This window comes from Celeribacter sp., assembly GCF_048259695.1.
GTDB lineage: Bacteria > Pseudomonadota > Alphaproteobacteria > Rhodobacterales > Rhodobacteraceae > Celeribacter.
The window spans coordinates 564,222-621,552 of sequence record NZ_JBLXHL010000001.1 but is presented as its reverse complement, the minus strand read 5'-3'; the positions used below and the strand labels follow the sequence as shown (position 1 = coordinate 621,552).

The 57,331-nt window shown below is 57.3% G+C and carries 50 protein-coding genes and 1 tRNA gene (2 of these 51 only partly in view); 19 read left to right on the top strand and 32 right to left on the bottom strand.

What is annotated here, in order from left to right; translation table 11 throughout:
• Positions 1-623 carry the 3' portion of a hypothetical protein gene (locus ACN0Q0_RS02975; protein WP_417241860.1) on the top strand. The gene continues 544 nt to the left of window position 1, outside the view, so 623 of the gene's 1,167 nt are visible here — the last part of the coding sequence; the start codon falls outside the window, past its left edge; it ends in the stop codon at positions 621-623.
• A gap of 29 nt (positions 624-652) precedes the next feature.
• On the opposite strand, the gene ACN0Q0_RS02970 is transcribed toward ACN0Q0_RS02975, so the two are convergent.
• Complete coding sequence (locus ACN0Q0_RS02970; protein ID WP_417241859.1) at positions 653-865, bottom strand: SlyX family protein; 213 nt, start codon at positions 863-865, stop codon at positions 653-655.
• Between the two features lie 99 nt (positions 866-964).
• Between ACN0Q0_RS02970 and hisS the strand changes: the two genes are divergently transcribed.
• The 3 genes from hisS to hisG are packed head-to-tail and all read left to right on the top strand — an operon-like array spanning position 965 to position 4,256.
• On the top strand, positions 965-2,461 hold the full coding sequence (gene hisS, locus ACN0Q0_RS02965; RefSeq protein ID WP_417241858.1) for a histidine--tRNA ligase: 1,497 nt from the start codon (positions 965-967) through the stop codon (positions 2,459-2,461).
• Entirely contained in the window at positions 2,461-3,558 is a 1,098-nt protein-coding gene (locus ACN0Q0_RS02960) for an ATP phosphoribosyltransferase regulatory subunit (RefSeq protein ID WP_417241857.1), read from the top strand. Before hisS ends, ACN0Q0_RS02960 begins: the two co-directional genes overlap by 1 nt.
• Positions 3,558-4,256: an ATP phosphoribosyltransferase gene (gene hisG, locus ACN0Q0_RS02955; RefSeq protein WP_417241856.1), complete on the top strand. Its 699-nt coding sequence runs from the start codon at positions 3,558-3,560 to the stop codon at positions 4,254-4,256. The genes ACN0Q0_RS02960 and hisG overlap by 1 nt, the downstream gene beginning before the upstream one ends.
• Before the next feature lie 27 nt (positions 4,257-4,283).
• Here the strand turns inward: hisG and ACN0Q0_RS02950 are convergent, their stop codons facing one another.
• On the bottom strand, positions 4,284-4,703 hold the full coding sequence (locus ACN0Q0_RS02950) for a DUF1489 family protein (protein ID WP_417241855.1): 420 nt from the start codon (positions 4,701-4,703) through the stop codon (positions 4,284-4,286).
• 127 nt (positions 4,704-4,830) lie between these two features.
• On the opposite strand from ACN0Q0_RS02950, the gene ACN0Q0_RS02945 reads away from it, so the two are divergent.
• The 3 genes from ACN0Q0_RS02945 to dacB are packed head-to-tail and all read left to right on the top strand — an operon-like array spanning position 4,831 to position 9,326.
• A complete protein-coding gene (locus ACN0Q0_RS02945; RefSeq protein WP_417241854.1) occupies positions 4,831-7,098 on the top strand; it encodes an adenosylcobalamin-dependent ribonucleoside-diphosphate reductase in 2,268 nt (755 codons plus the stop codon).
• Between the two features lie 49 nt (positions 7,099-7,147).
• Positions 7,148-7,756: a nicotinate-nucleotide adenylyltransferase gene (locus tag ACN0Q0_RS02940; RefSeq protein ID WP_417241974.1), complete on the top strand. Its 609-nt coding sequence runs from the start codon at positions 7,148-7,150 to the stop codon at positions 7,754-7,756.
• Positions 7,757-7,802: 46 nt separating this feature from the next.
• Positions 7,803-9,326: a D-alanyl-D-alanine carboxypeptidase/D-alanyl-D-alanine-endopeptidase gene (dacB, locus tag ACN0Q0_RS02935; RefSeq protein ID WP_417241853.1), complete on the top strand. Its 1,524-nt coding sequence runs from the start codon at positions 7,803-7,805 to the stop codon at positions 9,324-9,326.
• A 12-nt stretch (positions 9,327-9,338) separates the two neighbouring features.
• On the opposite strand, the gene ACN0Q0_RS02930 is transcribed toward dacB, so the two are convergent.
• Positions 9,339-9,770, bottom strand: coding sequence for a tellurite resistance TerB family protein (locus ACN0Q0_RS02930; protein WP_417241852.1), 432 nt, complete (start codon positions 9,768-9,770; stop codon positions 9,339-9,341).
• Between the two features lie 114 nt (positions 9,771-9,884).
• On the opposite strand from ACN0Q0_RS02930, the gene ACN0Q0_RS02925 reads away from it, so the two are divergent.
• The 3 genes from ACN0Q0_RS02925 to ACN0Q0_RS02915 all read left to right on the top strand — a co-directional run bounded on the left by ACN0Q0_RS02925 (position 9,885) and on the right by ACN0Q0_RS02915 (position 14,473).
• Positions 9,885-11,528 (top strand): lysine--tRNA ligase, encoded by a 1,644-nt coding sequence (locus ACN0Q0_RS02925; protein WP_417241851.1) that lies wholly within the window; start codon positions 9,885-9,887, stop codon positions 11,526-11,528.
• Positions 11,529-11,614: 86 nt separating this feature from the next.
• Entirely contained in the window at positions 11,615-12,013 is a 399-nt protein-coding gene (locus ACN0Q0_RS02920; RefSeq protein WP_417241850.1) for a DUF4864 domain-containing protein, read from the top strand.
• A 168-nt stretch (positions 12,014-12,181) separates the two neighbouring features.
• Positions 12,182-14,473, top strand: a complete 2,292-nt coding sequence (locus tag ACN0Q0_RS02915) for a right-handed parallel beta-helix repeat-containing protein (RefSeq protein WP_417241849.1) — start codon at positions 12,182-12,184, stop codon at positions 14,471-14,473.
• A 62-nt stretch (positions 14,474-14,535) separates the two neighbouring features.
• Here ACN0Q0_RS02915 and ACN0Q0_RS02910 read toward each other — a convergent pair whose 3' ends face one another.
• Complete coding sequence (locus ACN0Q0_RS02910; RefSeq protein ID WP_417241848.1) at positions 14,536-15,018, bottom strand: HugZ family protein; 483 nt, start codon at positions 15,016-15,018, stop codon at positions 14,536-14,538.
• Between the two features lie 56 nt (positions 15,019-15,074).
• Positions 15,075-15,770 carry a response regulator transcription factor gene (locus ACN0Q0_RS02905; RefSeq protein ID WP_417241847.1) on the bottom strand — a complete coding sequence of 232 codons (696 nt, stop codon included), beginning with the start codon at positions 15,768-15,770 and terminating at the stop codon, positions 15,075-15,077.
• Here ACN0Q0_RS02905 and ACN0Q0_RS02900 point away from each other — a divergent pair.
• The 3 genes from ACN0Q0_RS02900 (at position 15,769) to ACN0Q0_RS02890 (ending at position 17,114) form a co-directional block, all read left to right on the top strand.
• On the top strand, positions 15,769-15,945 hold the full coding sequence (locus tag ACN0Q0_RS02900; RefSeq protein ID WP_417241846.1) for a hypothetical protein: 177 nt from the start codon (positions 15,769-15,771) through the stop codon (positions 15,943-15,945). The two genes, ACN0Q0_RS02905 and ACN0Q0_RS02900, sit on opposite strands and share 2 nt — an antisense overlap.
• Positions 15,946-16,215: 270 nt before the next feature.
• Positions 16,216-16,533: an antibiotic biosynthesis monooxygenase family protein gene (locus tag ACN0Q0_RS02895; protein WP_417241845.1), complete on the top strand. Its 318-nt coding sequence runs from the start codon at positions 16,216-16,218 to the stop codon at positions 16,531-16,533.
• Positions 16,533-17,114 (top strand): rhodanese-like domain-containing protein, encoded by a 582-nt coding sequence (locus ACN0Q0_RS02890; RefSeq protein ID WP_417241844.1) that lies wholly within the window; start codon positions 16,533-16,535, stop codon positions 17,112-17,114. The genes ACN0Q0_RS02895 and ACN0Q0_RS02890 overlap by 1 nt, the downstream gene beginning before the upstream one ends.
• Before the next feature lie 96 nt (positions 17,115-17,210).
• On the opposite strand, the gene ACN0Q0_RS02885 is transcribed toward ACN0Q0_RS02890, so the two are convergent.
• The 3 genes from ACN0Q0_RS02885 to ACN0Q0_RS02875 all read right to left on the bottom strand — a co-directional run bounded on the left by ACN0Q0_RS02885 (position 17,211) and on the right by ACN0Q0_RS02875 (position 20,284).
• Positions 17,211-18,752 (bottom strand): tripartite tricarboxylate transporter permease, encoded by a 1,542-nt coding sequence (locus ACN0Q0_RS02885; protein WP_417241843.1) that lies wholly within the window; start codon positions 18,750-18,752, stop codon positions 17,211-17,213.
• Positions 18,753-18,764: 12 nt separating this feature from the next.
• Positions 18,765-19,196 carry a tripartite tricarboxylate transporter TctB family protein gene (locus tag ACN0Q0_RS02880; RefSeq protein ID WP_417241842.1) on the bottom strand — a complete coding sequence of 144 codons (432 nt, stop codon included), beginning with the start codon at positions 19,194-19,196 and terminating at the stop codon, positions 18,765-18,767.
• A gap of 98 nt (positions 19,197-19,294) precedes the next feature.
• Positions 19,295-20,284, bottom strand: coding sequence for a Bug family tripartite tricarboxylate transporter substrate binding protein (locus ACN0Q0_RS02875; RefSeq protein WP_417241841.1), 990 nt, complete (start codon positions 20,282-20,284; stop codon positions 19,295-19,297).
• A gap of 171 nt (positions 20,285-20,455) precedes the next feature.
• Between ACN0Q0_RS02875 and ACN0Q0_RS02870 the strand changes: the two genes are divergently transcribed.
• The 3 genes from ACN0Q0_RS02870 to ACN0Q0_RS02860 are packed head-to-tail and all read left to right on the top strand — an operon-like array spanning position 20,456 to position 23,596.
• A complete protein-coding gene (locus ACN0Q0_RS02870; protein WP_417241840.1) occupies positions 20,456-21,127 on the top strand; it encodes a response regulator in 672 nt (223 codons plus the stop codon).
• Positions 21,120-22,535 carry a sensor histidine kinase gene (locus ACN0Q0_RS02865; protein WP_417241839.1) on the top strand — a complete coding sequence of 472 codons (1,416 nt, stop codon included), beginning with the start codon at positions 21,120-21,122 and terminating at the stop codon, positions 22,533-22,535. Before ACN0Q0_RS02870 ends, ACN0Q0_RS02865 begins: the two co-directional genes overlap by 8 nt.
• Positions 22,532-23,596: an ABC transporter substrate-binding protein gene (locus ACN0Q0_RS02860; RefSeq protein WP_417241838.1), complete on the top strand. Its 1,065-nt coding sequence runs from the start codon at positions 22,532-22,534 to the stop codon at positions 23,594-23,596. Before ACN0Q0_RS02865 ends, ACN0Q0_RS02860 begins: the two co-directional genes overlap by 4 nt.
• A 10-nt stretch (positions 23,597-23,606) precedes the next feature.
• On the opposite strand, the gene ACN0Q0_RS02855 is transcribed toward ACN0Q0_RS02860, so the two are convergent.
• The 9 genes from ACN0Q0_RS02855 to ACN0Q0_RS02815 form a co-directional block, all read right to left on the bottom strand.
• Positions 23,607-24,386 (bottom strand): lysophospholipid acyltransferase family protein, encoded by a 780-nt coding sequence (locus ACN0Q0_RS02855; protein ID WP_417241837.1) that lies wholly within the window; start codon positions 24,384-24,386, stop codon positions 23,607-23,609.
• Between the two features lie 450 nt (positions 24,387-24,836).
• Entirely contained in the window at positions 24,837-25,802 is a 966-nt protein-coding gene (locus ACN0Q0_RS02850; protein WP_417241836.1) for an ATP-binding protein, read from the bottom strand.
• Positions 25,799-28,027, bottom strand: a complete 2,229-nt coding sequence (locus ACN0Q0_RS02845) for a Mu transposase C-terminal domain-containing protein (RefSeq protein ID WP_417241835.1) — start codon at positions 28,025-28,027, stop codon at positions 25,799-25,801. Before ACN0Q0_RS02845 ends, ACN0Q0_RS02850 begins: the two co-directional genes overlap by 4 nt.
• On the bottom strand, positions 28,015-28,746 hold the full coding sequence (locus tag ACN0Q0_RS02840) for a hypothetical protein (RefSeq protein ID WP_417241834.1): 732 nt from the start codon (positions 28,744-28,746) through the stop codon (positions 28,015-28,017). Before ACN0Q0_RS02840 ends, ACN0Q0_RS02845 begins: the two co-directional genes overlap by 13 nt.
• A gap of 440 nt (positions 28,747-29,186) precedes the next feature.
• On the bottom strand, positions 29,187-29,759 hold the full coding sequence (locus ACN0Q0_RS02835) for a transposase (protein WP_417241833.1): 573 nt from the start codon (positions 29,757-29,759) through the stop codon (positions 29,187-29,189).
• A 76-nt stretch (positions 29,760-29,835) separates the two neighbouring features.
• On the bottom strand, positions 29,836-30,549 hold the full coding sequence (locus tag ACN0Q0_RS02830) for a M48 family metallopeptidase (protein ID WP_417241832.1): 714 nt from the start codon (positions 30,547-30,549) through the stop codon (positions 29,836-29,838).
• Positions 30,539-33,619: a type I restriction endonuclease subunit R gene (locus tag ACN0Q0_RS02825; RefSeq protein WP_417241831.1), complete on the bottom strand. Its 3,081-nt coding sequence runs from the start codon at positions 33,617-33,619 to the stop codon at positions 30,539-30,541. Before ACN0Q0_RS02825 ends, ACN0Q0_RS02830 begins: the two co-directional genes overlap by 11 nt.
• 43 nt (positions 33,620-33,662) lie before the next feature.
• Positions 33,663-34,862 carry a restriction endonuclease subunit S gene (locus ACN0Q0_RS02820; RefSeq protein WP_417241830.1) on the bottom strand — a complete coding sequence of 400 codons (1,200 nt, stop codon included), beginning with the start codon at positions 34,860-34,862 and terminating at the stop codon, positions 33,663-33,665.
• Positions 34,859-37,294: an N-6 DNA methylase gene (locus ACN0Q0_RS02815; RefSeq protein WP_417241829.1), complete on the bottom strand. Its 2,436-nt coding sequence runs from the start codon at positions 37,292-37,294 to the stop codon at positions 34,859-34,861. The genes ACN0Q0_RS02820 and ACN0Q0_RS02815 overlap by 4 nt, the downstream gene beginning before the upstream one ends.
• Before the next feature lie 212 nt (positions 37,295-37,506).
• Here ACN0Q0_RS02815 and ACN0Q0_RS02810 point away from each other — a divergent pair, with 212 nt between their 5' ends.
• On the top strand, positions 37,507-39,321 hold the full coding sequence (locus ACN0Q0_RS02810) for a TniQ family protein (RefSeq protein ID WP_417241828.1): 1,815 nt from the start codon (positions 37,507-37,509) through the stop codon (positions 39,319-39,321).
• A 187-nt stretch (positions 39,322-39,508) separates the two neighbouring features.
• Here the strand turns inward: ACN0Q0_RS02810 and ACN0Q0_RS02805 are convergent, their stop codons facing one another.
• The 12 genes from ACN0Q0_RS02805 to ACN0Q0_RS02750 all read right to left on the bottom strand — a co-directional run bounded on the left by ACN0Q0_RS02805 (position 39,509) and on the right by ACN0Q0_RS02750 (position 51,366).
• The gene (locus ACN0Q0_RS02805) at positions 39,509-41,518 is read right to left on the bottom strand and encodes an ATP-dependent nuclease (protein WP_417241827.1); all 2,010 of its coding nucleotides are present in this window, start codon (positions 41,516-41,518) and stop codon (positions 39,509-39,511) included.
• A gap of 517 nt (positions 41,519-42,035) precedes the next feature.
• Positions 42,036-42,245, bottom strand: coding sequence for a hypothetical protein (locus ACN0Q0_RS02800; protein ID WP_417241826.1), 210 nt, complete (start codon positions 42,243-42,245; stop codon positions 42,036-42,038).
• Positions 42,246-42,458: 213 nt separating this feature from the next.
• Entirely contained in the window at positions 42,459-42,656 is a 198-nt protein-coding gene (locus ACN0Q0_RS02795) for a hypothetical protein (RefSeq protein ID WP_417241825.1), read from the bottom strand.
• Between the two features lie 9 nt (positions 42,657-42,665).
• The gene (locus ACN0Q0_RS02790) at positions 42,666-43,766 is read right to left on the bottom strand and encodes an AAA family ATPase (RefSeq protein WP_417241824.1); all 1,101 of its coding nucleotides are present in this window, start codon (positions 43,764-43,766) and stop codon (positions 42,666-42,668) included.
• 316 nt (positions 43,767-44,082) lie between these two features.
• Positions 44,083-44,159 (bottom strand) — tRNA-Arg (locus ACN0Q0_RS02785).
• Between the two features lie 66 nt (positions 44,160-44,225).
• Positions 44,226-45,608 (bottom strand): FGGY-family carbohydrate kinase, encoded by a 1,383-nt coding sequence (locus tag ACN0Q0_RS02780; RefSeq protein ID WP_417241823.1) that lies wholly within the window; start codon positions 45,606-45,608, stop codon positions 44,226-44,228.
• Entirely contained in the window at positions 45,605-45,919 is a 315-nt protein-coding gene (gene rhaM / locus ACN0Q0_RS02775; RefSeq protein ID WP_417241822.1) for an L-rhamnose mutarotase, read from the bottom strand. The genes ACN0Q0_RS02780 and rhaM overlap by 4 nt, the downstream gene beginning before the upstream one ends.
• Positions 45,919-46,920 (bottom strand): ABC transporter permease, encoded by a 1,002-nt coding sequence (locus tag ACN0Q0_RS02770; protein ID WP_417241821.1) that lies wholly within the window; start codon positions 46,918-46,920, stop codon positions 45,919-45,921. The genes rhaM and ACN0Q0_RS02770 overlap by 1 nt, the downstream gene beginning before the upstream one ends.
• Entirely contained in the window at positions 46,917-47,894 is a 978-nt protein-coding gene (locus tag ACN0Q0_RS02765; protein ID WP_417241820.1) for an ABC transporter permease, read from the bottom strand. The genes ACN0Q0_RS02770 and ACN0Q0_RS02765 overlap by 4 nt, the downstream gene beginning before the upstream one ends.
• Positions 47,891-49,438: a sugar ABC transporter ATP-binding protein gene (locus ACN0Q0_RS02760; protein WP_417241819.1), complete on the bottom strand. Its 1,548-nt coding sequence runs from the start codon at positions 49,436-49,438 to the stop codon at positions 47,891-47,893. Before ACN0Q0_RS02760 ends, ACN0Q0_RS02765 begins: the two co-directional genes overlap by 4 nt.
• A gap of 85 nt (positions 49,439-49,523) precedes the next feature.
• Positions 49,524-50,513, bottom strand: a complete 990-nt coding sequence (rhaS, locus tag ACN0Q0_RS02755) for a rhamnose ABC transporter substrate-binding protein (RefSeq protein WP_417241818.1) — start codon at positions 50,511-50,513, stop codon at positions 49,524-49,526.
• Between the two features lie 52 nt (positions 50,514-50,565).
• Positions 50,566-51,366: a DeoR/GlpR family DNA-binding transcription regulator gene (locus ACN0Q0_RS02750; RefSeq protein ID WP_417241817.1), complete on the bottom strand. Its 801-nt coding sequence runs from the start codon at positions 51,364-51,366 to the stop codon at positions 50,566-50,568.
• Positions 51,367-51,556: 190 nt separating this feature from the next.
• On the opposite strand from ACN0Q0_RS02750, the gene ACN0Q0_RS02745 reads away from it, so the two are divergent.
• Together ACN0Q0_RS02745 and rhaI are read left to right on the top strand one after the other, a co-directional pair.
• On the top strand, positions 51,557-53,653 hold the full coding sequence (locus ACN0Q0_RS02745; protein ID WP_417241816.1) for a bifunctional rhamnulose-1-phosphate aldolase/short-chain dehydrogenase: 2,097 nt from the start codon (positions 51,557-51,559) through the stop codon (positions 53,651-53,653).
• Between the two features lie 13 nt (positions 53,654-53,666).
• Entirely contained in the window at positions 53,667-54,941 is a 1,275-nt protein-coding gene (rhaI, locus tag ACN0Q0_RS02740; RefSeq protein ID WP_417241815.1) for an L-rhamnose catabolism isomerase, read from the top strand.
• Between the two features lie 197 nt (positions 54,942-55,138).
• On the opposite strand, the gene ACN0Q0_RS02735 is transcribed toward rhaI, so the two are convergent.
• From ACN0Q0_RS02735 to ACN0Q0_RS02725, 3 genes are all read right to left on the bottom strand, one after another.
• Positions 55,139-55,327 (bottom strand): hypothetical protein, encoded by a 189-nt coding sequence (locus tag ACN0Q0_RS02735; protein ID WP_417241814.1) that lies wholly within the window; start codon positions 55,325-55,327, stop codon positions 55,139-55,141.
• Positions 55,328-55,393: 66 nt separating this feature from the next.
• A complete protein-coding gene (locus ACN0Q0_RS02730) occupies positions 55,394-56,611 on the bottom strand; it encodes a TCR/Tet family MFS transporter (RefSeq protein ID WP_417241813.1) in 1,218 nt (405 codons plus the stop codon).
• Positions 56,608-57,331, bottom strand: the 3' portion of a protein-coding gene (locus tag ACN0Q0_RS02725; protein WP_417241812.1) for an alpha/beta fold hydrolase. It continues 32 nt past the right edge of the window; only the last 724 of its 756 coding nucleotides appear in the window; the start codon falls outside the window, past its right edge — the gene reads right to left on this strand; its stop codon occupies positions 56,608-56,610. The genes ACN0Q0_RS02730 and ACN0Q0_RS02725 overlap by 4 nt, the downstream gene beginning before the upstream one ends.

The following is a 57,331-nucleotide window of genomic DNA, read 5'->3' as shown; positions in this document are numbered from 1 at the left end:
CCACGGAACCCGCGCCCATCGCGCAACCCGTCGCGCAACCCGCCGCGCCCGCGAGAAAAGGTCTGTTCGCGGGTCTGTTCGCCAATACGGGGGCGCGTGCCGCCGGATCGAAACATGCAGGGGCGCACAAAACACAGTCCACTGTACAACCGGGCGAGGTGCTTCCCTTTGGTGTGGTCGGCATTGCCTGTGAGGCCAAACCCGCCGCACAGGGTGAACTTGTCGACAAATTCCCGCGAGAGGGCCGCGCGGTTTGGAAACTCTATGACACCGACCCTGCTTCGACAGGGGCCCGCACACAGTTCATCACCGGATTTGACGACAAGTGTCCGCGCCAAATCACCGCCTCGTTGGTGATGTTCGGCTCGGCGGCCTTGCACGAGGTCCATCGCTACGCCAAGGCCCGTAAAGACGTGTCATGGTCGGAGGCGGACGCGGCCTATGAGGTCATCAAGGCCAAGTCGTGCGGCGTGGGCAAAGGTGTCGGTTGCCCTGCGGCCAGGTTGCCGGCCCTGGAGCATAGCATGGCCTTTGTGTCGGTTTACAAAACCTTTGGCGGCTCCGGAGACTGGTTGGAGCTTTTGCTCGCGGACGGGGCTTTGGTCACGGACCAGATCCGTTAAGCGCGCCGTCGATCCGCGCATTTGTGGCCTTACCAGTGGGGGGGGCGTTGATCGGTGAGGGCAATCGACCCTTCGCCATCGGCCTGACGTGACACTTCGGCGTCCATCAGCATCCCGAGGCGGCGCTGCATTTTGTCGAGGTCGTTCTCCTGACGTGCGATGACATCGGACAGCTCGTCCACCGTTTTCATCAGGTGGGAAATTTGCTCTTCGAGCGCGGTAATGCGGTCGGTGTCTGACATGTTCTTTGTTCTCCATTCGCCTCTTTGCGGCTCATCCGCTTGCCCCAAGCGCCCCCTTCGGCTATGCCGCGAGCGACAAAGCGTCAAGGAACCAACCCGATGGCCAAGCCCAAGAAAACCCCGCGCCCCAAGGCAATCGCGCCCAAAGGCTTTCGTGATTATTTCGGCACCGAAGTGACCGAGCGCAAGGCTATGCTTGATCGCATTGCCGAAGTCTATCACCTTTACGGGTTCGAGGCTTTGGAAACATCGGCGGTCGAGACGGTCGAGGCGCTTGGAAAATTCCTGCCCGATGTGGACCGGCCCAACGAGGGCGTGTTCGCATGGCAGGAAGATGATTCTGCCGACAAAGGCGATTGGGTCGCGTTGCGCTATGACATGACCGCGCCGCTTGCGCGTGTGGCGGCGCAATACCGCCAGGATTTGCCGGTGCCGTACCGCCGTTTTGCGATGGGGCCGGTGTGGCGCAATGAGAAACCCGGACCGGGGCGGTTCCGTCAGTTTTACCAATGTGACGCCGACACGGTTGGTGCGCCCTCTGTGGCCGCCGACGCCGAAATTTGTGCGATGCTGTCCGATACGTTGGAGGCCGTTGGCATCGCGCGGGGCGATTACATTATCCGCGTCAACAACCGCAAGGTGCTCGACGGGGTGTTGGAGGCCGCGGGCCTGCCTGACACCGATGAGTTCGCGGCAACGCGCGGCATCGTTTTGCGCACCATCGACAAGCACGACAAATTTGGTGACGCGGGCGTTATGGCGTTGTTGACCGAGGGGCGCAAAGACGACAGTGGCGATTTCACAGATGGGGCAGGGCTCGCCGCCGCACAGGTCGAATTGATCCTCGGGTTCGTCAACGGTCGCCAAACCGACAATGCCGCCACGCTTGTGCGGTTGGGCGAGTTGGTGGGCGATGTGCAAACGGGGATCGAGGGGGTGAACGAGCTGCGCGAGATTGCCGATCTGCTTGCGGGTCAAGGCTATGGCGCGGACCGCATCGTGATCGACCCCGCCGTTGTACGCGGGCTTGGCTATTATACCGGCCCTGTTTACGAGGCGGAGTTGACCTTTGAGGTTACCGACGAAAAAGGCCGCGTGCGCGAGTTCGGCTCGGTCGCGGGTGGCGGGCGCTATGACGATCTGGTCAAACGCTTCACCGGTCAGGCCGTGCCTGCGACGGGCATGTCGATCGGCGTTGACCGCCTTTTGGCCGCCTTGCGGGCGACGGGGCGCATCGGGTCCGAGGAAGCGGGGCCTGTGGTTGTGACCGTCATGGATAAGGCGCGCATGGGCGACTACATGCAGATGGTCACCGAGCTGCGCCAAGCGGGCATTCGCGCCGAGGTCTATCTGGGCAACCCCAAGAATTTCGGCAACCAGTTGAAGTATGCCGACAAACGCAATTCCCCTGTGGCCGTGATTCAGGGGGGGGACGAGCATGAGAGGGGCGTTATCCAGATCAAGGATCTCGTCCTTGGGGCGAAGATCGCGCAAGATGCGACACTCGAAGAGTGGAAAGACCGCCCGAACCAGTTTGAAGTGCCGCGTGATCAGTTGATCGCAAAGGTGCGCGAGATCATCGAGAGCTATGCCTGATGCGCAAAATGACGTCTGAAAAACACCTTGTGCGGGCCGAGGCCGAAGCGCTTTGCAACCAGTTCGTTGCGGGGGGTGCGGCGCGGTTCGAGACGGATATCTTGCTACCCGCCGAGGTGCTACTTGATCTGTACGGCGAGGATATTCGGGCGCGGGCCTACGTGACGTCTGACCCCGAGCGTGGCGAAATGATGCTGCGCCCCGATTTTACGGTGCCGGTTGTGCAATGCCATATGGCGGGCGACGGGTTGCCCGCGAGCTACACCTATCTGGGCGAAGTGTTCCGCAAACAGGACGATAACCCGCAGCGCAGCAGCGAATATATGCAGGTGGGCTATGAGGTGTTTGGTGGCGCGGATGCCGCGGCGGCGGATGCGGATGTGTTTGCGAATTTTTCCGAACAGTTGAAAGAGTATGATCTGCGTGCGGCAACGGGTGATATCGGGATTCTGGTCGATGCGGTGCGTGGGTTGAACACGACCGAACGCCGCCGTGGGGCCTTGTTGCGCCACATCTGGCGCCCGCGCCGGTTCCGCGCCTTGTTGAACCGCTTTTCTGCGGGCGGCACGGCGCTGCGCGAGGCCAATATCGCGCGGGTGCGTGCCAATCTGGCTGACGAGGCTGCGCCGTTTACGGGGCTGCGCACCCAAAGCGAGATCAACGCACGGATCAAGGCCCTCGAAGAGGACGCGGAACAGCCGCCGGTTTCCGAGGGCGAGGTTGAATTGCTCGACGATATTTTGTCGCTCAAGGAAACGGTGCCGAATGTGTTGTCGGCCCTGCGCGATATCGCCGTGGATATGCCCGCCATTTCGGGCGCGGTGACGCGTCTGGACCGGCGCAGTGAGGCGTTGTCAAAACGCGGTGTGGATGTGGACCACCTTGATTTCGAGGCCTCCTACGGGCGCACGTCGATGGAATATTATGACGGATTCGTGTTCGGGTTCTATGCCGAGGCGCGGCCCGATTTGCCGCCTGTGGCCACGGGCGGGCGCTATGATGCGCTCACGGCCGTGCTTGGCCAAGGGGCGGGTGTGCCGGCTGTGGGTGGTGTGATGCGGCCCGATCTGATGCTTGCCCTCAAGGGAGCCATGTGATGACGATTAAACTGGGCGTGCCTTCAAAAGGCCGGTTGATGGACAAGACGTTTGAATGGTTCGCGAACCACGGGATTACGTTGCGCCAAACCGGTGCCGAGCGCGAATACTCGGGCGCGGTCGATGGCATCGAGGGCGTGGAGTTGGTGTTGTTGTCGGCGTCCGAAATTCCGCGCGAGCTGGCGGCGGGGCGTATTCACCTCGGTGTGACGGGGTCGGATCTGGTGCGCGACAAGTTGAGCCAGTGGGATGCGAAAGTGGTTGAAATGGCGCCCATGGGGTTTGGCCATGCCGATCTGATTATTGCGGTGCCAAAGGCGTGGGTGGACGTTGATACGCTTGACGATCTCGATGCGGCCGCGGCGGCGTTCCGGGCGCGCCACGGGTTTCGTTTGCGGATCGCGACCAAGTATCACCACCTCGTGCGCGAGTTCCTGAAGGCGCATGGCGTGGCGGATTATCAGCTTGTGGATAGCCAAGGCGCCACTGAGGGCACCGTGAAAAATCTCACGGCCGAGGCCGTGGCCGATATCACGTCGACGGGCGAGACATTGCGGGCGAACCACCTCAAAATCCTGAGCTGTGAACCTGTGCATAAATCACAGGCGACACTGTTCAAAAGCCGGACGGCGCATTGGGATGACACGGACCGTGCGGCGATGTCCGTGCTCAAGAATATGTTGCAGGCGGGCGACTAAGCGCCCGCGCAATGCCGCCCTGACGGTTTAAAGCAGGCCGATGTCGGCGAGGGTTTGCGCCAATTCGGCGGGCAGTTCGGGTTCGCTTTCGCGCCCTTTGGGCAGATCGGCGGGGGCGTCGTCGGGTTTGAGGTAACGCCATCCCTGAAACGGGCGGCGCTGCGCACTTGTGGTGCGGATCAATTCGGCGTCGAGCATGATGGCACAGCGCCGCACGCCATCGGCCCCGCGATATTCCTCTAACGCGACAATGCGTTGGCGGGCCTGAATGACGCCTTTTATCACCCAATAGAGCGAGCCGCCCGCGAGAAGGGCCTCCTCTTGTTTGGGCCACATGCGGGTTACGTGCGACGTGGTTCGGGTGCCGCGATGTGCGATGCGTGCGGCCAGGTCGTCGACGCTCTCCACGCCGACGCAAAGCTTCACAAGATTGACGTGATCTGCCACTATGCCCTCCTCAGGTCGAGCGTGACAGGATATGGCAATTGCGCCCGAGTTCAAGTTGCCTTTCGATCCCAAGCACGCTAAATCCCGCGACCCACACCCCATGATGACAAAAGATCGGACCTGCTCAATGACCCGTTTCGCTGCCCCTATCGCTGAACAAATCTGGGACATGAAATACCGTTTCAAGGAAGCGGGCGGTGCGCCGCTTGATCTGACGGTCGAGGACAGTTGGCGGCGTGTGGCGCGGTCTTTGGCCTCGGTCGAGACGGATGCGGCGGCATGGGAAGACAAATTCTATGCCGCCCTTGAGGATTTCAAATTCCTGCCTGCGGGCCGTATTCTGGCGGGCGCAGGGACAGAGCGGTCTGTGACGCTGTTCAACTGCTTTGTCATGGGCACGATCCCCGACAGCATGGGCGGCATTTTCGACATGCTCAAAGAGGCCGCATTGACCATGCAGCAGGGCGGCGGCATCGGGTATGATTTCTCTACGATCCGCCCCAAGGGCGCGGATGTGATGGGGGTGGCGGCGGATGCCTCCGGCCCGCTGTCGTTTATGGATGTGTGGGATTCGATGTGCCGCACGATCATGTCGGCAGGTTCGCGGCGCGGGGCGATGATGGCCACGATGCGCTGTGACCATCCCGACATCGAGGATTTCATTTCCGCCAAACAGGACGCCGCGCGGTTGCGGATGTTCAACCTCTCCGTTCTGATCACCGATCCGTTCATGGAGGCGGTCAAGGCCGATGGCCCGTGGGAGTTGGTATTCGGTGGCAAGGTGTATCACACCGTTCAGGCCCGTGATCTTTGGAACAAGATCATGAAGGGGACGTATGATTACGCCGAGCCCGGTGTGATTTTTATCGACCGCATCAACAAGCTCAACAACCTCGCCTATGTCGAGGATATCGCGGCGACCAACCCGTGTGGTGAGCAACCGTTGCCGCCCTACGGGGCCTGTCTGCTTGGCTCCATCAACCTTGCGCGACTGGTCGAGGCGCCGTTTGAGGATGGTGCGCATCTTGACATCGACAAGCTCACCGATCTGGTCGCCACCGCGGTGCGGATGATGGACAACGTGGTGGATGCCTCGCGTTTCCCATTGGAGCAGCAACGCCAAGAGGCGCAGGCCAAACGCCGCATCGGTCTGGGTGTGACGGGTCTGGCCGATGCGCTGTTGATGGTCGGGCAACGCTACGGCTCCGAAGAGGGCGCCGCGACCACCGAGGCGTGGCTCAAGGCCATCGCCCGCGCCTCCTATCTCGCGTCGAGTGATCTGGCCAAGGAGAAGGGTGCATTCCCGCTGTTCGACGCCGATAAATATCTCGCCAGTGGGTCGCTCACCCATATGGATCAGGACGTCAAAGACGCGATTGCCACCAACGGGATCCGCAACGCGCTGTTGACCTCTATTGCGCCGACGGGGACGATCTCGCTCTATGCGGGCAACGTGTCCTCGGGCATCGAACCTGTGTTTGCCTATGCCTACACCCGCAAGGTGTTGCAAAAGGACGGGTCGCGCACCGAAGAGGAAGTGGTGGACTACGCCGTGAAACTCTACCGCGACAAATTCGGCGCGGATGCTGCATTGCCCGACTATTTCGTCAACGCGCAAACCCTTGCCCCGCTCGATCACGTGCGGATGCAGGCGGCGGCGCAAAAATGGGTCGACAGCTCGATTTCCAAAACCATCAACTGCCCCGAAGACATCAGCTTTGACGATTTTAAAGAGGTCTATATGGAGGCGTGGGATACGGGCTGCAAAGGCTGCACGACCTATCGCCCGAACGATGTGACGGGATCGGTTTTGTCGGTCAGTGAAACCTCCGACGATGTCCCCGAGATCCAAGAGGGCGCGGATGTCGTCTATCTGTCCGAGCCGCTTGACCGGCCGCAGACCCTTGAGGGTGCGACGTATAAGGTCAAATGGCCCGACAGCGAGCACGCGATATACATCACCATCAATGACACCGTGCATGGCGGCCATCGCCGTCCGTTCGAGATTTTCATCAATTCCAAAAACATGGAGCATTTCGCGTGGACCGTGGCGCTGACGCGGATGATCTCGGCGGTGTTCCGTCGTGGGGGCGATGTGTCGTTCGTGGTCGAAGAGCTCAAGGCCGTGTTCGATCCGCGCGGTGGTGCGTGGATGCAGGGCAAATATATCCCCTCCATTCTGGCGGCGATCGGCGGTGTGATCGAGCGCCACCTGATCGAGACGGGGTTCATCGCGGGTGAGGGCATGGGCCTCAAGGCCGACCCCCAGGCACAAGCGGTCGCCATGGGTGATAAATCACGGGGCAAGGCCTGTCCGTCCTGTGGTCAATACGACCTGCGCATGGTTGAGGGCTGTATGACCTGTGGGTCGTGCGGGCATTCCAAATGCGGATGACGACGGTCGGAAGGCCACATAAGGCGCGTGTGGAGTGTTACGATACATGATGCGCCATCGCCTTCCATATGCGCGGCGCGGTCAGGTGATCGGCTTGCTCGGAGGGTCGTTTGATCCTGCGCATGAGGGGCATGTGCATATCACCCGTGCGGCGCTCAAACGGTTCGGCCTTGATGCGGTGTGGTGGCTTGTCACGCCGGGCAATCCGCTCAAATCCGCGGGACCGGCGCCTCTTGATCAACGTCTGGAGCGGGCGCGTGCCGTGATGGACCATCCGCGTGTGCAGGTCACGGACATCGAGGCCCACACCGGGACGCGGTACACCGCCGCCACACTTGATGCGCTGCGTGATCTGTATCCGGATGTGACGTTCGTGTGGTTGATGGGCGCGGACAATCTGGCGCAATTCCACCACTGGCAGGACTGGCGCGGTATCATGGCGACAACACCCGTTGGGGTGATCGCGCGACCGGGGACGCGAGGGGCGGCGCGCAATTCCGTGGCGGCAAAAACCTTTGCCTACGCCAAGTTGCCTGCGCGGTCTGCGCGGCTGTTGGGGCGGCGTGGCGTGCCGTCATGGTGCTTTATCAATGTTCCGATGAGTGATGCGTCCTCGACACGGATTCGCAACGCAGGCGCATGGCCGCATGATGTGTGACAAATGGGCCTTGCTCTTGGCGTGGTGGCTCGCTTAACTCGGCGTCATGTATGAAAAAACGTCCAGATCGGTGAGCCGCCGTGCGGCCTTGGGGTTGCTTTTGGGCGGCGTTGCGGGCGCGGCCTTTGGTCAGGAGGGCGGGACGGTGGCGCCACGGATCACCTCGCCGTTTCCTGTGCCGCGCCCCGCTGATCTCTTCAAACGTGCCATCCCGAGTGCGGAGGATCTGGTCGCCGCCTCGGGGCTGTCGGGGCAACTGTCCTTTGCGGTGGCCGATGCGGTCACGGGGGAGATATTGGAGACGCGCAATCCGGTGTTGCGTCTGCCGCCGGCGTCGGTGGCCAAGGCCGTAACGTCGATCTATGCGCTTGAAATTCTGGGGGCGGGGTTCACATTCCAGACGCGGGTCTTTGCGACAGGACCCGTGGTCGAGGGCAAGGTTCAGGGCGATCTGATACTGGCGGGCGGTGGAGATCCCACACTCGACACCGATGGGCTTGGCGCGTTGGCCGCACAGGTGAAGGCGGCGGGAATTGCGGGCGTAACGGGACGGTTCTTGATTTGGGACGGGGCCTTGCCACGGATCAACCAGATCGACGATCAACAGACAGAATACGCGGGCTATAACCCGACCATCACGGGGCTAAACGTGAATTACAACCGCGTGCATTTCGAATGGCGCCGCGCGGGTGGGGATTACACGGTCAAAATGGATGCGCGGGCCGAACGCTATGCCCCGGATGTCAAGATTGCCTCCATGCGCATTGCACCGCGGGATCTACCGGTTTTTGATTGGGAGGCCGGTCAGGACCGTGACGATTGGACTGTGGCGCGTTCGGCGCTTGGCAATGGCGGGGCGCGGTGGTTGCCCGTGCGTTTGCCGACGCTTTATGCGGGCGAGGTGTTTCAGGCGGTCGCGCGACAAAACGGGGTTTCGTTGCCCAAAGCGGTGCGGGCGCAGGCCGCGCCCGATGGTGATGTCGTGGCGGTTCACGACAGCCTGCCGCTGACCGTCATGGTGCGCGACATGTTATTGTATTCGACCAACCTGACGGCGGAGGTTTTGGGGCTTCGTGCGACACTGGCACGCGGTGGCGATGCGACATCGCTAAGAGGCTCGGCGCAGGCGATGACGACATGGGCGCGCGCACGCCTTGGTACGCGGCATCTGGCCTTTGTCGACCATTCCGGTTTGGGGGGAGAGAGCCATGTGTCGACCTCCGATATGGTGCGTCTGTTTGCGTCAAACGGGGTGGAGGCTCTGGTCGGGCCGCTGTTGAAAACCATCGGGATGCCCGACGCGAGCGGCAAGACGATCGACCCGAACCACCCTGTGCGGGTGGTGGCCAAAACGGGGACGCTTGATTTCGTGTCGACCTTGGCGGGGTATGCCACGGGGCCAGACGGGCGTCGTATGGCGTTCGCAATTTTTGCGGCTGATTTACCGGCGCGGACCGAGGCAAAGGCCACGGGCGCCGAGGTGCCACGCGGGGCCAAGACATTCAATTCAGAGGCCAAAAAGCTGCAAAAGCAACTTCTGGACCGTTGGGGGACGCTTTACGCCAGTTGAGCGGCGATTGTGTTATTCGCTTGGCAAAGTGGCGTAGCGGGCGCGCGCCCCACGTTCAATCGCGGCGGCGTGCAAACGGTCAATCGACAACTCGTAGCGGATTTCGGCCAACATCTGTAGCTCGGCCTCATAGGTGTGGCCATCGGCGGCGGCCACATCACAGGCCAGCGCATAAGCGGTCTCGAACAGGGGCTGCGGCAGGTTTTCGCGGATCAGGCCGAACAGGGCGTCCAGTCCATCCTCCTCGCCAAACAGATCGAACACCACCGAGGACACCGTTTTGATGCGGTCGGGGTCGAAATCGGCAAAGATCGGCAAGTGGTTGACGATGGTTTCAATCGTCACAAGTTCCGAGGTGCGCATATTCTCGTCGGACAAGGAAACGGCGATCATGGTGGCCACAAGACAGTCTTGTGGCGTGAGGGAATAGGGAAGATCGGCCATTTTCGGTCCTTTACAGGTTGTTTGAACCTCAGACATTATTGACCTAGCCGCCCATGAGCAATAGGAGACGAAGGCTGCGGGGTGGTCCCGTGCGAGAAACAAGGATTGCTTGATATGTCTGACCTGCGTGACGCTGGTATGAACTCGAAAGCGTGGCCCTTTGACGAGGCGCGTAAAGTTCTCAAACGGTATGAGCAATCCAAGGACAAGAAGGGCTATGTGCTCTTCGAGACGGGCTATGGCCCCTCTGGTTTGCCGCACCTTGGCACCTTTGGCGAGGTTTTGCGCACAACGATGATCCGCCGCGCGTTCGAGGTGATTTCGGATGTGCCGACGCGCCTCATTTGTTTTTCCGATGACATGGACGGGATGCGCAAAGTCCCCTCCAACGTTCCCAATCAGGAGATGTTGGCCGAGCATGCGCAAAAGCCGCTGACCTCCGTACCCGACCCCTTTGGCACGCATGACAGCTTTGGCGATCATAACAATGATATGCTCAAACGGTTCCTCGACACGTTCGGGTTCGATTACGAATTCTATTCCGCGACCGACTATTACAAATCGGGCAAGTTCGACGAGGTGCTTAAACGCGCCGTCGACAAATACGATGACGTGATGAAGGTGATGTTGAAATCCCTGCGCGAAGAGCGCGCGGCGACCTATTCCATCTTTCTGCCGATCCATCCCGAAACCGGTCGCGTGTTGTACGTGCCGATGAAATCGGTCAATCGCGAGGACTACACCATCACGTTTGACGACGAGGATGGCCGCGAATGGACCCTGCCCGTGACGGGCGGCAATGTGAAATTGCAGTGGAAGCCCGATTTCGGCGCACGTTGGGCCGCGCTTGGTGTGGATTTCGAGATGTTCGGCAAAGACCACTCGACCAACGCGCCGATTTATGGCCGCATCTGTGACATCTTGGGCGGTCAGCGTCCCGAGAACTACACCTATGAGCTGTTTCTCGATGCGCAAGGCGAGAAAATTTCGAAGACCAAGGGCAACGGTCTGTCGATTGACGAGTGGCTGTCCTATGCCTCGACCGAGAGCCTGAGCTATTTCATGTTCCAAAAGCCCAAGACCGCAAAGCGGATGCATTTCGATGTGATCCCGCGGGCGATGGACGAGTACCACCAACAGTTGCGCGCCTATGCGACACAAGACGTGGCGCAACAGGTGGCCAACCCCGTGTACCACATCCACGGTTCGGATGTGCCTGTGTCCGATATGGTGGTGCCGTTCTCGATGCTGCTCAACCTTGCGTCTGTCGCAGGGGCGGCGCAGAAAGAGCAGCTTTGGGGCTATATCCAACGCTATGCGCCCGAGGCCTCGCCCGAGACCAACCCGCAACTGGATGCGGCGGCGGGGTATGCGGTGCGCTACTACACGGATTTCGTGAAGCCCGAAAAGACATTTCGTGCCGCGACCGACGCCGAACGTGCGGCGATGGCGGATCTGGCCGCAGCGCTCAAATCCCCCGAGGCCGCTTTGGCCGAGATCGCGAAAAAGAACGCAGCCGCAGGATCGGACGAGGCCCTTCCAGAGGTTGATTTCACGGATGGTGATTTCTTGCAAACGGTGGTCTTCGCGGTTGGCACAAACCACGGTTTCGCGAACCTGCGCGAGTGGTTCAAGGCACTTTACGAAGTGCTCTTGGGGCAATCCCAAGGCCCACGGTTCGGGTCGTTCATGGCGCTTTACGGCGTTGAAGACAGTATTGTCCTGATCGAAAAAGGGCTTGCGGGCGAGCTTTCCTGAGGCGCGACACGCCGTCCGAGCCAAGCCTGTTTGATCCAACCCTTCGTGGCGCTACGTATATTCCGTAGCACACGGAGGGTTTTTTAATGTTCAAACGCATGACAATTGCTGCCGCCATGATGGGGCTTGCGCCATTGGTCGCATCCGCCGATGCGGTGACCGATGTGATCGAGCGACAACTCGACGCCTTTGCCATCCGCGATATGATCACGGCATGGGATCAGGCCAGTCCGATGATTCACGAACAGTTTTTCGACCCGCGCAATTTTGCCGCGATGGTCGAGATGGGGTATCCGCCCATATGGAACAACGCGGGCGTGCGCTTTGCGGGGCGCATCGAGCGTGACGGGAGGGTGCGCCAAACCGTGGTGGTCACCGATGTCGATGGTGCGACGCAAGCCTTTGAATACGATATGATCCGGGCCGGTGACGGATGGAAAATCAACGGGGTGCGCCCCGTGGAGATGCCCGATGCGGCGGTCTGATTTTTCCGTGGTGTTGCGTCCGTTCGGGGTGGGGCGCTCGCCCCTATAAGGGCCGCGTAAACCCGATCAGCTATCTCTTTCGCATCTTGGGACATGTGCCCCGAGTCTCGTGGGTAAACCGTGAAACTTGGGCGCCCATGGCATCTAATGGAGTCGAAAGGGGTTCGGATGAACAAGGCCATTACAGACGGGCTGGCGCTAATGCCGCCGGCATTTTCAAGCGGATTGGACGTATGGTCCAGTGAGAACGGGACGCCGGGATCGGCAACCTACGATGGCGCGGGAAACGCGGCCTTTGTCCCTGCGGATGGTGATTTCGGCGGCGCGCTTGAGATCGTCAAACAGTCCACCACAACCAAGCTGCGTTACATGGGCGAGACGCCTTTGTTGCCCGGAATGTATTTGCGCATCACCGCGCGGATCAAGGCCGTCTCGGGCAACCTTCCCAATGTGCGCATTGCGGGGTGGGCCGGAAACAGTTCCGATAGCCATGTCACGGGCCTGACCGAAGAGGGAAGCGAAGTGGCGTTGACGGCCTATGGCGAGGTCGTCGAGGTGTCCGCTATCGTCGGCTCCGGATCGCGAAACGGTGTGGATATGCCGTGGGGGCTGGAGGCTGTTTACGGGCATTTCGGTCTTGATTTGACGGGGGCCAATGGCGGCACGGTGCGCATTGACGATCTGCGGATCGAGGATGTTTCGTCGTTCTTCTTTGCCGACAGCACGGGGTCGATTGACGTGCGCGATTATGGTGCGGTTGGCGATGGTGTTACGGATTGTTCCGCTGCATTCGAGGCCGCAGACAATGCGGCGAACGGGCGCAAGGTTTTGGTTCCGGTTGGCACCTATCACCTCACACAGAACCTCAGCCTTGTGCATGAGCCGGTCTTTGAGGGTTTTGTGACACAGCCGGACGACAAGTTTCTGGCGCTGCGCCGTGGCTACGACCTTAACTCCTATATCGATGCGTTCGGGGATGAGGTCTTGGCGTTCAAGAAGGCGTTCCAGGCCCTGTTGAACTTCACCGACCACGAGGCGCTTGATCTGTGTGGACGGCGTATCGAAATCGATGCTCCGATTGATATGCATGCGGTGGTTGGCAATAAAGACACCTTTGCCACCCGTCGCAAAATCTACAACGGCCAGTTCAACGTTCAATCCTCGAGCAATTGGGACGCCGAGACGGTCACATCGCAGGCAAGCTATAATACGGCCAACGAGTTCGAGCTGACCAATGTGGCCAATATCGCCAATATTCAGGTCGGCAGCCTCGTCACGGGCAATGGCGTGGGCCGTGAGGTCTATGTCAAATCGGTCAATGTGGGTGCGCAAAAACTGGAGTTGAGCCTGCCGCTTTGGGATGCCAACGCCAACCAGACCTATACCTTTACGCGCAACAAATACGTGCTCGATTTCTCCGGATTCACCAAGCTGTCGCAGCTTGAAATCATTGAGGTGGAATTCCTGTGCAATGGCCATGCCTCAGGCATTATGTTGGCACCGGAAGGCATTTCGTTCGCCTTTAAAGACAGCCATATCAAATCGCCCCTACAACGCGGGATCACCTCGATCGGGCGGGCCTGTCAGAACCTGACGATCGATGGCTGTCAGTTCGTGTCCAACGAGGGCGGTGTCGACGCCGATCAACGCACCTCGATTGCGTTCAACGTCAACGCCAACGACCCCAAAGTGCGCAACAACCGCTTTGTGTTGTTCGGGCATACGGCGGTGCTTGCGGGGACGGGGAACCTGTTTGTTGGCAACCACTGGTTCCAGGGCGACTACAACACGGATAGCCCTCGCGTGGCGGGTCTGGTGTTCACCGCGATGAACGTCAAATCTATCATCACGGGCAACTATATCGATAACTGTTTTATCGAGATGACGAACGAACATGACATTGATCCGGATTTCAATTCCGAGTTCTCGTTCGGTGGCTTGACGATTACCGGCAACATCTTTGTGGCGACGGATGCCGCATCGTGGTTCTCGTTTATCGTGTTCACGCCGCGCGGTGACGGCCACTTTATCAATGGCATGTCGGTGCAGGGCAACACGTTCAAGGCGATCAACGGCTTTCTGGACCGTATTGACCGCGTGGACACCACCTTTGCCGATCTTGATTACGGCCGGATGCGTAACATCGTGTTCGAGGGCAATACGTTTAACGGTATTTCGGAGCTTACGTTCAACCCTGTGTCGCTCGACTTCACGCAGGCTACGGCGTCGAGCAACTGGGTGCTTGATCCGTCCGAATACCTGCCGTTTGGCGGTTGGGCCCGCACAGTCGAGAGCATCGTGTTTAATGGTGAGTTGACCGATAGTGGCGGACAGACGGCCTCTGCGATGCCCTATGTCACGCCGAACTATGGCTCGAACTCGAACCAGATCCGGTTGACCTTTCCGCAAGCGACACGCGGCACGGTCCAGATGTCGGTCCGGATGGATCGTCCGATCTGATCAAGGGGTCTGAAACCTGTTTGCCAAGGGCCGGATCGCGTAAGCGGTTCGGCCTTTGTGCATCACGGTGTGAGATCGTCGGCGCTCAGGGTGTAGGCCTTGCCAAACCCGCCGTTGAGATCGGCGGAGAGGGGCGTGAACCGAACGAAATTGAAATCTGCAAAGTCGATATAGAGTTGGGATTTCGGGTGATGGCTTAGCCATGCGGCGCGCGTGGCGGCCTCCTTTGGGACGACCTGTGCCGTGGCCGCAAGTGTCAGGCGTGTAAAGGCGAGCGGGTCGCCCTTGGCGGGGGCTTCCCCGATCAGGAGCGAACACACGGGAGATGCCTTGAGCCGGATGGCGTGTGCGGACAGATCAGAGATCAAGGTGAGCAAGGAGCCGTCATCGCCGCGTCCAAAGGCGATGCGGGTCACATGGGGTGCGCCGGTGTCGGGGTCGACCACCCCGAGGGCGGCAATGCGGGCGCCCGCAATGAGGTCGCGTGCCACCGCGCGGGCGGTGTCATCTGTCGGGCGGATCGGGGATGGTCGGGCCTGTGTCATGGCCGCACCTTACGCCATTCGCCGCCCGGTTCAAGCCCGCGAGGCCTCCTCCTGTGTTAGGCTGCAACGCCTTGTGGGCGGGCCTGCGCGGAAATGCGATAGCCAAGGCCCCAGACGGTTTCCAACATATTGGCGTCCCCGCCACAGACCTCGATTTGTTGCCGGATGCGCGACAGGTAGACGTTGATAATCCGCGCATCGGGTTCGTCGTCCCAGGCATAAAGATGCGCCATAAAGGCCTCGCGTGTGACCAGACGTTCGCGGTTCAGGACCAGCATTTCGAGGATTTCGTATTCCTTGCGCGTCAGGTGCAGGGTTGCCCCGTCGATGCTTGCGCGGTTGAGGTCGGTGTCGAGAACCATCGGCCCCACCTGAAGCAGTGCGGATGAATAGCCCGAAGTGCGGCGCACGGCCGCTTTGATTTGGGCCGCAAGGTAATCGGGGTCGACCTTGCCCGTCATGACGACGTCCGCGCCCAATGCGTAGGCGCGGCTGCGCGCGTCCCATTCTTCGCTCTGCGACAGGACATAGATCGGCATCAACGGGTGGCGTTCGCGTAAATCGGACAGCAATTTGTGACCGTCCATGTCCGGAACGTCGAGGTCGAACACAATGGCGCTTTGCTCGCCAAACTTGGCAAACTCAAGCAGTTCGGTGCCGTTGTTGACACGGGTGACAAGCAGCCCCGCTTCACAAAGGCCCGCACCGGCGGTCATAGCATTCCAGTTTGTTTCTGCGAGGAGCACGCGCATGATCAATATCCTTTTCAGGTGGGCCGCAACGGCGGTGGTGATCCGTTCTGGACATATCAAGCGGCATTTTGCACGCGAAAGAGGGGATGGCGGCGCCGGTCAACAGGCCGTTCCATCGGTCGGAACAATTTTAAGCATCTCCGTTTGTCTTCGCGCAAGTCATTGTTATGGTTAATGAAAAATATAGCGTCAATTGTGGCAACAGGCGGGGCGAGTCGGGGTGGAATGTGGCGGAAGTGTGGCGGCGGTGCGGTGGGTTCGCGGAGCATATCCGGATTTTTTTGGTAAATGCCCTTGGCCGCAACCGTGGGGCGGTCGGCGGAGAACCGCGTTTGACGCGACATTAGGGAATCACATTTGTCGGCACACGGCATCGCGCCCGCTGACAGGTGCCGTTGTGCGTGCTACGCTTTGAGGACCGCGCGACAGTTTTAGGGAGGGCCACATGCCACACATTACCCAAGACGCTAACATTCAAACCGTTCTGACCACGTTCGAGACATCACCTGCATCGGCGCTTGATCTGATGGAGGCGCTTCAGGCCGCCTATGCGGCATGCATTTCAAAGCAGCCGGGATTTATTTCTGCGGCGTTGCATATGAATGACGCGCAAACGCGGATTGCCAATTATTCACAGTGGCAAAAGCGCGAAGACTACCAAGCCATGTTGCGCACCGACGAGATGCGCACCCGCAATCGCGAGATCAACAATATGTGCAAGACCTTTGAACCGGTCATGTACGATGTACAGGGAATTTTCTGATGCGCGTATTTGCTGTTCTTATGATTGTGGCCGCAGGCACGGCAAGCGCCGATCCGGTGGGCATCACAAAAGATATGATGAGCGTAACGGTTGAAACCGCCACAGGTCCGGTGGAGATCTCGCGCGTTCAGGATAATGCGGCGGTGATCGAGGGCGATTTCGCCCAAATCGCCCGCCCGTGTCCAAGCTTTTGCATCCAGCCGATGGTGCCGGCCGAGGGTGTGACCCCCGTGGGCGAATTGGAGATGCTCGGCTTTTTGAACGATCCGGATGTGGTTGTGGTTGATGGTCGTGTGCGCTCGAACTTTGCCGCGGGGGCCATCCCGGGCGCGATCAATATTCCCTATACAGAAGCCGCCGACAGGTTGGGCGAATTGGGCTGTGAACCTGATTTCGAGGGCTACATTTGCGATGGCGACGACGTGAAATCCGTCGCGCTGTATTGCAATGGTCCGTGGTGTGGCCAGTCGCCCACCGCCGCCCGCCGCATGATCGAAGCGGGCTATCCTGCGGAGAAAATCTATTATTATCGTGCGGGGATGCAGGGGTGGACCATGTTGGGTCTGACGGTCTCCAAATAAACCACCGCGCCTGTGTGTGAGGGGTGGCGCATACAAAAGGGCGCGATGGTCGGGAAGTGTCCCGCGCCACCGCGCCCTCATTTCGTTTTGGCGGCCTTAGTCGCGCAACGCGCCTTCGTCGTCGGCACGGGCCTGCATTTGGGCTTTCACTTTGCGGCCGATGATGAGTGGCAAGATGAACCCGACAATGGCAATGACCCACAGCGTGATCGACAGCGGGCTGTCGATTAGGGTCATCCAGTCGCCGTTGTCGATGGTAATCGCACGACGCAGGTTGTTCTCCATCGAATTGCCCAACAAGGTGCCGAGAATGATCGGAACCAGTGGCACATCGAATTTGCGTAGAACCCACCCCATGACGCCAAAGCCGATCATAACGAGCAGGTCAAACGACGACCCCGAGATGCCGTAGATGCCGACAAAGGACACCATGGCAACGACAGGCATCAAGATGCGCGGCGGCACCATCAGCACGCGGGTGAACAGGCCGACCATCGGGATGTTCATGGCCAGAAGCATAAAGTTGGCAATGAACAGCGCGGCGATCAGCCCCCAAACCACATCGGGGTTCTGGCTGAACAGCAGCGGACCGGGTGTGATGTTGAGCGACAGTAGCACGGCCAAAAGAACGGCCGTGGTGCCAGAGCCCGGAACACCGAGCGCCAACATCGGCACCAAGGCCCCGCCTGCTGCGGCGTTGTTGCCCGCTTCGGGGGCGGCGACACCACGCGGGTCGCCCTTGCCAAAGGTTTTGCCGTCTTTGTCGACAAGCCGTTTTTCGAACGAGTAGGCGATAAAGGAGCCAAGGGACGCACCCGCGCCGGGCAGAACACCCGCGAGAAAGCCGAGGACCGTGGAACGGATCATGGTTGGTGTGGTTTTCTTGAGCATCGATACCGGTGGGGTCAGGCGACCCACCTTGATCTTGTCCGCCGAACCATCCGCATCGCCGTGGCGGTGCTCCAGAAAGATGAACACTTCGGAGAGGGCAAACAGGCCGACGATTGCCACAAGGAAATCGAGACCGTCATAGAGATGCACTTCGCCAAAGGTAAAGCGCGGTACACCCGTCTGGGTGTCGACGCCAATCATCGCAAGCCCAAGCCCGAGAGCGGCGGCAAAGGCCGATTTGGCCTGGTTGGTGGAGGACACGCCGCCAAGGGTCATAAAGGCCAAGGCGAAGAGCGCAAAATATTCCGCAGGGCCGAACAACAGCGCGATTTTCACGAGTTGCGGCGCGAGGAAAATCAGACCCCATGTGGCGAAAAACGCGCCCACGAAAGAGGCAATGCCGGAGAGGGACAGCGCTTGGCCTGCCATGCCTTTTTGCGCCATCGGGTAGCCGTCGAGACAGGTCATCATCGCGGGCTCATCGCCCGGAATATTGAGCAGGATCGACGAAATCCGCCCCCCGTACATCGCACCATAGTAGACCGAGGTGAGCAAGATCAGCGAGGGTGTCGCGCCAAGCCCGAGTGTAAAGGCGAGCGGGATCAGGATTGCCACGCCGTTTGACGGGCCAAGGCCGGGCAGGGCGCCCATGATGGTCCCCAGAAAACAGCCCAACAGGGCGAGAAGGATGTTTTGCCATGTCAGTGCGATGGCAAACCCGTCCGCAAGAGACGATAAAGTGTCCATGGGTGTTCTCCTTTAAAACCCGAGTGGGCCGCGCGCGAGCGACAGGCCGAGCACGAGGTGGAAGATGACGTAAATGCCGACGGAGGTGCCGATGCCCGTGAGGACGGTTGCGACCAATCCCGAGCCCAAACGCCACGTGAGGTAGGCGGCGGCAAACGCGGTGGCAAAGACGAACCCGAGGACGGGCAAAAGTTCGGCGTAGAGTACCATAACCACGACCGCCGCGAGCAGTTCGGCAAGGCGGCCAAGATTTGGCCATTCGGGGGCGCTATCGGGTTTAAGTGCGATAGCTATGGAGCTGAGGCCGAGAACGGCCGCAATGATTATCGGGAAGGCTTTGGGACCTACCGCATCGGAGAGAAAGCTTTCCTCGATTGCGAGGGCGGCAAAGGCAAAGCCGATCGCGATAAGGAGGCCAACAACACCAAAAATACGATCACTCATGGGAAAATCCTTTTTAGGGAACAGTGCGAGGCGTGGCCCTTAAAATTCGGGCGCTGCACATACATGCAGCGCCCTCATTCAAGCGACGTTCACACCGCTTACTTGATGATGCCGATCTCTTTCGAGATGTTCTGGATCTGGGCAACGCTGTTGGCCACAAAGGCTTCGAATTCCGCGCCTTGCAGGTCGAGAGGGGCCATGCCGTTGTTTGCCATGGTTTCTTTCCACTCGGGTGTCGCATAGAGGTCGCCGATTTTGCCAACCCATGCATCATAGGCCTCGTCGCTCATGCCGCCGGGTGCGTAGAACCCGCGCCAGTTTGCGCCGATGGCGTCAACGCCTTGCTCTTTGGCCGTCGGGAAGTTCGCAAACTCACCGTCAAGACGCTCGGGCGAAAGGACGGCCAGAACGCGAATGTCGCCGCTGTCCACGAAGCCTTTGGCCTCGGAAATATCGCCGGTGAAGGCCTGAACCGAGCCTGCGAGAAGCTGTGTGACAGCCTCGCCACCACCGTCAAACGCGATGTATTTCACGGAGCGCACATCGTCGATGCCGTATGCATTTGCCGCGATAAGGACTTTGAGGTGATCCCAACCGCCAACGGCAGATCCGCCTGCGACGGAGACTGTGGTCGGATCGGCTTTGATGATGTCGAGCAGCGCGGGCAAATCCGCAATCTCGCTATCGGCGGCCACAGCGATCACGCCGTAGTCCGCACCGATGGAGGCGAGCCAACGCACTTCGTCCATAGAGTTGCCAGGATAGGCACCTTGCGCCAAACGGGTCGCGGTGGCCGCAGAGGCGGCGACGATCAGGTCGTTGTCATCGCTACGCTTGTTCACAACTTCGGCAAAGGCCACACCACCGCCGCCACCGGCGAGGTTCACGACCTGCACGGTCTTGTCGAGCAGACCGAGGTCTTGCAACGATTTGCCAACCTGACGGCAAGTGAAGTCCCAACCGCCACCGGGGTTTGCGGGTGCGATGCACTCGGGGTTCTCGGGGGTGAAACCCTCGGCGAGCGCGCCAAAGGTGGATGCGCCAAGCAAAGCTGCGGCGACAGTGAGGCGGGTTGCCTTGATGATCATGTGTATTTTCCTCCACATATGTTTTTACCTCGGGCTGTATGGCCGCCCGATGTCCGAAGCTTTCGCACCACAGGTTTGCGGTCTCCTCGCGAATTGCTATGAGAGAAGTGTAAACGGCAAAGCTGTCGTGAACCTGTCACGGTTGAAACGCCGACAGGGGGAGGAGGGACCATGCGTATTCTGATCGTCGAGGACGCCGCCGATGTGGCCGAGGCCGTGGCCATTCGGTTGGGCAAAACGGGTATGGCCTGTGATCTCGCGGAAAGCTGTGACGCGGCGGAGGATTTTCTCGCCGTGCAGCGCTATGATGCGATTGTGCTCGACATCAATCTCCCCGATCGCAACGGCACCGAATTGCTCCACGATATGCGCCAGCGCGGGGACCGCACGCCGGTCTTGATGCTCACCGCGTTGTTCTCGGTGGATGACCGCGTGTCGGCACTTGATCTCGGGGCGGATGATTACCTCGTGAAGCCGTTCGATCAGCGGGAACTCGAGGCACGGCTGCGCGCCCTTGTGCGCCGCGAATCCGATCAGAAATCCGATGCTATCTCCTTTGGTCCATTGACGTTTTCGCCTGCGGTGTTGACCGCGACACTGGGCGGGGAGCCGCTTGACCTGACCCGTCGCGAGGCCACGCTTCTGGGGCTTTTGCTGCGCAGTCAGGGCGCGTTATTGAGCAAGCAACGTCTGTACGACGGGCTCTTTGCCTTTGAGGATGCGGATGTCGGATTGAATGCAATCGAGCTCTATATTGCGCGGCTGCGCAAAAAACTGATGGCCTCCACCGTGGGCATTGAAACGCAGCGCGGCCTTGGCTACCGGATCACCAACGATGGCTGAATCACCCGCTGTTCCCGCGTCCGAATTTACGCCGCAACGCACGCTGTTGTCGCGGGTTATGGGCGGTGTTTTGTCCCTGCTTGCGATGGGCGGCGTCGTGGTGATGCTTGCGTCGTTTGCCTACGGAAAAAACGCAGCCCGCCAATCGTTCGACCGCCTTTTGGTCGGGGCGGCGAGCGACATTGCCGAATCGGTTAATGTGGTCGAGGGCGTGCCTGTTGCGGATATTCCGGTCTCCGCCTTTGGTCTTTTGGCCTTTGCCGATGAGGATCGCGTGTCCTATTCCGTGCGCGGTCCCGAGGGGGTGTTGCTAACGGGGCATGAGGAGGCGAAAGAGCGTATTGGCGATGCGCGTTCACTGATGCAGCCCTTTTTCTTCGATACGAAAATCCACGGCGAGGCGGCCCGGTTTGTGACCGTTGTGCGGCGGTTTTCGGAGCGTGATTTTTCGGGCAATGTGTTTGTCACGGTGGGGCAAACGCTCCGCGCCCGTAACGCGATGGCGGTCAGCCTGACCAAAGGGGCCGCGATCGTGACGGGGTTCGGGGGGCTTGCGCTTATTCTCAGCGCCTTCTTTGTGATCCGTTCCGCCATGCGCCCGCTTGAACGGATGACACAGGACCTATTGGACCGCGACCCCTATGATCTGACGCCGATGCCTGCCGATGGGCCGGCGGAGGTGGCGGTGATGGTCCATGCGATGAACCGTTTTATGCAGCGGCTCGACCGACAGGTGGGGGCGATGCGACATCTGATTTCCGACACGGCGCACCAATTGCGCACGCCCGTTGCGGCGATCTGTGCGCAGGCCGAACTGGCGATCGAGGATGACAGGGACCACTTGCCGCAACGGTTGGACCGTCTGGTGCGGCGCACGCGCTCGCTCGGGACGCTGCTCGATCAAATGCTGTCGCGGGCTTTGGTTATTCACCGCGCCGACAATGCGCCGCCTGCATCCGTGGATTTACGCGACATCGCGCTTAAGGTGTTGGAGGATCGCGACCACGAGGTCCTGGCACCGGACGCGGTGGTGGAGCTGCGCATCGGCAATGCGCCGGTGATGGTGATGGCCGATGACATTTCATTGAGCGAGGCGGTGAAAAACATGCTCGCCAATGCGCTGCGCCACGGGATTTCGCCCGTGGTTATCGGCACCTCCTGCGTACAGGGTCGCAGCGCGATATGGGTCGAGGACGCGGGCAGTGGTCCGCCGCCTGATATTCTGGATAAAATCGGGGAACGGTTTGAACGCTCTGCGGCCTCCACCGGCAATAGCGCGGGGTTGGGCCTGTCGATTGTGCGCGCGGTGGCACAGGCCTTTGCGGGTGAGGTCCAGATGGGCCAAACGGATGCGGGGTTTCGTGTGACCTTGAGTTTGCCGCAACAAAAAGAGGTGGTGACGGCATGATCCGGTCACGATTTTCCCACTTTATACAGGGCGCATTCGCGTCGCTGTGCCTTTGGACGGCGCCCGTCGCAGCGCAAGAGGCGATTGCACAATTCGCATTTCCGAATACGCTAACAAGCACGGAATTGCTCGTGCGTTCGACCACGGATATTGCCATTCTGGCACCCGCGCTGAACGCCTTTGTCGCGGCCAACCCGCGTGTGGCCATTACCTATGAACAATGGGGATCCAATGCGCTTTACCGTGATAGCCGTACCGCCTGTGATGGTGGTGCGCCCGCTGCGGATGTGGTGATTTCCTCGGGCGTCCACCAGATGGTCGATCTGGTCAACCGCGCGTGCGCAAGCCCGTATGTGTCGGCCCACACCACCGCTCTTCCATCGGCGCGACAGTGGCGCGACGAGCTATGGGGCATCACGCAAGAGGCGGCTGTGATCATCTACAACACGGCCCTGGTCCCGGATGCGGAGGCGCCGCGCACGCGGTTTGCCCTGTTGGATCTGATGCGCCGAGAGTCATCGCGATACCGCGGGCGTATCGCGACATATGATGTTGAACGCTCGGGCCTCGGGTTTTTGTTCGCCTTTATGGACAGTCAGGAAGCCACAACATTTGGCGGGCTACTGGAAGGGTTTTCGCGGGTCGATGCCGTTGCGACCTGTTGTTCGGCGGAGATTATCAAGAGTGTGGAGCGCGGTGAGTATCTCATTGCCTACAATGTGTTGGGCTCCTACGTCGCCTCTGTGCCGCATAAGAACCTCGGTGTCATTTACCCCAAAGATTACACGCTGTTTTTATCGCGGGCCCTGATGATCCCAAGGGCGGCCAAACATAAGGAACAGGCCGCGCAATTTCTGGATTTTCTGTTGTCACCCGCGGGACAAGGCATTCTGGCGAAAAGCAATCTGGTGCAACATCACGGCGGGGTCACCTCGGCTTTGCCGCAAAGCGCCCAACGTTTTATCCCGATTGATCTGACCTTGCTTGTGGCGATGGATCAGCACCGCCGCGCAAGCTTTGTTGAAAAATGGCGGGCCACATTCGGGAAGGGGGCGCGGTAGACCCGCCTCGTCAGGTCTGGTCGAACACCGCCATCATCGTTGCACGCAAACGGGCGACATCCTCATCCACCGAGGCGTTCAAATCGCACACAAACGGCTCCATCACGTCGATCCGTATTGTCCCGCTTTTGGGGCTGAATTTGCGACGCGGCAGGAGGCGGTCGGAGTCACGGATCACAATCGGGCGGATGGTCCGGCCTGTCTCGCGGGCCACGACAACAGCGCCGGCTTTGAATTCGCCCAACGATTGTGTGCCTGTTCGTGTGCCTTCGGGAAACAGAACCACCGATTGGCGGCGCGGCATGTCACGCACCGCTGCCGTCAGCGTTTCCATCGCCACCTTACCGCTTTTGCGGTCGATCTGGACCAGACCCGCGCCGTGAAACCCCGTGCGCAACAACGGGCTTTCAAACAGCTCTTTCTTGGCGGCAAAGGTGAACCATTTCGTGTCAGGGATCGCATCCATCAATGTGAACCCGTCCAGATGGCTGCGGTGGTTGATCACGATAATGCTGTCGGTGTCGGACCCGAGTGCGCGTTTGTCCGCATCGGAGATGTCGGCGCGGATGCTCAATAGCCACAATAGGCGCGAACAGGCGCGTTTGACAAGGCGCCAGTACCACCCGCGAAACCCGCGCCGCCGCGCACATAGCAACGGCGCAAAGGCGATCACCAGAAAATAGGGCGGTCCCAACAGGATCAACACCGTCCGTTTGACAATCCGGACGGGTCGCGGATCAGGAGCTGTGTCGCGTGTGCTCGTGGATTTTGTCTCTGGCTCTTTGTGCATCGTGTCCCTCGAATACGTGATCGGGGCGCGACACACACGATTATCTGCGGTCGCAAACAAGAGGTATGACAGGCGCCGGATGGGTGGCGTCACCCGAAGTGATGGTCCTGCATCGGACAAATGCCACAAAACTTCAACGACAAACACGCGATAATGCGTTGAAACGGGTGAACAGCGGCCAAACCGCCGCCGTGCGCAGTCATATTGCCAACGAAACCAGAAGTGCGCGCAAGAAGAACAAAACGTGATTCGTGAGGCACATAAAAACGCAATACTTTCAGTGTGATACGTGATTCTATGAATCGGCAAAAAACCAATAGTGGGCGCAAGAAACCAATAACACGCGCAAAAAATTTTAGAAGTTTTTTTGATCAAAGCCATTAGGATGAAACACGAAGAGGCCCGCGTTAGAAACGCGGGCCTCTTCGTGTACTCCAAGTGATTTTGGATCTAGTCGTTCAGGGCTTCTAAGTAAGGGTGGTCCTTCCGGAACATGGTGTCATACCCAGAGTGGGTAAATGGTGTTGCCGCTGGATTTGACTCTGTCTTATTTACCCACGCGTCAATGAAGTGGCCAATGTTCAGTGCGCTAGCGCCTTTAACGCGTGCAACCCCAATTGCTTTAATGGTTAATTTGATAACTAATCCCCACCGATATGCACCGGCAACGACGAGGCGGTGATAGAAGTCCTCGGTCGGGATGCCAGCGTCCAATTCGAGTTTGGAGCTTAAAGCATAGCTGCCGACGATTTCATGGACCGTATCAAAGTCGTCAGGCAGTGAGACGTCATTAAACTTAATACGGTTGAGCAACCGATAGAGCTGAGGCTCCTCCCGCAGATACCCGTCAAGCTCTGGCACGCCGGAAAAGATGAGCATGAGCGGCCAGTCATGCGACTTCATGAGGGTCTTGAACGAATCGAGAATGGCGAGGCGATCGGTTTCATTCTTCTTGCGGAAGATATGCTGAGCTTCATCATAATGAATGCCCACGACCCCGGCCAATTTTGCTTCTGTTACGACGCGCTCCCAGATCTCTATTTGTGTAAGACGTGCCCTATCGGACAAGGGAAACCCGATGGCCCGCATAGAGTTTCGACCCAGGTCCTTCCAGCCCAGCGTTCCTTTGAGCATGCATTCGGCAAACCTTGCCGGCTGTCCCGTCGGTAGCCGAATATTACCGGCATTGAACCGCTTCAAAAGCTCCTCGATTTCCTTAGTCTTTCCGCTGCCAGACTGCCCAGTAACCAGGAGACTTTCGGTCTCAAACCGAGATCCGCTTTCAAGACAGCCAAGGTGATGGCTGAAAACGCGAGCGAACTCACTCTTGAGCCGTACGGCCCTCTCAAACGGGAAGACCCGATCAATGGTGCCTGTTGCTGTCGCGCGAACGGATGGAATGACGAATTCGTTCATAATTTGCTCTTTGTGATCGGTTTGAAAGTGCGGGTAGTCTCAGTTGACGTCGCCTGTGCTTGCTCTTTGTCGATAGGGCTTTCTGAAGCCAGCTCTTGTGAAACTTGGGTGGAGGGGCTCGGAACTTGCCCGATCGGAGACCTCACAGTCTTAGCTGACCCATCAGTGTCACGGTGCATAATGTTTCCGGGAGCCGTGGTTGGGCCTGTGCGAGACATCGGAATATACTCGACATGCGCCATCTGATCAGCCTGCTTACGAAGTTCGTCGATCCTTGTGTATGACGAAGGCAAATTGGAATCTGGAAAGAAGCCAGATTCTCTGATGCGGCGGGCGCGCGCTTTGCGCAGGTGCTCTTCATGCAAGGCACGCTTTTCTGGATTATCCTCGATAGCGGAGCGCATATCCGTAATCGCTTCTTCAAGCGTTAGGTCAGCGAATGTGGTCATCCTCAAATCTGCAGTGATCACGTCCGCGTTTTCTTGGTTTAGAATGCTCACAAACCGGAGATCATCCGGGTTCAGGAATACGGTGACCTTTTTAGGCGCACCTCCTGCAAATTCTTGCAGCTCCGTCGAGTTGTAGGGAATGTTGAAGATTTTGACGCCTTCTGATGTCGTCGTGGCGACCGCCTTCTCGCCGAGATGTAAGCGAAGCATTTCAGAGTCAGGAGGTTCAATACCGTTATAAGCTTCAATGATTTGATCAAGCTTCTGCTGCGGCGTAGCCGTGTTCATTCCAGTGCCTTGATGAGAGCTGTGGGGATATTCATCAATCCAAAAACGTGTAATGAATTCCATAAGTTTTTCAGGCGTTATTGTTGCGTTCTTTTGTCCGTCGTAGCCGTTAAGTTCGCCAGGGCGGCTACCAACGTACCCAGACAAGAAATTCAGAACCTTCCACTGAAGGGTGCCAAAAGGCCGTTCTGCGTAACTATTGTCCACGGAGTTATATGCGCGTCCGGTTAAGACGACTGTTCCCATACCCAATTGGCTACCATAGATGTCAGCGTTGCGCGCTGCGGTGCCATTGTCGGATTTCACAAGTGCGAGTTTGACGGGCGGTGCTGGGTCATGTTCACATCCGTAGCGGACCTTTTCGCGCGTCTTATCCCGCATTGCCATTCGAAGCAGCTTTTTCTGATGATCACCATCCGCTGTTTCTGAAAGCAGCCAAGCAAGCGGCATCCGAGTCGCAACATCGATCATGAAGTAGAGCCACAGCCGACGGATCTCTCCCTTTGCCTCGTCGATTGGGGTGCCCTCCAATTTCGGATCGATCTCCTGTACGCGTATCGCACCCTTCGCGTCCGTAAAGATGGAAAGGTAGGCTTGATCGGTCGCGCATGTCTCACCGTATTTTACAGCACGAATGTTTGTGGAGCCGGCGCCATATTTATTCTGACTATACCGAGGACCGTTCCGCCCGATCTCAGTGATAACTTTACTGATTGCCGCAGCCCGGTTTTTCACAGTCGTCAAAGAGGGGAACTTAAACCCGAATAGCCGTGCATCTTCCGGAACTTTGAACTCCGAGCATGCGCCTTCATAAATTAATGACAGTTTAGCTTGAGTCTCTCTCAGAAACAGATTCAGCACATAATCGATGAAGCGCTCACCAACCAAGCAGAGACGGCCCCGACCTTTTTCCCATCCTTTTTTGTGGTGCCTACGCATGAGGACCACTGGATTTCGATCAAATGAAAGAAACGTTTTCCACATTTCTTGGAGCTTCCGCCCTTGGGGCAAGACATGTGGCTGAGACGCGCTCCCAATATGAACATCATGGAATAAGTGCTTGTCTTCAGCAAGATCGATAGCCAATTGGCGCAGACGCTGTCGCACTGAGCCGCGGCTGAGATACCTGTGCGTGAGTTTGGTGCCTTCAGTTTCGAGTTCTTCCATGGCGCGGATTAATGCAAGGCGCGCGCGGATGTCCCTCTGCTCAGCCTCCGGAAGCTGTTCGACCCGCTCGAAGCCACCTGTGAACTCAAGAAGCCGCCGCTTGTTTTCGGCCATTTTCGGTGTGATGAGCTGCGCATCGTTCGCGGCTAACGCTGCATCAACGCGTTCGAACGTTAGTGTCAAACACTCACCGTCATCAATCCCTTCAACAGCATAGCCGTCGCGGTCTTTTCCGATCACACGCCAGCGGTGCTGATCTAGGATAAGTTCCGAACCCAGAGGGACCTTATAGACCGGCTTCGAAGGCATTAGGTTAGCCAAATCCGGGAGTTTTTGCAGATGACAGTGTGACGATTGACACCAAGGCGACCCTGGCCAATCAGCCTGAAGATCGCGTCAGTCGTTTCACCTTGAAGATGGTCGCACTGTGAGATCAGATCTTGCATAAGCCAAAAAGACGTATTGCGCGCACGATCCAGAACATAGGCGTCGAGATCAGGGTTCTCGGACTCCGTTGCCGACCAAATCCGAAGCAGATTATCCCGATAACCTTGCGTGTAGTCGTCTCCATTTACGACGATTTTATCATCGGCGAAGGACTTCGGAGTCGCTGCAAAGATCGCTTCAATTTCGTCTAGGGTCCTCTGTTTCTTTAAGCTTGTCCCATTTCGCACAAATACCGCCCGGCGAAATTTGTCGCGGAAAGTGATACGAAGATCGAAGCTATGCTTCCTCAACCTGCCATTCCAGCCACGGTACTCGACCGGTGGCAGCTGAACTTCCAGATGGTGCAGCTCAGGTGAAAGGAGCGCCTCGAGCGCTACCGCCATCTCGCGCTCGCCATCAAAATGAAAGATCTTACGCTGCCCTCGTGTGGCCGGCGTGCCAATGGTCATCGAAATTCGGTGAGTTGTCGAACTGCGGGTTAACGGGTTGCGGTATCCATTGTAGGGCAGGACACCATAAACTGGACCCACCTGTAAGGCAGGCCGTTTCTCTTGCTCACCGAGCGATGTGTCCCAATCCAGTGGATAAGACATATTTCCTCCCGTCTCGAAAGTGCTGACTTTCGAGTTATTGATTTCCGTTGATGAGGTGATGATCGCGCTTGCCGGGCCGAAATGCGGCCTTTATCGTGGCAAGTGTGTTTGAGCGATCAGCCCCATTTCCATTCGAGCCGTCCTTGATGGAACCGGCACTGTTTTCTGTCGCGGGCCTAGGAACACTATGACCGCTAGCCGCTGACCGTTTGGAAACGATCACGCTAATGCGATATGAGTCAATTCCTATTTTATTTCATAAGCTTAGACTTCTTTTCCGTTATCGAAATTCGCATCCAGAGAACGCCATTAGCGGTCGATTTTGGCTGGCAATTTTCTTCGTTCGTTAGGCATTGGTGCCCGTTGTGAAGAAGATATAGATCTCGAAATTCGCAACCGGAAGTGTCTGGCAGAGAAGACTTGTGGATCGACTGTCTACTTTATTCAAAACCGAGAGATCGTTGACGCCGGCGCCGATCTTCGGCGTCAAGCCAAATTAAGTGAACTTCGGAACCAGGATCAATATGTTGCGGAAGGTCTATTTCATCAACGCAGATGCAGCGTCCCAGGAGTCCCCCGTCGACCTCAGTCAATGATCTAGTGAGGTTTTTCTTCAACCGGTAAGCTGTTGCGTACGCAAGCCCAAGACTATCTTTAGTCACGTGGGCACTAGGGATCGTTCCTATTTTCTGATGTAATACGATGTCGGCGGAAAACTGGAAATAAACTCGCAAATCAAGCATGCGACCATGCAAAATCGTGCCTGACGTATCAGAGAATTGCTTCTTGCAACTTTTGCAAGGATAGAAATTTTCGCTAGTTAAATTGCCGATATCTTTTTTTGAGCATTTAGGACAAGTCAGACCTTCTGGCCATCGAATTTCCCTAAGGCGCTCCTCGCAAGCTGATTCTGTCGGGAACTTTTCATCAACTCCCCCTGCAGGAAGTCGCAAGTAAAGAGTCAGCCAGTGGATCCGCTCCAGAGTAGTATTTGCAAAACCATTCTCAGTCATGACCGCGCGGCTATCCCAGTGGCCCCGGCAAGGATAGAATTGTCACGGGGAACTTTTTTGCCTTCCAGATCTCGCACTACCATGCATCCAAGGGCAGAGAATTGAGCTCGCTTCTTACTTGCCTCCAGGACGGCATCAGCCTATCGAGAACTGCGATGAATGCATCATCGTGTTTTCGAGAAATGAAATGAGCCATCTCGTGAAGTGCCACGTAGTCGATGGCCTGTAACGGCTTCTTGGCCAGCGAAAGGTTGAGCCAAACACGACCGGTATCCGGATTACAGCTGCCCCACTTCGTACGCATGCGCTTGATGCCAAACTCTGGCTTGGGCACATTAAGTATGTTGGCCCATCTTTCAACGCTATCGCGGCCACGGGTGCGTAGCTCTTCACGATACCATCGTAGAACCATGCGCTCCCGATCCTCGAAAGTCGCATCAGGACGCAATCGTATCCGAAGGGCATCGTTACCCTCAACCTGAATACCTGGCCGCCCTCGGGTGACTGTCTCGACCCGTAATCTTAGCGGTCGACCTAAATGCCAATGTGTTTCACCCGAGACATATGCCCGGGTGTTTTCTCGAGGTTGTTGTTGAAAGTCGCGGCGTCTTTTTTCAATCCACGGTAGCTTTGTCAGGACCGCTACGCGAACAGCGTCGAAACTCATTGATGGTGGCGCAGCAACGCGTACACGACCATCCGGTGGATACACTCCAATATGCAGATTTTTAATCGACTTATGGACGACTTCAATGTCGATCCCGGCCAAATGAAGTTGTTCAGTATTCATGCTGCGCCTTCACAATCTCAAAGATCAGCTCAGGGTCTAAGCCCTGTGGAAGAGCGTTCACAATGCACCGACTGACAAGGCGCTCCTTCATCTTGTTGTCTCGCCAGCCATAGGGGGCATTTTCTCTCAACGCTTCATCCACCGCGCGCGCCGCGTTCGCATCGCCGCCCAAGTTGTCAAACAGCGCTTTTTGGCCAGCGGTCTTGATTCCTGTTGGATAGTTTTCGGCATGACCCTGTTTTGCTTGCCGCACGAGCTCGGCGATCCGCTCTAGGTACTCCGCATATGCAATCGCTTCATCGTGGCGCTGCTTGACGAGGTCAGCCAAGAGCTCCGACATCTTCTCGTAGAATTTTGGATTAACCGGTGTCTCGTCAATGATCAGCTTGCGCACATTGTTTTCGATGGCTTCTGCGACGTTTTCCTTCTTCTTCCCCACCTTGGTGGCGACGTCATCGGCCGCGTCAGCCCCTTTACTGGCGACAAGGTCAATCAAACTTATGTCGTCCAGATCGGACACCACTTCTGAGTCATCGGCCTTGATGTAGGTATCAATCAGATGCCGCATGGCAGGTTCGAAGAGTTTGAAGTCAACCGCATCACCGCTGTGCAGCCGAACGGCATTGCGGATGTTCAGCGCGCGTTCCACTTCATTTCGGTAACCTGCCATTTTGAGATCGTTGAAACCGGCAGCGGCTGGGTCTTCCGCGACCGTACCGAAAGTGCGAGCGTAACGACCTGCGATCTTGTAGAGCGCCTGTCGACGTCGCGTTTTCTCGTCCGCATCGGGGTTGTTTGTCATGCCGTGCGACGACGAGAAATAGGCGTAGATTTCATCGTCACCTTTGGGCTGTTCGACAGGATCCAACAAGGCAAACCAGGCTTCCCGCGCTCCAAGAAAATCCTCATTGGCCTTTTCTGCGCGATCAGAGATCAGTCCATCAACATCACCTTCTTCAAAACCGTCGAAAGCCTCAGATGTATAGTCGTCAACAGCGTCTTCGATGTTTCGAAACAGATCTTTGTAGTCGATGACATATCCGTACGGCTTATCCTCCCCGTCCAACCGATTAACGCGACAGATGGCCTGAAAAAGGCCATGATCGCGCATCTGCTTGTCGATATAGATATAAGTCGCGGTTGGTGCATCGAAGCCCGTAAGAAGACGACTTACCACGATGAGCAGCTTCATTTGCGCTGGCTCTTTAGTGAACTTCCGCAGGGCTTCTTTCTCGTAATCTTCTTCATCCTGGTCCCCAAGAAGCTTGTCATAAACCTTATAAACGTATTGCTTATCCGTTTCCCCAAGACCTGCTTCTTCACCGGTGAGCTCGGACGCATTGCGTTTGTAGGAAGTCACGATCGCGCATTTGTCCGCGACGGCTGAACCTGAGTTCTTGAATATCTCAAAGAATTTGCATGCTTCCGGAATGGATCCGGCCACCAGCATCGCGTTGCCGCTTCCGGCGGAAAGCCGCGGTTTCTTGAGCATGTCCATAATGATGTCAGCAGCGATCTGATTAAGACGCTCACGGCTCGACAGCACCCTTTGCAAGGTACCCCACCGCGCCTTCAACGTGGCTTTCGCCACTGGGGTCAGCGTCTTGGTGTTCTCATCAAACCAGTCGTCGATTTTCTTGTGAGACCCGACACGTTGCTCAATGTCGCGGGCCTCATATCGAAGGTCCAGCACCACGCCATCCTCGACCGCTTCATCAAACCGGTATGGCTTGCCGATGTATGGGCCGAAGGTCTCAAGCGACGTGGACTTATCTGATTTCAGCAACGGCGTTCCCGTGAACCCGATGAACATTGCATCAGGTAGGATCTGCCGCATCGCTCGGGCCAGCTTGCCGGACTGCGTACGGTGCGCTTCGTCAATGAACACATAGAAGTCACCGACGGGGCCGCCATGACTTGCGCTTTGCACGGCGGCGATCAGCGCGTCCATTTCGCCTTCTTCGCGTTTGCCGAACTTGTGGACCAGAGAACTAACGACGCGGTCTTCAGGAGAGGCAAGCGCCGCCATCAAGTCGGCGCCGCTTCCTGCGCGACGTACCTTGTCGCCAGTGTTGCCGAAGACGTCTTTGATTTGATTGTCCAGCTCTTTGCGGTCGGTGATGATAAGGATGCGCCCATCCGGTAAACTCTCACGGATCCAGCGGGCTAGCATCACCATGATCAGGCTTTTGCCGGATCCTTGGGTTTGCCAGATGATCCCGCCCTTACGTTCCCGCACGCGCTCTTGCGCGGCCTTAACCGCGAAATACTGGTTCGGGCGGGTGATCTTTTTGATGCCTGCATCAAACAACGTGAAATCGTGGATGATCTCCAGAAACCGCGCGGGCGTCAGCATTTGCGTCACATCGCGGTCCAGCGGCTGGGTGATATCGCTGTCTTCCTTCCACGCCAACCAATAAGGCTGTGGCGTCTGGATACCAGCGTAGCGCATACCTTCGCTGTCATTGCCCGCAAAGCATATCTGGTTGGTGGTAAAGAAATGCCGGATGAACTTTGCATCCTGATTGTCGAGGGTCTGACGAATGCCTTCGCCTACACCAACCGTGGATTTCTTCAATTCCATGATGCCGAGCGCGATGCCGTTGACGTAGAACACCAGATCAGGGCGCTTGTTATAGGCCTTGGCGCTTTTGCCCTTGATCGCGACCTCTTCGGCAACGCCCATATCATTGGCGGCGGAGTCATCCCAATCGACAAAGCGTACGGTCACAGGGGCCTCACCCGGACCGGGGGAGACGGAGACGCCATAGCGCAGCAGGTCGTAAACGGCGACATTCGCCTCATAGAGCTTAGCGCCCTCTATCCGCGCGGCGCGGGTGAGTTCGGCGATGGCTTTGCTGATGACATCAGCGGCGTAGCCGCGAGAGGCGAGCCACGGGCGCAGCAGGCTTTCTTCGATATTCGCGTTGCCGTCGCGCTTTTGCCAATCACCAAGGTAGCGCCAGCCGAGGCCCCCAGGTTTTGTGGCGGGCGCAGCGGTGTTATGATTGCTAAGCAGTGCAATGATGCGGTTCTGCGTGGCGCGTTCCGGCTCGCCGATAGTGGTCATGTCAGGGCCTCCTGTGGCGGGGATTGTGTCGTGAATAAATGCATCAGACCAGCCTGGTCCGACCGGTCAGTAGGTTTTGCATCATGCCTTCTTTGATCGCGCGGGCTTTGTGCAAGCGGGCTTCGAGGGCGGTGATTTCGGCGTCCATATCGTTCAACGTGAACGCGATAGCTGACTGTTCAGCAGGGTCGATAGGCATCGAAACCTCGACATCAGCGATGTCTCCTAAATTGATCTTCTTTGGGATCGCATTTGGCAAGGATCGGTCCTCAACGCCTTTGACGAACATGCTCGACCGAGAATAGGCGTAGAGGTACAAGGCGTCGACCGATGGCGATGGTCGCAGAAGACATAGGCTAACGTAGATGCTGGCCTCGTGGTTCCAATCTACAAGATACGTGTCGCCAATGCTACCGATCCGGGTCATTAGGATGTCGCCCGGTTTGGGCAGACATCGCTTTGCCATGGCAGCGTGAGCTTCGGGCGTCACAAACTTACATTCATCAAAATTTCGGGCGGTAATATTTTCAACGCTGTAAAAGGGTATGCCCATATCGACGTAGGTTGGAGTGAAATGTGTGCCATCTTGGATTTGGGAACAAAGGTCTTGAAGGGTCTTCACTACCCACTCCCCCGAGAATCCGGGGAGGCGGCGTTTGGCGGTGAGGAGGTCTTGCATAGCGCCCTGCTTGATGCGCCGCTTCTTCGCAATCAGCCGCTCCAGCCCCTCAACCACCCCATCCGCATCCGACAACGCTTGTCCAAGATGTCTCTGCTCTTCAGGGTCATCTGGGACTGCAAGGACACATTTTTCAAAGACCCCGTTCAAGAGGTGCGTCTGATTCACGCCATCGTCAAACGCCATGAAGTACGGGTGACGGTTCAGGATGTGGAACAACATCTGGGCGTCAAACCCTTGCTTTGGGCGGAGAATGCAAACTCGCTGATTGACCGCAAGTCGCTCATGTTCGCCAACCAAATAGCATTTGGCCAATGCCCTCCCGTTAGGCAAGTCACTCATCACCATCAGGATGTCGTTCACTTTTGCGGGTGTGATGCTGCGATTGCAGGTCTTGGCGACTTGTCCCTCAGTCGAAATAAACTTGGAGTTCACACAAGTGAATTCTCCCAACGGGTCAATAAATGGCTCGTGAGCTTTGCCCGGAATGAACCGGCACATGTCAAATAAGGGTTTTTTCACCCATCCATCGGGAATGACATCGGCATGAACTAACTGGTTCACAGTGCGTACCCCATCGCTGCCAGATGCCCTGCAACCTTCGCCTCCAGCGCCGCGACCTCATCCTCCAGATCCGACAAGGTCCGTCCATAGCGTTCGGTCAAAACTCGCACGCGGGCAGTAAGGGCTTCTGTCCGCGCTTCGATCTCTGCCGCGATGCTTGTTTCCAGATCGGCCAGCCATTTGTCCTGAACCACCAGCGTGCGGATCTCGTCCTCGGTCAGGTCGGGGTATTTGCGCAGCACGGCCTCATCGAGTGCCGCTTGCGCCTCTTTCACTGCTTTCTTCGCCGCCGCCTCATCCGCCAACAGCTTGGCGGCGCGTTTCAGCATCGGCGCTTCCTCTGCATCGGCCTCGCCCGTCTTGATCCGCGCCTTGACGGTGGCCGAGGTCATTTTGCCCGCATCGGTCAGCGCGCTTTCCAGCAAACCGCCCTCGGTGCCGTGTTCCTCCACCATCTCCTCGACCTCGCGGGTGAGATCATCGGCGCGGGTTTGTACCGCTTCAAGTGTGGCCTGCATTTTGTGGAAGAACCGCGCGATCACCAGCGCGGGCGGGATCACATCGGCCACAAGGCGCACCTTGCCCGCCATGATGTCCGCGTCTTCGAGCCATTTGGTTTTCTTGCCGTCCACCTCTTTGCGGGCCTCGCGCAGTTCAGCGGCTGCTTTCCAACCTTCGCCAGTGATGACAAAGACATCGTCCTGCATTGTCTCGGACCAGTAGGTCATGAGCCGCTGATAGGCCTCGTATTTGTCGATTAGGGGGGCGGTGCTGAACCGGTCCAGCATATCCTCAGAAATGTCATGGATTAGCTTCTTGGGCAGATCGCCTTGGCCAAGCCCCGTCAGGTGAGGCGTGTTGGCGTCAGCCCAACCTTTGAGCGTTGTGCGGATCGTATCGCGGAATGCCGTGAATTCGGGATGCTCGCGGATGGCGTCCCGCACGTCTTCTGGGCCGATGAGCGGATCGGAATACCCGTCGCGTGGGTTGGGGCCAAAGAGAGCGCCGCGTACGCCGGGCATCTCGTCCCAGAAATCACTGAGAAGGTCGAGGTCACGATTTGGCACGCCACCCTTCAGGTGCGCCTCGATATCCTGCAGGTCTTCGGGATCGGATCCGTCGATATAGCGCGGGATATTCAGGTTGAAGTCGTGGCGAGTTATCTCTTTCCATTCCACGCGGCGAGAGTATCCGGGGATCTCTAGCTCTTGTGTGAAGGCGTCAATCATCTTGTGGATGTCACGTTCCCGTAGGCGGTTCTTGTTGCCATCCTTGATAAAGCCCTTTGAGGCGTCGATCATGAACAGGGGACGTTCCGCGCGGGCCTCCGATTTATCGAGCACAATAATCGATGCAGGGATGCCTGTGCCATAGAATAGGTTAGCCGGCAGGCCGATGATACCTTTGACGTATCCTTGGCGCAGGATCTTCTCGCGCAGGGTGGCTTCCTTGTTGCCACGGAAGAGGACGCCGTGAGGGAGAATGACCGCGCCGGAGCCCGTGGCTTTCATGGACTTGAGCAAGTGCAGCAAGAACGCGAAGTCACCGTTCTTCTCAGGTGGCATGTTGTCCTCGAACCGACCGAAGTCGGTGTCGGCCGTCAGCCCCGCGCTCCATGCTTTGAGCGAGAATGGTGGGTTGGCGACGACAAAATCGAAAGTTTGCAGCGTTGTATCGCCAGATAGGAACTGGGGTTCTGCAATGACGTCACCCTGACGGATGTCCGACATTTCGCGACCGTGCAAAATCATGTTCATGACCGCGAGGCCGCGGGTGGTGATGTCGTATTCCTGACCGTAGATCGTCAGATCAACCGGCGCAGCATCAGCTGCCTTGAGAAGCAGCGACCCTGATCCGCACGCACCATCATAGACAGTTTGTTTGGGACTGGTAGCGCGACCCGTACCGGCGACGGCCGCGACCACGCGGCTCACCTCGGCGGGTGTATAGAACTGTCCCTTTGACTTGCCGCTTTCTGTCGCGAAGTTGCGCATAAGATATTCGTAGGCGTCGCCGAGAATATCATCGCCATCGGCCCGGTTGCGCGAAAAGTTCAGCTCTTCGCGCGAGAAGATATTGATCAGAGCCGTGAGGGTGCTGACCATCTTGGCACCACGGCCAAATTTTTCCGCATCATTGAAGAATGCCCGGTCCACTACACCTGTCAGATCGTTGGCCTCAGCAAGCTTCGCGATGATCTTGTCGATCCCTTCGCCGATATCTTTGTCGCCGCGGAGATTCTTAATGTCGTTGAAGGAACACCCTTCAGGAACATCGATCAAAGAATCCTTGGACCCTGCGCGGTCGGAAACGTATTTTATGAAGAGCAGCGTGAGGATGTAATCCTTATAAAGCGAAGCATCCATACCGCCACGGAGTTGATCGCAGCTGTCCCAGAGCGAGCGGTAGATATCACTTTTCTTGATTGCCATTTGGTGCCCGTCCATTCTTTTTCTTTCACAGTAGTTTGCTTTCGGCGTGTCGGAAAGGCGAGGCCCATCCAGAACGCAAACAAAATTACGAGGCTGGCACTATGTGTCGATGCTGTGCGGGGGGCGCAGGGCGATGGAAAACGACGATTGAAGCGCATAGTTAGTTATGAAACGTCTACAAAATCCGATTTGCTGAGGGGCTATCGTCACCCATGCCACTACGTTCTGCGCCTTCTCCGCAGCCTCGCGAAGGGTTGTTGTCTCTGCTATCGCGCGCGGCAGGGCAAAGGGAAATCTCAGCCCGCAGTTTTTGCAACGAACTTGGATTGTCCTTTAAAAAGCTCGTGAACCACGATGGGGAACAGGTTCAACAGGTTGCAGACATTCTCGGGTTGGACGCCAAAACGCTCCGCGAAGTCCGATCCTGGACAATGCAGCCATTACTCGGTGTACAAGTACAGTTTCGCGGTGAGGCCTATGGTTCGCGCGCTTTGATGAACCCGGTAGTCAGAGGGTGTCTTTCGTGTCTTCGGGAGGATGTAGCAACAGATCGAGCACCGCCTCAGGCCCAGATGGTAATGCGAGGTCACTGGCAGCTAAAATATGTTGAAATCTGCCATCGCCATGGCCAGCCACTGGTCCCAATTTGGCAAGTAAGCCCACTATTGGAACGACATGATTTTGCGACGAACTTTTCGAGACTTTCAACTGGAATTCTGAAGGGCGACAAACCTGCAGAGGAACAAGCGATAACGACCTATGATAATTGGCTGGATGGACGTTTATCGGGAGCCCGCGACACAGGCTGGATTTTGGAACGCGATATCGATAGCGCAGCGACCTTTTGCAATCTTCTCGGGGTGGAAATGATACGTGCGTTCCCAGATATGGAGACCGCGATTAAACCTGCTCGTGCAATTGGTTTTGATATAGTTAATCAGGGAAATGAAGCGATATCTCGCGCCTTGAAAGAGCTTTCTATTTCGGCTTCAGGACCTCAAGATGGCATGCGTCAGGCGTTTGGCCGCCTCTATCAATGGTTGGCTCACGATTCAGCTCAGAACCAAAGATGTAATATCTATCGCGATCTGGTGCGCGACGTCATTCTCGATTCTTGGGAAGTCCCATCGGGAGAAATAATCCTTGGTACTCCTGTGCAAAAGCGCCGATGGCATTCCATACAAAGCGCGTCGATTCAAACCGGCAAGTCTGTAACTGTTACAAGGCAGATTTTAGAACATGCCGGCGTTATTAAGAGAGACGATGCACGCCCACACAAGCGTCTTATCTTCGATGCTGCGCAAGCTGAACCTACCTTAAAATGGTGCGCGCGGTTAGTGAGGGCTAAGGAGATGGCAGAACACCTTGGCGCTTCGTCAGGACAGTTTGAAACTCTTGCCCGTGAAAATCTCATCAAACCAGCGCTCCCGATCAGCATATCAAAATTTCAGTGGGATAAGAGAGATGCGGACCAATTTTTAAAAAAGCTCACCGTTAATGCAAAAAGGGTGGTGGACGATGGAAGTTGGGTGTCGTTTCCTATTGCGGCGGGACGCGCACACGTGAGCCTCTATGATGCATCCAAGGCCGTCAAAGATGGGAGGATTGATGTTGTGCTTCTGCAGGACCTCCGCGGCTACGCAGGTATCCATGTTCAACAAGCGGAAATGAATTTGCTGACCTCAGGACGCCCTTCCGCCCCAACTCTCGCCGAATTCGGGATGGAGGTCGGATTGCAGAAGAATGGGACCATGAATGCATTAGTCGAAGCTGGTCACGTTCAGGCGACGCGAATGTTTAGTCCAGCGACCCGCCGGATGGGATTGTATATGACTGATGAGGATCAAGAAGCGTTTCATGCTATATTTACGACGCTTAAGTTGTTGTCTTCTAGCTTGGATATCGATCCGCGAGACCTGAGGCGAAAGCTTCGTTGGGCCGGAATAAATCAGTTTCGTATTGAAGAAAGAGAATTCGATCGCGTTTATCGAATTGGCGACATTCACGACAGTGATTTCAAGGTTTGAACACGAGCTTTTACTGAATTTGTGATCGTCAGTGACAAGACTAACGGCCCAAAAGCACGCTTTCTGCCGCCGCTGCGGCGCACCTGAAGCTTCTCTTCGGTATAAATGCGCCTGACATTCTTATGGTTCACGACAAAACCTTAGTTAGCCACTTGTAGTTAGTTCTCCGAATGTCTGTATATCCTACTTAGTCTGACTGCAGCGCGGCTTCTAAAATCACTTTCAAATCTTCGGCAACGACAAACCCATCTGGAATCGTAAAAGCATCAAGCAACTTGTCGTTCTTACCAGCATCTTTAACTACTTGCTTCAGCGCTTTGTGTAGCTTCTTGCCTTTCACTGTATTGGGTGACTTGCCGCCAGCCGCATCCCACAGACCCACAGCATCTGGAGAACCTCCATCCGGCCAGAGAGCATGAACAATCTTCTTCCGTTTCTGAAGAAAATGATCCCGTGCGCCCCCAATATTTTGTGCAGCTTGGCAACGCCAGCCCTCAGAGACATCCTCGTCTACATCGTATAAGGAGGCCAAATATTTTGCTGAACAGAAGTATCCCTCAAGGTCAGAACCCGCGGTGACCCACGGATATACACCTTCAGTTGCAAAGCTATCTCGCCATTTGGCGGCCTCTTCTTCGGTCATGAAATCTCCGTCCCGGTGAATAGCAGCTTTGACTTTGAGTTCTCCATCTACAAGTAGGCCTTCGAGAAACTTGTCACGAGGTAAGTTGTCGATCCCAAAGCAACGGCAGACCGAAACCTGCGCTGATAGACTGGGCCATTGCCTGAGAATTGCTCTGAGGGGTTTATCATCTTCATCCTCGACAAAAAACAAAACAGACTTGTCTAAACCACCCCATCCCAGCAAGCGGCGAATTGCGTCATCGTCATCGGTTTGGACAACTCCATCTCTCATCCACACAAGTCTAGAAACAAGGCTCGCGGCTCTTACGATGTTAGGGCTGTGCGTTGTGAGGACGATTTGGGTGTCCAACTCTTTCGAGGCAAGCTCTAAGGCCTCGATTAACCGTTCCTGCTTATCGGGGTGGAGGTGCGCGTCGGGTTCATCGATGAGCATCAACCTCGGCTTAAATAGTATCAAATACGCGAAGATTTGAACAACTTGCAAAATTCCAGTTGCAGCGGTTTCTAGAGGGCGAACGCTGCCATTTTGAATATCTGCTATAGAGGCAGAGATATGAAAGTCTTCCCGTTCATCAAACGACACGTCGATTGATGAGTTGGGGTGAACCCTTTTAATTAGCCGATTAAGCGCCCTAAGCCGAGCTTGTCCCTCCCCAACCTCGTTGTCATCACTACTATCCGTGCTGAGATTATAAAGAATATTTCTTAGAACTCCTCCCGCATCCCCACTCGATGCCTGCCGGCGCAATGTTGGTTGAGCTAAAATGGTCTCCCTTTCGGAAAGACCAGCCAGTCCGGGGATGTAAGCGGTTATGAATTGGTACCGCTGCTTGTAAGGTGTGACGGCACTCCCGCCTTCCATATAGGCGGTTATCCCACCCTTGTTTCGGGCAGCGCGGATTCGCACTGTGGTTTGAATCTGCTCATCTGATTCTGAAGCATGTCTAAAGTAAACTTCTACGGCCTCAGACTTCGCCCCGGTCTTAAGTTCGCCATTGTGTAACGTCTTCAAAGGGTCACTCGAAGGGATGTAGTCGAGTCTCTCGAAGGATATCATTTCCTTCTGATTTTTAGGTAAAACGTAGCTTGCTGCTCTGGCCGCCCAGTGAATTGCCTGCAGGACTGATGATTTACCGCTTCCATTTGGTCCGACCAAGATCGTAACGTTCCCAAGTGGAATTTCGGCTTCCTTCGCCGCCTTAAAATTCCGAACGGATATCTCGGTTAGCGGTGTCCACCTTTTCGCTCTAGTCGAACGAGAATCCACAACACGCGTTCCAGAGATTTCTTCAATTGTGGTATCGCTGTCAGGTGCGTCAAATGCATTAAGGCTAACTTCCCGCGTCAACTCACCATCTGAGAGGCCAAGTTGTGCCAAAATCTGAGCATCTGATCCCTCATCGAACCTGACAAGGAAGCCATAGGTTTCTCCATCATTTCCTGAAATTTCTTCGAGTTCCCAAGCGACTTCATCTAGAAGTTCGGGACCAATCTCCCACTCAACCGCAATTAAGTGTGCTTGGCGGTCGTTCCCAACATCGAAGTGGTTCATCTAATGCTGCCTCAAAATTCACTTTTTAGATGAATACAGCGGCAAGTAATTCCATGTAAAGGATAGTGAAATTTTGCTTCGTTTTTAATGCCCTCATCGTTCAAAGCAGGACGCAGATAAATGCCAGAGCCGTGTTGCACCATGCTTGAAATGCCAAAAGCCGACCTTGGATAACCCTGCAGCGAATGTCCGGAATCCGCCATACAAGCAGCTTGCCAGAATCGCCTAAGAGCGCAAGTCCGATAGACACTTAGCAGCATTACCTAGCTTTCCCAGAAACAGGCCTCCCGCAAGTATGAAACCGATTCATCGATTAATTCACCCGCATATCCCACTGACACGTTTCTGATATCCGTACCATGAACCTTCGCGCGAAGCCTGCGATGGGAATGCCCAAAGAACCATGCATTGGGCCGATACTGAATGAGCAGATCACTCATGTCGGAGTGGAAGGCGGCGGAAAGCGTGTCAATCTCCCCGGCGACCGCCGGATGAGGGCCGTGGTGCGTGACAACGACTATTTTGCCACAAGCCCCGCAAGATGGTGGCTTGCCATACTGCGGGTAAGCCAGGCGCGATGATCGTGATGAACGCGCAATGTTTCTCTTGGCTTCAACCGGCGCTCAAGCCGCATAATTGAGATGCCGACTTCGGGTAGGTTGGGGTCCAGCGGCGCACCGATCATGCCGTAGTCTGCCATGAGCAAATTAGCAGTGTGCATAGCCATTGATGGTTCTCAGAACAGATTAAAATCAGACCAAAGAGTGCAGCACAAGATCCGCGTATCACCATGCAGTAGCGCTGTTTTCTGTACGAAATGGGCGTCCGCATCGTTCGCCACTCTTTCGAGCTTATGGTCGTCGGTCAGGTGAGCACCGTAATAATCGTGATTCCCAGGCAGCGCGTAAATTCGTTCTGGCAGAATGAACTCTGACAGGTATTAGAAAACCTGCGCCCAGCGATCAGCGGGACCGTTTGCGAGGTCGCCAGCGAGGATAAGAGCGTCTGCATTCCAGACGATATCCTGCAGGTTCCATTGATTGATAGGGCACTGGGTAAAGCGTTGATAGCTATCATAGTGCAGATCGCCGAGAACAACGATTTTGCCACTGCGATACGGGATGTTTTGATATTGCACGGCGCGACCTCAGTTCAACATTGGCTGGCGGGCCAGCGTCTGAGCGCGGTCAAGCATGCGACTGACTGTGCGCAAGCTCAGGCCAGCGTTCCCAATCGCGCCGCAGTCGAAGACGTCCATTAGCGCCGCCAATGCCGAGTCTGGCAAATCCCGGCGCGCGCCTTCGGTCTCTGCAAATTGCCGCAACTGGTCTATTGTCAGATCCGGCAGGTCCAAGACCACACAGCGGCTTCGCAGCGGCTCAGGCAACCCTTGTCGGCTGTTGGCCGTCATCACCCAATTCACCCATGACATATCGCATTTGATTTGAAAGTACGGGCATTCCCATGTCGCGGCCGTCAGACGCTCTAGCAGCGGCAGGAGGGCGTTCGTGAGCATATGATTGGATCCTTTGCTGGACTGCACATCGCCAGACTTTTCCACCTCATCGACGATGACCAAAGGCCCGCCATGACGCTCTTTCAGAACGGTCTGCATGAGCTTGCCGGGCGTCGCATTGGACCAACCGCGTTGAGAGCCGACAAGTGCAAAGCTGGCGGGTTCTCCTGTCGCGTCGATCATCGTGGATGGCACGGCAAGGTGATGCGCGACGCGGCGCGCCCAGTGGCTTTTGCCAATTCCGGGCGAGCCGACCAACACAAGCGGATCAAACCGCAGCCCTGGCAAACCCTCACGCGCTGATGCGCGCAGCCCGTGCCAGACAGCTTCTGTCGCAGGCGCCATCCAAGGCATCTCTGCATGAAGACTTGCTGCAATCTCATCCGCCTCGTGCTCCGTCGCAACACACGCGATGTGCAAGCCGCCCCTGAAGGGTGTCAGCCGTACCCGGTCTTCTTCGGGAAGATGATACATGCCGGTCGCAGAATGAAGCCGTTCGAGATAACGCACCGCTCGAAATTTAATCCGGCGGCGATCGGCCCCGTCGAGCAAATCATGCGGATACAGCAGATCGTCTTCGGTTATGCGGCCGGCATCCTCCTCGGCCTGCTGCGCCTGCTCGCGGATCTTTGCCAGGAACGCTTTCAACCGCCCCTCAACATCGCGCAGTTTGGGCAGCTCGCCGTAAAAGGTCAGGTCATGAAACGGAATTTTGGATTGCGATTTGGTCAAGCTGGAGTCCTCTCATAGCGCAAGGAAGCACCTTGCGCCGTCGCCGGACGGTCAGTGACCACCGGCAGATGTGATATGAAAGGTTCCGGAACCTGTAGATCTTAGAGAGGCTATTAGGCACGCACTGTCAAATATGCGCCGTAAAGCTGCTTTCAATTAGATGAAAAATTGGCCGAACCACCCAGCAAGGCACTGAAATTGCTATAAAACTGAAAGCACCAAGGATTTCGCCGATGTTTCAAATAGCTTTGCGCGCACTATTACTTACTTTTGCGCGCACTTCTGGTTTTTCTGGCACATATATGGTGGGATGATGTGGCGACCCCGGAAGGAATCGAACCCTCAACCTGCCGATTAGAAGTCGGCTGCTCTATCCAGTTGAGCTACGGGGCCGGAACCACCTGCGCTGCATAGCAGACCCCAAAAGCGGTGAAAAGTGCGAATGGGGCCTGTGTGCGCCTATGGGTGTTGCGCAATCTGTGTGTGCCACAGGGCCGCATAGTTGCGCAGTGCCTCGGGATGTGCCGGCGTCACATTGGTGGCATTCGTCGTACGGGGCTGCGGATGTGTAAATAAAAGTGCGGCACCGATACTTGTCCCTGTGACGGACGGTTCCGTTTGCACGCCCTCGGGGCGCAGGGCCGCGAGCATATCGAGGAAGTCGGCGTTGCGCGCAAACGGGCCTTCGATAATGGTGGGGCCATGCGCCCCGATCAGGTCGAGGCAGGTCTGTGTCATCAATGCCAGATAGAGCGCCAAGGCATACAGACGCTCACCGTCGGTCTGCGGGGCTTTGGTCCAACGGTGTGTGCGCCCCGCAAAGGGACCGCTTTGCGACACAACGGCAGGCAAAAGCATGATCCCGCGTCTCACCACAGCCGCGCGGTCGGCGGCGGTGGGAACGGCGTCTGTGTCCCCGCGGATGATGTCATACGCGCGTCCGCCCATGAACCGTGCGGAGGGGACAGGCGCACCGAAGGCCGAAACATTGAGAAGCGTGTCGCGGGCGGGATCAAGGGGCAAAGGATCGGTTCGCGCCGCCATTGCGACGACCCATGTCCCCGTGGAGACGACCGAAAATGGTCCTGTGCGTTTGATCAGATGGGGCAGGAGCGAGGCGTTGCTGTCATGGATGCCACAGGACACGGGGGTGGCCGCGGGCAGGCCGGTTGCGGCGCAAACCTCCGGCGTGAGCGTGCCAAGAAGAGTATTGGACGTTTGCGCGGGGGCCAGTTTTTCCCTGATGCCGAGGCGGTCCACAAGGTCGGAAAACCGTGCGTCTTGCGGGCACCAGAGATCGGTGTGGCACCCGAGGGAGGTCACATCCGTGGCCACAGCACCCGTGAGACGAAACCCCCAGTATTGCGGGTAGGTCACAATATGGGCGGTGCGTTGTAACAGGTCCGGATCCCGATCGAACAGCCAGAACAGTTGCGCCCCGATGTTGAGACCCGTCGGCAAGCGCGGGCTGCCGGTGCGGGCAAATTCGGGACGGATCGCATCATAGGCCGCCGCAACGGTGTCGGGGCCGTTGTGTTCGTAATCGAGCATCGGCGTGGCCAGAGCCCCGTGTGCATCCAGCAATACCGCAGCGGCCCCGTGGGTTGTCACCGATATTGCGTCGATCCCGTGGCTGCGGTGAAACGCGGCGAGGTGGTCGAGGAAAAAGGCCCAATGCCCGTCAAGGTCGAAATGCGGATAGGGCGGGCCCGCGCACACGGTGTTGGGGCGCGTGATCACGGCAATCTCGGTGAGGGTCTGTGCATCGACGAGGGCGAGTTTGGCGTTTGTTTTGCCAACATCGATCACGGCGATATGGCGTGGTGATACGGGTGCTGTCATGGGTGGTGAAAGACCGTGACGAGATCGGTTTGGATGGGGCTGTTGTCGGGGTTGGTTTCCATAATATCCGCCATATACGCCCACCATTTTTGAACCACAGGATGATCCGGTAGCGCCGCCATCGTATGATCGGGCCGTCGCCAAAGCACGCCGAACAGGTGGTGTGTCTGCGGATCGTAATGTATCGAATAATCGTCAATGCCGGCCGCGTGCAACACGGCGGACAACTCGGGCCAGATCGCCTCATGGCGCCTTTTATACTCGTTCAGTTGGCCCGCCTTCAGGACCATGCGAAAGGCATATTTTTCCATCACTTGCGCCCTTTGAATTTGGTCCACAGGCGCGGTAGGGCAATCACCCCGATCAGCAGCAGACCGATAAAAATCGACATCACGATCCCGGGGACATTGAGCAAACCGAGGCCAAAGGTGACAAGCCCCATCACAAACGCCGCGATCACCACACCGGGGATCGAGCCGGATCCACCAAGGATGTTGATGCCGCCGAGCACCACCATGGTGACGACTTCCAGTTCCATGCCTGTGGCGATGGAGGGGCGTGTCGATCCGAGACGGGAGGTCAGGCAAACGGCGGCCAGTCCCGACATGAGGCCCGTGAGCAAAAAGAGGATCATCTTGACCCGTTCAACGCGGATGCCCGAGAACAATGCGCCCGTGGCATTGTTGCCGATGGCATAGACCGCGCGGCCAAAATTGGTTTTGTGCAAGACGACGGTATAGATCACCGCGAGACAGGCAAAGATGACCATTTCCACGGAGATCACCCAAAATACGTAGCCTTGGCCGAACCATGCAAAATCGGCGGGGTAGCCACGGAACGCGCCATCGCCAAGGATGATATAACTGATGCCGCGAAACAGGCTCATGGTGCCAATGGTGACAACGATGGATGGCAGCCCCAGACGCGTGACAAGCACACCGTTGAACGCCCCACATAAAAGACCCGCGCCAAGACCCGCAAGCACGATCACCGGCGTGCCAAAGCCTGCCTGCATTACGAGCCCCATGACGGTCGAGGCCAGAGCGATGATCGCGGCGACCGAGAGGTCGATTTCACCGGAGATGATCAGCAGCGCCATTGCAAAAGCGATCATCGCCTTTTCGGTAAAGTTGAACGTTGCGTCGCTCAGGCTCCATGCATTGAGAAAATAGGGGGAGGCAAACGCGTTGAGGACAAAGATGGATATGGCCACAATCAACAGCAGCATTTCCCAACTTTTGATTTTGCGCTCAAGCGGGGTCCGCAATTGGTCGGGGATGTGGCGGGGGGTGTGGGGACCGGACAGGCTCATTGGGCGTGCTCCGCAGATTTGAGAATGACGCGGCCTTTGGTGCGGCCCGCGCGGGCGTTGAATGTTACGGCAATGATGATGGCTGCGCCCGAAATGGCGAGTTGCCAGAACGGCGAGATGTCGACCACGGGCAGGGCGTTTTTAACCACGCCTAAAAACAATGCGCCCAAAAGAGTGCCGATGACCGAACCGGAGCCGCCCGCAATCGAGATCCCGCCGATGACACAGGCCGCGACCACATCCAACTCGAACCCGCCCGCGATATCGACGTAGGCGACAGCGTAGCGTGCAATCCACAAATACCCCGTCAGCCCCGCAAGAGCGCCGGAAATGACAAAGGCCAGAAACTGGGTGCGGCCAACATTAATACCGGTGTAAACGGCGGCGTGCGGGTTGCCTCCCACGGCGAAAAAGGCCCGCCCGAGTGTGGTGCGGCTCATCACCACGAACATCACGGCAATGGTTGCAATGGCAATCCACCCCAAGACCGGAAGGCCCCAAATGACCCCGCGTGCAAAGCCAGTGAAGGCGGGGCTCATTTCATGGGCGTTGATCCACTGTCCTTTGGAGAGCAGGAAAATGACACCCCGGAAAATGGTCATGGTTCCGAGTGTTACAACAATGGGCGGGATGTCGAGTTTCCACACCAACAGGCCGTTTATGGCCCCCAAGGCGGCGCCCATGGCGAGGGCAACCATAAGGATCACCACCACAGGAAGATCCGGCGCCGCGACGTTGATCATGGCGCAAACCATCCCCGTTAGTGCGAGGTTGGCCGCGACGGACAGGTCGATACAGCGCGTCAGGATCACGACCATCTGACCCAGAGCGAGGATGATCAGGGGGGAGGTGTCATTGAACACACCGGCAAGGTTTTTCGGGGTGACAAATCCGGAAAAACGGGTGGAGATCAGCGCCAGAAGCAACAGGATCGCCCCGAACAGGATTGCTTCGCGAGACTTGACGAGGCTCATGCTGCGTCTCCTTTTTGACCGATGCCTGCGGCGTGGCGGACCAGTGTTTCGGGGGAAAGGGCGTCGCGTGATAATTCCGCGGCGATGCGCCCTTCGCGCATGACAATCACACGATCGGACATCCCGAGGATTTCGGGAATTTCGGAACTGACCATAATGACCGATAGCCCCTGTGCCGCCAGTTCGGACATGAATTCATGCACCGCGGCCTTTGACCCGATGTCGATGCCTTTGGTCGGTTCATCCAGAATGATGACGCGCGGTTTTGTGGCGAGCCATTTGGCGATGACGACCTTTTGTTGGTTGCCGCCCGACAGGCTGCCCACGGGAGTGTCGAGGGAGGCGGCGCGCAACTCAAGGCGCTCGGTATAGGCGCGCGCCAATGCGAATTCTTCGGCCAGCCGGATAAAACCACGGCGTGATGTCTGGCCCAGAGAGGGCAGAGTCACGTTTTGAAATATGGGCATGTCAAGGATTGCGCCCTGTTTGCCGCGATCCTCGGGGACATAGACCACACCCGCCGCGATGGCATCGGCCGGCGAGCGGATGACGGTGAGACGATCCTCGATCCGCGTGATGCCTTTGGTTGGTTTGGTGATCCCGATCAGCGACTGCATGAATTCGGAGCGCCCCGCGCCAACGAGGCCATAGAACCCGAGGATTTCGCCACGACGGAGGTCAAAGGTGATGTCCTCGAATTCGGTCGGATGGCAATAGCCCACGACCTTCATCACTTCCGCGCCGATATGCGCCGCACGTTTGGGATAGATTTGGTCGACGGAGCGCCCGACCATCATCTGGACCAGATCGCTTTCCGTAACATCCGCCATATCCCCGGCACCGACGAATTGCCCGTCGCGAAAAACGGTATAGCGGTCGGAAATACGGAAAATTTCGTCGAATTTGTGGGAAATGAACAGAATTGCCTTGCCCTGTTTTTTCAGAACCTCGACCAATTCGTAAAGCTCCTCGATCTCTTTTTGAGAGAGGGCGGCGGTCGGTTCGTCCATGATGACCACACGGGCGTCTACCGACAGGGCGCGTGCGATGGCGACGAGGTGGCGGGAGGCAATGCCGAGGTCTTTCAGTTTCACCATTGGATCAATTCGCGCCCCGATTCCGTTTAGAATCTCGGCGGCTTTGTCGCGCATCGCGGCGCGGTCGATGAGGCCAAAACGGCCTTTGGGAGCGTGGCCGATATAGATGTTCTCGGCGACGCTCAATTCGTCGAACAGCACGGTCTCCTGATGAATGGCCGTGACCCCTGCGTTCGAGGCGTCCTGAGCCACCGCAAAGCGAACCGGAGCGCCATCAAGCAGGATTTGCCCGCCGTCGGGTTGATAAATGCCGGTGAGAATTTTCACGACGGTGGATTTGCCCGCGCCGTTTTCCCCGATCAGCGAGGTGACTTTGCCCGAAAACAGTTCGAGCGTGACCTCATCAAGTGCTTTGACCCCGGGGAACACCTTGGTGATGTGATCAAGCGCAAGAACCGGAGCCCCCGCGTCCTTGGTCTGGTCGTGCGTGTTTTGGTCCGTGCGCATGGCTCAGCCCTATCGTTCTTGGTTCTGGGGACGGGTGGGAGGCGGCGCACCATTGGTCACGCCGCCCCGGTTGGTCGCGCTGCGTTTAGAAAATATCTTTGAACGCATCGATGTTGGAGCTGTCGTAGACAAACGGGTCAGCCATGGCGGCGGAGTTTGTCTCGTCGAGCGTGATTGTCCCCATGCGACCGATTGCAATCTCTGCGCCGGGCGCGGCCGTCGCGGCTTCGGTGGCCAGTTGGTAGGCCAGCATGGTCGCGGAGTACCCCAGATCGATCGGGTTCCAGATCGCAAAGGATTTCGATGCCCCGCTTTCGATCGCGCCCGCCATTTCGGATGGCAAACCCAGACCGGTTACGTTGACCTGACCGATTTTACCCGCATCGGCAACGGCCTGAGCCGCAGCAACGATCCCCACGGAGGTGGGCGCAATGATGGCGTCGAGGTCGGGATAGGACTGCATAAGGCCCTGGGCCTCGCGGTAGGATTTATCGGCAAGGTCGTCGCCATATACTGTTCCCACAACGTTGATACCGGGGTAATTCCCCATCACCTTGTTCATCTCGTCGATCCAGATGTTCTGATTCGTGGATGTGGTGGTGGCCGATAGAACGGCAACGTCGCCGCCCTCGGGTAGATTGTCGGCGGCCAGTTTGATGATCATGTTCCCGATCAGCGCGTTGGACGAGGGGTTGAGGTGTGCCTGGCGACCATCATCGGCCACGCCGCTATCCCATGAAATCACGGTGATCCCGCGCTGCATGGCCTTCTTGAGCGTAGGGACAAGAGCGTCGGTGTCGTTGGCCGAAACGGCAATCGCATCCACGTTTTGTGCGATCAACGAGTTGATGACTTCGATCTGGCCTTCGGCGGTGGTGTCGGTCGGACCGGTGTAAATGATCTCTACACCGCCCAATTCTCCGGCGGCCTCTTTGGCGCCCTCTGCGGCGGCCTCGAAAAAGCCGATGCCGAGGGCCTTTACGACAAGTGCGATGCGCATGTCGTCTGCGTGTGCGGTGCCTGCAAACAGTCCGGTGGCGATGGCCACAGTTGTCAAAAGTCTGTTCAGTTTCATTTTGGGTTCCTCCCTGGTTTACCCTGTTTGTGCGGCACGCATCCGTTGTGTGTTATGATGCCGCTTCGTCTTTCGTGGACGTGGTTCCGGCCACGATGAGTTTGATGTCGGCGGCCTCGATCATCGCGGCCGCGCGGTCGCTAATCCCCTCATCGGTGATCAGCACATCAATTCGGCTCAGCGGACATAGAACGAGGCTGGACCGGTTTTCGAATTTGGTTGAATCGACGAGCAGGACAATTTCGTCGGCCTGACCGATGAGTTTTTGTTCGGCCTGGATGATGAGCGGATCCGCTTCCATCACGCCAAGCGGCCCGACGCCCTGAGCGCCAAGAAACATGCGGCGGGCGTAGAAATTGCCCGTCACGTCGTTGTCGAACGGCGAGAGAACGATGTTTTGTTCGCGGTAAACAATTCCGCCCGACATCAGCACCGTGTTCTTGGAGTTCTTGAGCAAGTGCTCGGCAATCGGAAACGAGTTGGTGAACACCTGACAGCGGCGCGAGGCCAGAGGGTGTACCATCTGAAAGGTTGTCGTCCCGCCATTGATAATGATCGGTTCGCCATCGTCGCACAATTCGACTGCCGCGCGGGCAATTGACTGCTTTTGCGCGTTGTTGAGCGTTTTGTTGAGTGAAAATGGCCGCCCCGCAAGGCCGGGAAAGGGTTTGGGAGCAAAGGCTTCGGCGCCGCCCCGGACGCGGCGCAGTTTTTTGGCCACATGCAGCGCCGCGATATCGCGACGTATTGTGGCCTCGGAGGCTCCTGTGAGGCTGCAAAGCTCCACGACTGTCACGACCGGACGGTCCTGAACAGCGGAGAGAATGACCCCGTGGCGTTCCTTTTCGTGCATTGAATTCCTCCCAATGACGATGAGACTGCCGCAAAAAAATGATCAGTGTCAATCATATTTTGTCAAGATAACCATGCTGCACCTGCAAAATGATTGTTTGTGATTGTTTGTGATTGACAAGCTGACGCACCCTGCGCAGACTTGGTGAGAATGAAATTACTCAATACTAGAGGATTGGGAGGAGATCACTATGACATCCGCAACCACGCGGCTTGTGTCGCTTTGGGATGACGCCAAAGCCGCGACCATGAGCGAATCCGAGAAGCTGTTGTATCGTTCGAACTTGCTTGGGTCTGATAAGCGGGTCACCAATTACGGGGGCGGGAATACCTCGGCAAAGGTCATGCAAATGGACCCCCTCACGGGCGAGGCCGCAGAAGTGCTTTGGGTGAAGGGCTCCGGTGGGGATGTCGGTTCGATCAAAATGGACGGGTTCGCGACCCTGTACATGGACAAATTGCGGGCGCTGAAGGGCAAGTATCGCGGCGTGGAGCATGAGGATGAGATGGTCGGCTATCTGCCGCACTGCACGTTCAACCTGAACCCGCGCGCGGCGTCCATCGATACGCCGCTTCACGCCTATGTTCCGCAAAAACACGTTGACCACATGCATCCCGATGCAATTATCGCCATTGCCGCGTCCAAAGACAGCAAGGCAATGACGGCGGAGATTTTCGGTGATGCCATCGGGTGGTTGCCGTGGAAAAAGCCCGGTTATGAGCTGGGTCTGTGGTTGGAGGCATTTTGTCTCGCGAACCCTGATGCCAAAGGGGTTGTCCTTGAATCCCACGGGCTGTTTACATGGGCCGATGACGCCAAGGCGTGTTACGAGCTGACGCTTGAGATCATCAACAAAGCCACGGCATTTTTTGAGGAAAAAACGTCGGGGGTCGCCGCGTTCGGCGGGGCCATCCATCACAGTCTTGATGCGCAGGCACGCCGTGATGTCGCGGCCAGATTGATGCCTGCAATTCGCGGATTTGTGTCGGGCCAACAGCATATGGTTGGCAATTTTGAAGACAGCGATGCGGTTCTGGAATTTGTAAACGCAAAAGACATGCGCGATCTTGCGGCGCTTGGAACCTCATGCCCCGACCATTTCCTGCGCACGAAAATTTGTCCGTTGGTGGTCGATTTCGATCCCGCGCGGAACAATATCGAGGAGGTGTTGTCCGGCCTCGAAGCGCAGATTTCGGCCTACCGCGAGGGGTACAAGGCCTATTACGAGCGCTGCAAACATGCCGATAGTCCTGCGCTGCGTGATCCCAACGCGGTGGTTTATCTGATCCCTGGTGTTGGGATGCTGACCTTTGCCAAGGACCGTGCAACAGCGCGGATTTCGGGCGAGTTCTATGTGAATGCGATCAACGTTATGCGCGGGGCTTCGGCGGTGTCCGAGTACTGTGGTTTACCCGAGCAGGAAGCATTCGATATCGAATACTGGTTGCTCGAAGAGGCCAAGCTACAGCGGATGCCCAAACCCAAATCGCTCGCGGGGCGGGTTGCGTTGATTACCGGTGGCGCGGGGGGTATCGGGGCGGCTACGGCGGCGCGGTATCTGTCCGAGGGCGCATGTGTGATGCTTGCCGATATCAATGCGGCTGCATTGGACGAGGTCCGCGCGGGGTTCGCGGTGCAATATGGCGCGGATGCGGTGCGTGCGGTCGAGATGAATGTGACGGATGAGGCGGCTGTGTGTGCGGCTTATGCCTATGCCTGCGTCGAGTTTGGCGGTGTCGATATCCTTGTTTCCAATGCCGGAATTGCCTCGTCGGCCCCCGTCGAGGACACCAGTCTGGAGATGTGGAACAAGAACATGGACATTCTGTCCACGGGATATTTCCTTGTCTCCCGCGAAGCCTTTAAGGTGATGCGTGTTCAGGATATGGGCGGCTCGGTCGTTTTTGTCGCGTCTAAAAACGGCCTTGCGGCGTCGCCCAACGCCTCGGCATATTGCACGGCGAAAGCGTCGGAAATCCACCTTGCGCGGTGTCTTGCCCTTGAGGGGGCCGAGGCGGGTATTCGTGTTAACGTTGTCAATCCCGATGCTGTGTTACGCGGCTCCAGAATTTGGGAGGGCGAATGGCTTGACCAACGCGCCTCGACATATGGCACGGACAAAGGCGGGCTTGAGGAAATGTATCGCCAACGTTCCATGCTCAAACGGTCTGTGTTGCCCGAAGATATCGCGGAGGCGGCGTATTTTTTTGCGTCGGAGAAGTCGGCCAAATCGACGGGCAACATCATCAACGTGGATGCGGGCAATGTTCAGGCATTCACGCGCTGAGGGAGGACAGACAATGATCGATAAATCTGTGATCGAGGCCGAAAATGAAAAGCGGATGTCAGCCCTGTTGGCCGACTATGATGCGCTTGGAGAGCACCTTGACCGTCGCGGAATTTCCATCGGCGCGATCAAGGACAAGGCGGCGAGATTCGGAGTTGCGATTCCATCGTGGGGGACGGGGACGGGCGGGACACGCTTTGCCCGGTTCCCCGGCGAGGGCGAGCCGCGCGATATTTTCGACAAGCTCGACGATTGCGGCGTGATCCACGGGCTGACCTGTGCAACGCCGAACGTCTCGCTCCATATTCCGTGGGACAAAGCGAACCCGGACGACATGCGTGCCAAGGCGGATCAACACGGGTTGGGGTTCGATGCGATGAATTCGAACACGTTTCAGGACCAACCGGATCAGGCGCATAGCTACAAATACGGCTCGTTGTCGCATGTCGACGCGGCCACGCGGCAGCAGGCCATCGCGCATAATATCGATTGCATCGAGATCGGTGAAAAACTGGGATCCAAAGCACTGACTGTTTGGGTCGGAGACGGGTCCAACTTTCCGGGTCAGGTCAATATGACCCGCCAGTTCGAACGCTATCTCGACGCGATGAAAGAGGTGTACAAAAACCTGCCTGATGATTGGCGGATTTTCTCCGAGCACAAAATTTACGAACCTGCGTTTTATTCAACGGTGGTTCAGGATTGGGGAACCTCCTACCTGATTGCAACGGAGTTGGGTGACAAGGCACAGTGCCTCGTTGATCTGGGGCATCACGCGCCAACGGTGAATGTTGAAATGATCGTTGCCCGTTTGATCCAGTTCGGAAAACTCGGCGGGTTTCATTTCAACGATAGCAAATATGGAGATGACGATCTCGATAGCGGATCGGTCGATCCATATCGTTTGTTCCTTGTCTTTAACGAGTTGGTGGAATGGGAAGACACGCCCGGCCTGAATTTGTCGCATATGATTGATCAGTCGCACAACGTCACCGACCCGATCGAGAGTCTGATGGTGTCGGCCACCGAGATACAGCGCTCTTATGCGCAAGCTCTTTTGGTGGACCGTTCCGCCCTTGCGGGGTTTCAGGCGGACAATGATGCCTTGATGGCCACGCGCACGCTTAAGGCCGGGTTTCGCACGGATGTGGAGCCGATCCTTGCGATGGCGCGGGTGGAACAGGGCGGAGCGATTGATCCCGTTGCCACCTACCGTGCATCGGGCTACCGCGCTTCGGTCGCATCGGTGCGGCCCAAAGTGTCCGGTGCGGGCGGCGGGATCGTTTAGGCTATGTGACGTCAAAAGGGTGGTGCCATATAGCGCCGCCCTTTTGACGCGCACCGATGTGCGGCGTGCCTCTTTGCACGGCGCGCCACTCAATCAGGTGCGCTACCCTTGTTGTTTGTATCTGCGTCGCGCTGCCGGTTGCTCTGCTGATGCAGGTGGCGGTTTACGCCATGTGGTGACCAAGACGAAGGTCCACACTATCTGGCGGCTTCGCGATCCCTGCGCAGAAATTCTTCGGTGCGTTTTGTCGATCCGCTATTGTGCGACCGGCGTTGTAGCGCAAGTGTTGCCGCGCTTGGTTTTGTGGCGCGTTCCGCATTCACAAAGGGAACAGTGCGGCTGCCTTTCGAGAGGCTGTGACCTGTGTCGTTGAGTTCACGTGTCATGGAAAATCTCCTTTCGATGAATCAAGTATAACACAAAACACAGCTCGCTGTCTGATCCCGGACAATCTAGCGCAGGTTTCCGCCTGTTCTGCGTCGCCATCGCACAAGGATGACAAAACAGGCGGCTGTTAAGAGTGCCGCGATTAAAAAAGGCGCGCCGGGGAGGTGGATGCGGGCATCGGGGTGCGCAAAAATCGCAAAGGTCTCGGTCATCAAAAGCGGACTGATGATGGTCGCAAGGGCCGCAATCGAGCCCAAGACGCCCTGCAACTCGCCTTGGCGGTTATCGGGTGCGGCGCGGCTCATGATGGCTTGCAGGGCGGGCATGGCGATGGAACTCACGCCCGTGACCACCGTTAAAAGCCATACAAAGGCGACGGATGTGGCAAAGCCGATGCACACGAACGCCGCCACATCAATCACGATGGCGGCGAGCACAATGGCATAGGCCCCGAACCGTTTTGTTAGCGGCCCCACAAGGAACGCCTGTGAAATGCCCATTGAAACACCGAACACAAAAAGCGTGAGGCCAATGGTGGGGGTGTCGAGGGAAAATTGTGCCTGTGCAAAGAACGCCCAGATCGCAGGGTAGACGAAATAGGCGACCTGATAGAGGCCAAACACGACAAGCAGCGGGAATACCCCACCGAGCGCCCCGATGGCACGAAATGCGGCAAAGGGGTTGGCGCGTTCGAGCGCAAAGGCGCGGCGCTTATCCGCGGCAAGGCTTTCGGGCATAACGATCAGGCCAAACACGGCGTTGCCTCCCGCAAGGATGGCGGCGGCATAGAACGGGGCGCGGGTGTCGATGCCTGCCAAAAGGCCGCCGATGAGAGGCCCAAGGGCAAAGCCGATCCCCATGGCCGCATGGACAAGTCCAAAGTTTTTCTCGCGCGCCCCGGGCGACGAGATGTCTGCCATAAAGGCGCTTGCGGTGGATTGGGTGGCGGCCGTGATCCCTGCAAGTAGGCGGCCCAGAAGCAACAACCAGATCGTGTGCGCCATCGCCATGATGAGGTAGTCGAGCGCAAGGATCGCGAGGGCGGAAATCAGCACGGGCTTGCGGCCGAACCGATCCGACAGGCTGCCCACGACCGGTCCGAAAAAGAACTGCATCACCGCATAGCTTGTGGCCAGAACCCCGCCCCAGATTGCGGCCTCTGACAGGTCGCGGCCGGTTAGTTCGCGGATGAGGTCGGGCATGACGGGAAAGATCAGGCCGATGCCGATGCCGTCGATCAGGATCGTGAGGGTGATGAAAACGAGCGGAAGGCGTGAGGTCATGGCGCGGCCTGTGCGGGGCATTTCGTGGGGGTGGCCACGATGCAGTCGACCAACCGCGCGGGCATGGAGAAAAACGGCGAATGGGAGGATGGCAAATGATGTACCGATGTGGCGGGCCAGTCGAGGGTCATGGTGGCCTGAAAGACGGGCGGAATGATGCGGTCGTGATCGCAGATGACATAGCTGCGCGGCACGGATGCGTAGGCGGCGGTGAGGGGGAGCGGGGTCTCTTGTGGCGCGATGGCCTGTGGGCCAAGACGCGCAACCGCAAAGCCGATCACCTCGGGCGGGCAATCATGGAACAGCGCGTCGGGGGCCTTGGCCGCGATGAACTGAAACGCCAAACCGTCGTTTGTCCGCGTGATCACGTCGAGGATCGGGTGGCTTGGTGCGGCGCGGCGGCGATCCGCGAGGCTTACGCCGTTACACGGCACGTAGGCGCATACATAGACGAGGCGGGCGACTTTGTCGGGGGCGGCTTCGGCGACGGCGGAAATGGGATAGCCGCCGGCCGAATGGCCGACGAGCACCACCGGCCCGCCGGCATGCGCGTCAATGTCGGCCAGGATTGCATCGCGATACGCCTCAAGGCTCACCTGCGCGATGGGGGTTGCATCCGCACCGTGCGAGGGCAGGTCCAGAGCGCGTGCGGACAGGCCCCGCCGTGCCATTTCGGTCAGGACATCGCGCCAACACCACGCGCCGTGGCCCGAGCCGTGG

Coding starts and splice junctions, on each gene's coding strand:
- ACN0Q0_RS02840 (WP_417241834.1), bottom strand. CDS start 28,746: ATGTCTTATCCACTGGATTGGGACACATCGCTCGGTGAGCAAGAGAAA.
- ACN0Q0_RS02815 (WP_417241829.1), bottom strand. CDS start 37,294: ATGGCAATCAAGAAAAGTGATATCTACCGCTCGCTCTGGGACAGCTGC.
- ACN0Q0_RS02825 (WP_417241831.1), bottom strand. CDS start 33,619: ATGACCACTATCGGCGAGCCGGAACGCGCCACGCAGAACCGCATCATT.
- ACN0Q0_RS02780 (WP_417241823.1), bottom strand. CDS start 45,608: ATGACAGCACCCGTATCACCACGCCATATCGCCGTGATCGATGTTGGC.
- ACN0Q0_RS02860 (WP_417241838.1), top strand. CDS start 22,532: ATGATCCGGTCACGATTTTCCCACTTTATACAGGGCGCATTCGCGTCG.
- ACN0Q0_RS02760 (WP_417241819.1), bottom strand. CDS start 49,438: ATGCGCACGGACCAAAACACGCACGACCAGACCAAGGACGCGGGGGCT.
- ACN0Q0_RS02890 (WP_417241844.1), top strand. CDS start 16,533: ATGCGCGTATTTGCTGTTCTTATGATTGTGGCCGCAGGCACGGCAAGC.
- ACN0Q0_RS02970 (WP_417241859.1), bottom strand. CDS start 865: ATGTCAGACACCGACCGCATTACCGCGCTCGAAGAGCAAATTTCCCAC.
- ACN0Q0_RS02835 (WP_417241833.1), bottom strand. CDS start 29,759: ATGACTGAGAATGGTTTTGCAAATACTACTCTGGAGCGGATCCACTGG.
- ACN0Q0_RS02830 (WP_417241832.1), bottom strand. CDS start 30,549: ATGAATACTGAACAACTTCATTTGGCCGGGATCGACATTGAAGTCGTC.
- rhaI (WP_417241815.1), top strand. CDS start 53,667: ATGATCGATAAATCTGTGATCGAGGCCGAAAATGAAAAGCGGATGTCA.
- ACN0Q0_RS02920 (WP_417241850.1), top strand. CDS start 11,615: ATGTTCAAACGCATGACAATTGCTGCCGCCATGATGGGGCTTGCGCCA.
- ACN0Q0_RS02945 (WP_417241854.1), top strand. CDS start 4,831: ATGACCCGTTTCGCTGCCCCTATCGCTGAACAAATCTGGGACATGAAA.
- ACN0Q0_RS02875 (WP_417241841.1), bottom strand. CDS start 20,284: ATGATCATCAAGGCAACCCGCCTCACTGTCGCCGCAGCTTTGCTTGGC.
- ACN0Q0_RS02880 (WP_417241842.1), bottom strand. CDS start 19,196: ATGAGTGATCGTATTTTTGGTGTTGTTGGCCTCCTTATCGCGATCGGC.
- ACN0Q0_RS02730 (WP_417241813.1), bottom strand. CDS start 56,611: ATGACCTCACGCCTTCCGCTCGTTTTCATCACCCTCACGATCCTGATC.
- rhaM (WP_417241822.1), bottom strand. CDS start 45,919: ATGGAAAAATATGCCTTTCGCATGGTCCTGAAGGCGGGCCAACTGAAC.
- hisG (WP_417241856.1), top strand. CDS start 3,558: ATGACGATTAAACTGGGCGTGCCTTCAAAAGGCCGGTTGATGGACAAG.
- ACN0Q0_RS02735 (WP_417241814.1), bottom strand. CDS start 55,327: ATGACACGTGAACTCAACGACACAGGTCACAGCCTCTCGAAAGGCAGC.
- ACN0Q0_RS02800 (WP_417241826.1), bottom strand. CDS start 42,245: ATGGCTATGCACACTGCTAATTTGCTCATGGCAGACTACGGCATGATC.
- ACN0Q0_RS02900 (WP_417241846.1), top strand. CDS start 15,769: ATGATCAATATCCTTTTCAGGTGGGCCGCAACGGCGGTGGTGATCCGT.
- ACN0Q0_RS02810 (WP_417241828.1), top strand. CDS start 37,507: ATGCCACTACGTTCTGCGCCTTCTCCGCAGCCTCGCGAAGGGTTGTTG.
- ACN0Q0_RS02865 (WP_417241839.1), top strand. CDS start 21,120: ATGGCTGAATCACCCGCTGTTCCCGCGTCCGAATTTACGCCGCAACGC.
- ACN0Q0_RS02870 (WP_417241840.1), top strand. CDS start 20,456: ATGCGTATTCTGATCGTCGAGGACGCCGCCGATGTGGCCGAGGCCGTG.
- ACN0Q0_RS02855 (WP_417241837.1), bottom strand. CDS start 24,386: ATGCACAAAGAGCCAGAGACAAAATCCACGAGCACACGCGACACAGCT.
- ACN0Q0_RS02765 (WP_417241820.1), bottom strand. CDS start 47,894: ATGAGCCTCGTCAAGTCTCGCGAAGCAATCCTGTTCGGGGCGATCCTG.
- dacB (WP_417241853.1), top strand. CDS start 7,803: ATGTATGAAAAAACGTCCAGATCGGTGAGCCGCCGTGCGGCCTTGGGG.
- ACN0Q0_RS02850 (WP_417241836.1), bottom strand. CDS start 25,802: ATGAACGAATTCGTCATTCCATCCGTTCGCGCGACAGCAACAGGCACC.
- ACN0Q0_RS02910 (WP_417241848.1), bottom strand. CDS start 15,018: ATGACACAGGCCCGACCATCCCCGATCCGCCCGACAGATGACACCGCC.
- ACN0Q0_RS02745 (WP_417241816.1), top strand. CDS start 51,557: ATGACATCCGCAACCACGCGGCTTGTGTCGCTTTGGGATGACGCCAAA.
- hisS (WP_417241858.1), top strand. CDS start 965: ATGGCCAAGCCCAAGAAAACCCCGCGCCCCAAGGCAATCGCGCCCAAA.
- ACN0Q0_RS02895 (WP_417241845.1), top strand. CDS start 16,216: ATGCCACACATTACCCAAGACGCTAACATTCAAACCGTTCTGACCACG.
- ACN0Q0_RS02930 (WP_417241852.1), bottom strand. CDS start 9,770: ATGGCCGATCTTCCCTATTCCCTCACGCCACAAGACTGTCTTGTGGCC.
- rhaS (WP_417241818.1), bottom strand. CDS start 50,513: ATGAAACTGAACAGACTTTTGACAACTGTGGCCATCGCCACCGGACTG.
- ACN0Q0_RS02940 (WP_417241974.1), top strand. CDS start 7,148: ATGCGCCATCGCCTTCCATATGCGCGGCGCGGTCAGGTGATCGGCTTG.
- ACN0Q0_RS02770 (WP_417241821.1), bottom strand. CDS start 46,920: ATGAGCCTGTCCGGTCCCCACACCCCCCGCCACATCCCCGACCAATTG.
- ACN0Q0_RS02885 (WP_417241843.1), bottom strand. CDS start 18,752: ATGGACACTTTATCGTCTCTTGCGGACGGGTTTGCCATCGCACTGACA.
- ACN0Q0_RS02960 (WP_417241857.1), top strand. CDS start 2,461: ATGCGCAAAATGACGTCTGAAAAACACCTTGTGCGGGCCGAGGCCGAA.
- ACN0Q0_RS02915 (WP_417241849.1), top strand. CDS start 12,182: ATGAACAAGGCCATTACAGACGGGCTGGCGCTAATGCCGCCGGCATTT.
- ACN0Q0_RS02905 (WP_417241847.1), bottom strand. CDS start 15,770: ATGCGCGTGCTCCTCGCAGAAACAAACTGGAATGCTATGACCGCCGGT.
- ACN0Q0_RS02805 (WP_417241827.1), bottom strand. CDS start 41,518: ATGAACCACTTCGATGTTGGGAACGACCGCCAAGCACACTTAATTGCG.
- ACN0Q0_RS02750 (WP_417241817.1), bottom strand. CDS start 51,366: ATGCACGAAAAGGAACGCCACGGGGTCATTCTCTCCGCTGTTCAGGAC.
- ACN0Q0_RS02925 (WP_417241851.1), top strand. CDS start 9,885: ATGTCTGACCTGCGTGACGCTGGTATGAACTCGAAAGCGTGGCCCTTT.